This is a genomic window from Actinosynnema sp. ALI-1.44 (assembly GCF_001984155.1).
Classification (GTDB): domain Bacteria; phylum Actinomycetota; class Actinomycetes; order Mycobacteriales; family Pseudonocardiaceae; genus Kibdelosporangium.
Genome location: NZ_MTQO01000046.1, coordinates 337,300 through 394,842, shown reverse-complemented (window position 1 = coordinate 394,842; position 57,543 = coordinate 337,300). Strand labels below are relative to the sequence as shown.

Here is a 57,543-nt window from a genome sequence, read left to right as displayed (position 1 = left end):
CGGCTCCGAGTACCCGGCGACCCAGCTGGCCGAACGCGGCGACGTCGTCGTGGTGACGATCAACTACCGGTTGGGCGCGTTGGGATTCCTGAGCCTGCCCGGCCTGTCCGGTGGCGGCACGTTCGGTCTGCAGGACCAACAAGCGGCGCTGCGCTGGGTGCGGGCCAACGCCCGCGCCTTCGGCGGCGACCCGGGCAACGTGACCGTGTTCGGCGAATCCGCAGGAGCGCTGAGCGTGTGCGCCCAGCTCACATCACCCGCCGCGCGCGGCCTGTTCGACCGGGCCATCGCGCAGAGCGGGCCATGTGAGCTGAGCTGGCAGGACAGCGAGTTCCTGCCGGACGTGCCCGCCGGATCCAACTGGACGTCCCGCGCCGACGCGGACAACACAGGCACAGCGCTGGGCGCCACGCTCGGTTGCACCGGCGACACCCTGGCCTGCCTGCGCGGCACGCCGGTGACGAAGCTGCTGGACAGCGCCATCAGCCAGCCCGCGTTCGACACCCCGCTGTTGCCCTCGCACCCGGTGAAAGCCGTCGAGTCCGGCCGGATCGCCCGGGTGCCCGTGATGATCGGCAACACCAGGGACGAGCACCGGACGTTCGCCGCGTTCCTGCCTGAACCGCTCAGCGCCGAGAAGTACGAGTCAGTGCTGCGTACCGCCTACGGGGAGAAAGCGGACTTGGTGCTGGCCAAGTATCCGGCGGCGGCGTACTCGAGGCCGACCATCGCGTGGGCCACGGTGACCACGGACTCCGTCTGGGCTCGGACCCGTCACAAGGTCACCGGACTGCTGGCTCGCCAGGTGCCGACGTTCGCCTACGAGTTCCGCGACCGCACTGTGCCGCCGGTGATCCCGGGATTCTCGGACATGGGCGCCTATCACGGGTCCGAGTTGCCGTTCCTGTTCCCCGGATCGCTGCCGGTGGAGCTGAACGCGGCCCAGCGGGCGCTCGGTGAGCGGATGCAGCGCTACTGGGCGAACTTCGCCCGTACCGGACAGCCGAACGGCCAGGGACTGCCGTTGTGGCTGCCCACCAAGCCAGCCGAGAGAACCGTGCAGGGCCTGGACATCGCTCCAGCGGGGATCGGCCCTGTCGACGCGGCTGCCGACCACAACGACGCCTTCTGGGCGGGCATCAAACCGTGATGACGACCTTGCCTCGCGCCCGGCCAGCCTGGGCGTAGGCGATGGCCTCGGGGACTTCGCTCAACGGGTGAACGCGGTCGATGGCGGGAGTGATCCTGCCCGCCTCGGCCAGTTCGCTGAGCACGGCGAGATCCTCCTTGTTGCTCAAGGAGATCAGGCCGCGCAACGTGTGCTTGACGAACAGGTTCATGGCGACCGCCTTGACCAGGCCGGACACGCCGCCGATCACCTTGCCGCGCTCGCCGCCGACGATGACCAGGGTTCCGCTGGGCGCCAGAGCTTTGCGGACGTGGTTGATCGGCCGGTTGCCCGCGATGTCGACGATCAGGTCGAACTCGTCGCGGGTGAAGTCGTCCTTGCGGTAGTCGAGCACCTCGTCCGCGCCCAGGCCCCGCACGAACTCCACTTTGGACGCACTGCACAGCCCGGTCACGTCGGCGCCGAACACCTTGGCCAGCTGCACGGCGTACGAACCCACCCCGCCGCCCGCGCCGATCACCAGAACCCGTTGACCCGCCTTGATCTCGCCCTTGTCGCGCAGGGCGGCCAACGCGGTGAACCCGGAGATCGGGATGGCGGCGGCCTGCTCGAACGTCAGGTTCTTGGGCTTGCGAACCAGCTTGGTGTGGTGCGTGCGCGCGTATTCGGCGAACGCGCCGTCGCACGTGCCGAAGACCTCGTCGCCGGGTTCGAAGGTGGTGACGTTCGCGCCGACTGCCTCCACCGTCCCCGCGACGTCCATGCCCCTGATGGGCTTTCGCGGTCTTGTCAGGCCGAAGCCGAGACGTAAGAGGTAAGGCAGGCCGGTCATCAGATGCCACACGCCCGCGTCCACCGCCGACGCCCTGACCTGGACCACCACCTCGTCCGGCTTGACCTGAGGGGCAGGGACCTCGGCGAACTCGAGCACGTCCGTGCCACCGTAGGTGTGTTGCACTATCGCTTTCATTACTCGTCTCCTGGGTACTGGAACACGTCGTCGAGTGGTGCGTTGAACACGCGCGCGATCTGGAACGCCATCTCCAGCGATGGCGAGTAGCGGCCTTGCTCGATCGCGATGACCGTCTGCCGGGTGACCCCGATCCGCGTGGCCAGTTCGGCCTGCGTCATCTCGCCGTTGGCGAACCGCAACGCCTTGATCCGGTTGGTGACCTTCGTGGGTTTCACTGCTGGAATCCCTGCCGGTACGCGGCGATCTTGGCCATCGAGTTGAGCACGGCGGACAGCGCGAACGCGAGGTAGATGGTGTTGGCGATCCAGAACTGGTCCGCGTCGGCCATGGCGAGGACCATCGCCCCGACACCGCCGATCACGGTGAAGGACTGGGCGATCCGGTCGCCGAAGTGGTCGATCTCGGTGTCCCGCTGGTCTTTGCGCTGCTCTGCCTTGGGCGTTGCCGCCGCGACGACGACATCGAGCACCACCGACGCCACGATCGCGCTGACCACCGTCCAGATCAAGGTCGCCACGTACGGCGTTTCCGCCAGCGGGGCGGAGCCGCTACGACTCAGCACCACGATCACGTAGACGGCGTAGGTCACGACCGTGACCAGGCCCATGATCCACGCGCGCTTCTCCTGGAATGCCACGCCCACTCCCGATGTAAAGCATCTTTGACACGACCAATGTAAAACATGGCCGACACCGTGTCAAAGATGCTTTACATGCCACCTGGCTAGTCACGGCAACGCTCAGGTGCTACTCACCCAAGCGGGGCGACACCCATGCGCCACGCGAGCCCGCGCAGCGCATCCTCGACGTCCACGGTCACCACCTCGTCGCCGGGCCGCTATGGCTACTCGGGTGGCGTCAGGCGCATCACCGGGTCCACCGGCGCCGTACCGTCGAACTGCTTGGCCAGACACGTGTTCGCGAGGTCGACGAAGTGTTGGTAGGCGCAGTTGATGTCGGCCGCGGCCGGGTCGGCGGTCGGCGGCAACGTCGGCCCGGTGAACCAGTCCCGCATCGCGGCCGGGACGGGGTAGTGAGCCGTGCGGTCCCGGTACAGCACGGACCGCGCGTCGGCCTGCAGCGCGACCTCGCGCCATTCCCGCAACGCCAGCCGCAGCCTGATCCAGCGGTAGCGGTCGGTGCGGGTGTAGCCGTCGGCCTCGTCGTCGAACTGTGCTGTGAACCGTTGCCGTAGCGCGATTCCGGCGTCACGGCCGCGCAGCGCCAGCCGTGAGATCACCGCGGGGGACATGAACAGGTTCGTGCCGCCTTCGCCGGGACCTTGGGGGATGGTGGCGATGCGGCCGCGGAAACCGGGCAGCGCGGACTGCATCGTGTCACGCCAGTCCATGAAGGTGTCCAGGATCCGCCCCGCGAACGACAGGGCGGTACCGCCCACGTCGCTGTAGGGCTCACGGGGTGTGGACGAGTCCTGGTCGGGCAGGTGGATCTCGCCGTCCTTGACCGCCCGGTCGGCCGAGGACAGGTTGAGGCCGAACGTCGGCCAGCGCGGCAGCAGCGAGTCGAAGAAGTGGATCGGGAAGTTGCTGGTGATCCCGCCGTCGGAGAACCAGTGCGGCCTGCCGTCGCGGTAGAGCGGGATCGGGCAGATCAGCCCCGGCAGCGGCAGGCTCATCCGGGCGGCCAGCACCACGGGCATCTCGCACGGCTGCGGCAGCCACTGCAGCGTGACCGACGTGTGCTCCGGGCAGGACACCCCGTCGACGTCATCGCCCGACATCTGGGCGATGACCCGGCCGGGCACGAGGTCACGCAGGCACTCCGGGCAGAACTGCCAGCGTTCCGTGGCGGGGAACGGCAACTGGTGCGGCCGCCCGGCGGACAGGTCCGTGGTCATCAGCGCCAGGTTGATCACCCTGTCGCCGGTGGACGGACAGTACTCCGGATCGGACACCCGGGGCTTGTCCGGGCCACGCCACAGGTCGCCGAACGTCAGCGCGCGCGTGTGGTCGATCCCCGCGAGGTCGTCGATCCGGTCGGCCAGCCACGTCGCCAGCGGCGGCGCCGGTGTGGACGGCATCCCGCAGATCCGGTCGAGACGGCCGGGGGAGTACTCGGCCGAGCCGGGCACCAGGCCGAACCGGTGCGACCGATACCGCATCACCACGGGCCACGACGTGACGCAGTAGATCACCGCGATCGCTGCCGCCACAGCGAACGTCAGCACCAGCCAGCACACGACGAGCACGGCACTCGCCACGAGCCACCCGTTCGCGTCCATGTCGTACAGCGGCACTCCGGACAACCCGATCGCCAACGGGAGCAGCAGGAACAACGTTATCTTCCCGAGTCTTGCCGCTGCCACCCGGTACGCCCACACCGCCGCGGCGACGGCGACGACCCCCAACGGCACCGCGACGATCCACAGTGAACCGTTCCACGTGGACGGCGGAACAACCCAACGCAGGGAATACGGCCCCACCAGCCACAACGCGAACAGCAGCAGCAACACGACCGTCACCAGTGGCTTGACCGCGAACAGGACCGCGGTGGCCACCGACGTGAACCGCCTGCGCCCGGTCACCGCCGGGCTCTGCATCAACGCGGTCACCAACCGGAAAGCCTTGTGCAGCGCCGGTTTCGGCTGGAACAGCCGGGGCAGGCGCCACCGGGCGTCGCCCGTGCCGGAGATCAGCCAGCGGATCATGCCCGCCAGCCCGGCGAACCCGGGCCGGACGGCGTCACCGGTGACCGGACCGGCGGGCTGCGCATAACGGCCGTACTCCGCAGCGGCCGTGGCGGCGGCACCGATCGCGCCCGCCGACGCGCCACCGACGTTGCGGAACACGTAGTGCTCGGCGAGCGCGCACACCGCCAGCGGGTAGATCACGCCGCTGGTCGTGCCGCCGCGCATCGTCAGGTCGCACGACCGTCTCACGTAGTCCAGGTACGCTGTCCGGTGCTGCTTGGCCATCCTGTCGGCGGCCACCGGTGACATCCGCATCAAGTCCTGGTCCGCGGCGATGTGGTAACGATCCGGCCGCTCGTACTCCGCCACCTCGTCGATCGCGCTCATCTGACCTCCCGCGCTGTTCTCCACCATGTATATCGGCCGGATCGGACAGCGGGTTATGGCTCCATGAGGTCACAGTATTGCTGTCGCCGGGACCCGAGCGGGTCCCGGCGACAACGGGGTGGTGATCAGAAGGTGAACGCCTGGAACTCGGCGATCCGCACGGTCTGGGCGACGACCGGGTTGCCGGTGGTGCAGTCACTTGTGGACCTCGGGTCGTTGTGCTGCGACCCGGCGTACTCCTTCGCGCCCGTGCACTGGTTGGACAGCACACGAACCATCAGGTGGGTGGCCACCGTCGGGTGGATCCGGAACGACCGCGCGGTCAGATCCGGCGCGGTCGGCCGTGGCGCGTCCGCGGGGAACGCGTCGCCCCGGCTGGTGTACACCTTGCGGTAGTTCGCTGGGTCCGCGCAGTCCTTCCCGTGTTTCGAGTTGCACGCCAGCACCTCGAACTGGCGCAGCGCGGTGAACCGGTTCTGCGGGCCGGGGTCGGGATCCTGGGTGTTCTGCGGCCGCAACTGGGCGCTGACCTGGACACGGCTGATGAACCGCGGCCGGTCGCCCGCCAGGTCGATCCGGACGGTCTTGCCCGCGACCGGCGACCCCGCGGACGCCCAGTTCGACGACTCGGTGTCGTCGATCAGCTTGTCCGCGTTCACGCCATCCCCGGTCGCCGTCGCGCCCTGGCTGCGTGAGGCGATGTTGGGCAGCAGCAATGGGTACAACGTGCCCTTCTCGCCCGCGCGGACCGTCCGGCGGACCTTGGTGCTGCCGTAGCCCTCGGCCGCGACGGTGAAGTTGTACGTCCCCGGCGTGATCTCGACGCTGTCCGGCAGCGCGGTGGCCGGGTCGGTGTCGGCCACGGGGACCGACCGTGCCTCGTAGTCACCGACGTACAGGCGGGCGGGCTTGTCGGTCGAGAGCCGCAGCGTGCCGTTGCGACCGTGCGGGGAGGCGAAGCTGGGTGTCGGGTCGGCGTCGTTGCCGCCGTTGCTCGCCGCGTCACGGCCCAAACCGTGCTGTGCGAAGGCGTTCCACAGGATCGGCAGGTCCGCCCCACCGAACCGGATCTGGTTGGCCGCGAGCGTCGCGTCCCGCATGTCGACGTAGCTCACCGCGCCGGAAGCGTTGAGCAGCAACGCGTCGAACGCCTGCTGCACCCACCGCCGGTTGCCGGGGCACTTCTCGACCGGCACCTTGCCGTCGGCGCAGTCCCGCTGTAGCGACGGCGTGCCACGGCCGTACTTGTCGATCATGGCCTGCCGGACGTCGAAGCTCGTCGAGCTCCAGATCTCGCCGTCCGCGTGCACCTGCTGGCCGACGAGGTCGTAGGCGATGTTGCTGTAGTTGAGCTCGCTCTTGCTCATGTCGTAGTTGCGGATACCTGTCCGCTTGTCGCCGGTGGCGTAACCGCCGGTGACGTACGGGGTGTCGCCGCGCGGCGCGAATCCGTACTCGTACAGGTACTCCATGGCGAACAGGTCGGAGTGCGACTCGTTCATCGCGCCGCCCTGTGCGCCGGACCAGCCGCTGTTCGGGCCCGCGATCAGACGGCCGCTGATGGCGTGGCTGTACTCGTGCCCGATGACGGACATGTCGTAGTCACCGTCGACACAGGGCGCGTAGAACCCGCCGGGCGTCGGCTGCCACAAGTACATGTTCGTCGTCGGTGGCACGCCGTCGGGTGGCGTCGCCTGGTTGGCGTTGTTGCGGGACGCGAAGTCCGGCGGTGCCCCGCCCGCGCGACCACCGGCCTGCGCGTTGCCGCGTTCGGCGTCACCGCCAAGTCCGCCACGGTCCCCGTTGGTCGCCTGCATGTTCCAGGTCTCCTCGGTGAAGCCGAGGTGATAGGACCAGTCGTGCATCCGGTTGTGCATGGCGAACAGGTTGGCCAGTGCGGCGTCGATGTCGTTCTGCTGGGGGCTGGCGAACACCGACGGGTTGCACTTCTCCTTGAACCACTGGTTGGTCCACGGGTAGGTGTAGTCCCGGGTCGCGCTCGGCGCCGAGGTGCGCGTGCCGACCGTGCCGCCGGCCAGGTCGTCCCACTTCTCCGTGCCACGCGCGGAGTTGCCCGCACTGGTCTGGGTGGGCGCACCCGTGGCGGGGTCGGCGTCCCATGCGACACCACGGTCCGCCGTCTGGACCGTGCGCTCACAACCAGGCGCGCGGACCAGGCACCACTTCACGCGGTTGTCGTGTGAGGAGTAGTCGGCGGGCGGGTTGGCGGGGAAGACGTCCCACTCGGGGTTGTCCGAGTCGTGGTCGATGATGTCCTCACGGACCAGCACCTGCCCGGTCCGCGCGTCGACATAGGTGGTGAACCCGGTCGGGTGGTTCTGCTCCTTGGTCATCAGGACGACCTGGTACGCCGCCCGCGGCGCCTCCTGCGGCATGGGCACGGCGCCGAGTTGCACCCGGGTGGTGCCGAGCTCGTCGCCGGTGACGTTGGCGTCCGCGGTCGCGGAGGCCAACGCCTGCTCCGGTGACAGCGTCGCGGGCTGCGGCGCGGCCCGGTCCGGGCTGAGGGTGGAGCTGAGGTGGACGACGGCGCCGTCCCGGATGCCGAACACGGCCAGCCCGTCGAGCACCGACGGCATCGAGCCGTACCGCTGCCGCAGCATGACGTACGAGCCCTGGCCCATCGGCCTGCTGACCAGGACGTCCATCGCGTCGATGCTCGGCGTGCCCAGGCCGAACGTGGCCCGGTTGTCGGTGAGGTACGCCCGCGCGATCGCCACCGGGTCGGCCGACGGGACCGACCGGCGCTGCGCTTCCGGCTTCGGGGCGAGCGTGGCCGGTGTGCCGTACTTGTTCCAGCGGACCGTGGTGCTGGACTGCCCGGCCAGCGTCCGCTGCTGCTCGGTCGGCTGGGTCGCTCCAGGCCGGTGGTCGACGTCCCCGTGGTCGACAGTGTCTCCCTGTACAGCGCTGGCAGGGGAGACCGGGTCCTGCGGGGCCGCGACCGCCGTGTCCGTCCATAACAGACTTGCGGATAACGCCCCGGCCGCGGCGAGCGCACCGGCTCGCCGGAGAGGTTGTCTTCGCATCCCCACAGCTTTGTGCGCGCCCGTGCCGGGGCGATACGTCCGTTAGTCGCTGAATTGGCCAACCCCTGGTGGGGTCACTGCTTCACGTGACCACACCTTCGACGTAGTCCAGCTTGTGCCTGAGGGTGAACAGAGTGGACCCGTCGACGAAGTCGAGCCGGATCAGCTCGGCGAACGGGAAGCCTCGCCCGGCGAGCAACCGGGACCACCCCCTGACCCGCTGGGCGTCCGCTTCCCACAGCGACACCACCTTGTCCCGGAGACTCCACTTGTTCGAGGTGAAGGCCCAGTCGTTCGCGGCCGACAGTGCCTGCCCGACGAGGTTGCGCTCCTTCCGCGCGCTTGTGCGTGCCTCGCGGAAGGACACGAGCAGGTGCTCGGGGAAGATGACCGCGACACGCTGGTCGGTGAGCGCGAACCCGGATTCGGCCTTGCACCCGGCCATCGCGTCGGCGACCAGCACGGCGTCCTGACGCGGGTCCTGGGCCTCGGCCCACCAGCCGATCGAGTCGTCGTCGATCCACTCCATGCCGTTGAACCGGCCTTCGGTGGCGAAGGCGCTGGTCAGCGGCGGCTCGAATTCGAGGTCGACGACCTGCGGCGCGTCCGGCGGGATCGGGTGCGGCACCTGGACACGACCCGCGATCCGGGAGCCGACGACCCGCCCACGCGGCCCCAACGCGATCCGGACCCTCTCCCCGCTGCGCGCCCACTCCCGCTCGAGATCCCTTCTGATGATCTGCATGTCTACTCCGGTGCGCCGAAGGTGAGGGCGAGCATTCTCTCGTACTGTTCGCGTTCCCTGACCGCGCCGCAGAAGAACTCGAAGCCCGAGCGGTCGGTGAGTTCCATCCGCAGGTAGTACACCTTGCGCGCGACGCCGTCGCTCTCGACCTCGAAGTTGGCGATCTGCGCACGCGGAATGTCGATGAGCGGTCGCAGGTGGTGCAACGACACGGTCTTGCGCTTCGGCTTGGTCTCCGGCGTCGTCACGGCGGCGGCGATCTCCTTGCCGGTGGCGACCATGTCGTCCACGAACGCGGCGAACTTGCTCTTCCTGGTGCTGGTCGGCGTAGGCTGAGGCGCTGGTTCCGGCTGGAGGTCGTCGGGATGTGGGTCGAGCATGGCAACGTGCATCCTGGCCGACGTCAGCATGAACAGGCTGTGCGGGATGGGTTGCAACCGGCCGCCGTACTGGAGCGCGTAGTCCGTCTCCTTCTGCCAGAAGATGATGACATCCGGTGGCGGCGGGGTGTTGTTGAACGAATCCTCTCGGTCCTCGAACAAGGAGGCGAAGCCGTCCAGGGTCTTGCGCCCCGCGGAGGCGAGTTTCCCGGGTACCGCCCCCATACCCCGCTTCTCGGTGGTGATGCCCTTGGCGAAGGTCGCCCAGAGCAGAGTTTCTCCCGGTTTGAGCAAGGTGCGTGCGTGCGCGGCAGGTCCGGCGGTCGCGGACGGGAAGATGGTGCGGATCACTGTGTCCTCGGCGGAGTCGGGTCGTCGGTGGAGAAACCACGCTGTTGAGCGGCCTTGCGCTCCTCATCGGTCGACGGGTCCTCAGCGTGGACGTAGGCCTGCTTCGCGCCCCATTCCACCGCCGCGCCGGGCACGTTCTCGAGCACGCCGCGGTAGATCGCCTTGCCTCCTTCGGTGGTGCCGGTAGGCCCCAGGTATCCGAGGGACGCCTTGATGACGTTCTGCGCCAGCGCTTCCTCGCCGGTGGCCGTCGAGCGGTACCGGCTGTTGGAGGAGGTGGAGGTCTTGGAATCCGCGTTGCGGACCTTCTCGCGGGCCTCCTCGACGCCCTTGTACGCCTGCTTGATGTCGTCCGTGTCCCCGGACTTCCGGGCGACGTCCAGCGTGTCCCTGGCCTTGTCCATCGCTTTGTGCGCGTCGCGGGTGTTCTGGTACCCGGACGAGAGGTTGGTCAGCGGGTTGCTCTTGATCTGCTTGCCGATGCCGATCCTGTTGCGGTTCTCGGCGAGCTTCTCCAGGCCCTTGCCGAGTTTGCTCCTGCGCAGGGCGACGAGGATCTTCTCGAGCGCGGCGATGAGTGGCTTGAGCTTGCCGAACAGGTCGGCGATCTTGCCGCCGAGCCGGGTGCCGGTGATCGCGACCTGCGTGGCGGTGAGCCCGCCTGCGACGGCGGCCGACGAGCCGAACGTGATCCACGACGCGGCGAGCGCGGCGAGCCATTCGATGATCAGGCCGAGCACCAGCTCCTGGATGATGTCGACGCAGATCATCACGAACGTGTCGAAGATGTCGGCGGCGGTCTCCAGGATGCCCTTGATGTCGTTGACATCCCCGGCCATCGCGCGGGCGCCGTCGCCGAACTCCATCATCTCGGCCCGGAACTTGTCGCCCGCCTCGCCCTCCCAGATCGCGGAGGTCGCTTCGGACCGCTTGTCCTCGGCGTCGGCAATGCCGTTGAGCCACTTGGCGACGTTCTCCCAGCCCTTGGCGGTGCTGCGCATCTGCTCGGGGTCGCCGATGGCGGGTTCGAGGATGAGGTCGACCAACGGGCTGATCACGATCGAGATCAGCCAGCCGAGGCCGTTGTCGATGAACGACTGGCCGGGGCTGGCGAGGGTCTTGAGCTGTTCCATCCTGGCGTTGAACGCGGCGAAGGCCATCTCGGGCGGGCTGCCGGGGTCCTTCAGTTGCGCGGTGACGTCCTGACGGGCCTGTGACCAGGAACTGCCGTATGCCGAGGCCTGGTCGTAGTCGCTCTTACGGGTCTTGTCGCCCGCGTGGTCGAGCGTCCCCTTGTCACCGACGCCCTGGCCGACGTTGGCCAGTCCGGTCGTGTTGTTCGCCTCGGTCGCGCCGTAGGACTCGGCGGTCTGCTTGACCTTGTCGGAGATCTCGGTGAGGTAGGTGGCGGCCTGGTCGGCCATCGTCCGGCACTCCATCAAGGACTCGTAGTACTTGTCCTTGAAGTAGAAGAACAACGGGCCGAAGCAGTCGTCGCTCACCCGCGCCTGCTCGAGCAGCTTGCTCAGACCGGCGAAGTTCTCCGACTGCTTGGTCGAACCTTCCCCGTACGCGAGCAGTTGGGGCCCGTCGATGACGAATCCGGTCACCGTTTCACCCCGGAGAAGCCCTCGTCGAGGTAGTCGTCGTCATCTCCGTCGAACCTCGGGCGGGGTTCGCGCGCCGGTGGCGCCCCGGCGATGGGCAGGCTGGCCGCGGCGGGTGGCTCGGCCGGGCCGATGGGGTCCACCGCTGGGACGTGCGCCCGGAAAGCCTCCTGGAAGCGCTCGAACTGCTCGTCGCCGACAACCGGCCGGACGACCTCCTCCGTCATGGCAGCGGCCTGCTGCGTCGCCTGCCGGATCGTGCTCAGGATCTCCTGCGTGAGCTGGGTGTGCGTGCGGTTCATCGCCCCGGGCGACAGCTGCAGGCCAAGCACGGCACCGGACGGCGCCACGGTCACCGTGACCGAACCGTCCGAACTGCGGGCGCTGCCCTTCAACTCGGCCAGCCGCTCCTTGAGCCGGCTCGCCCTCGCCGCCTGTTCCTCGAACTCCCGCATCCGCCGCTGGAAAACGGCATCGTCGATCGCCACGAATCCCCCTCCTGGTTCGTCCGGACGATCGTAGCCACAGTGACGGCCCGTTCGTGGCGGAACACGAACAAGCCGTCACTTTGAGTGCCGATCAGGCTGGGTCGATCAGGACGGCCGGTAGCGGGTCTCCAACATGACGCAACCGTCCTCGGTCCGATAAGGACCGTGGGGCATGCCGGGCGGACGGCAGGCGAAGTCGCCCGCCCGGAACGTGCGGTCGAGCGTGAGGTCGTGCAGGGAACCGTCGAGGATGTACACCTCTTCGACGTAGTCGTGCGTGATCACACCGGCGGGCGTGGTGTCCAGGCCGGGCACCCAGCGCGCCAGCCTCGTGAGGACCTTGGGGTCCTGCCCGTCGCGGGACAGCACCCGTTCCGCGACACCGTCCTGCACGCTCTGCTGCCACGGGATGTCGTCGGCATGGAAGAACTCGCGTTCGCCTTTCACCACGCCATACTGTCAGTTCCGTGCTTGGTCGTGCTGCTCGAGAACACGCCCTTTCTACCAAAACGTAGTGTGATCGAAAAAATGATCCGTCACTCGATCGGGGGGTATTGGTGTTCGGCAATCCCTGGGTGTTCGCCTGGCGCGTTGACACGCCTTTGCGGCACTCCCTATCTTGGCGATCCCCTTAAGAGGGTGTCTCACGTGGTTGATCATGGTCTGCCATGATCGTCTCTTGTGGTTGATGATCTGTCGCGGCGGTTGGTACCGGACGAGCTGTGGGCGTTAGCGCAGCCGTTGATCCCAGGGTTTGATCCGCGGCCGCAGGGTGGCGGGACGGCACCGGTGGATAACCGTGCGGTGTTCACCGCGATCGTGTTCGTGTTGACCAGCGGGTGCGCGTGGCGGTACCTGCCGCCGTCGTTCGGGGTCACGGTGCCCACCGCGCATCGCCGGTTCACCGAGTGGACCAAAGCCGGTCTGTGGCGCCGGCTGCACCGCGCGGTGCTGGACGAGTTAGGCAGCCATGGCCTGATCGACTGGTCACGGGCGGTCCTGGACGGAGCCTCCGTCCGAGCCAAAAGGGGGGACCTATGACCGGGCCAAACCCGGTCGACCGCGGCAAGACCGGCTCGAAGATCCACGTGCTGACCGACCGCGCCGGGATACCGTTATCGGTAGCGGTGTCCGCCGCCAACACCAACGACTCCTCCGCCCTCAAGCCTCTGGTGATGGCCATCCCCGCGATCAAGTCCCGGCGTGGACCCCGCCGCCGCAAGCCAGCCAAGCTGCACGGCGACAAGGCCTACGACCAGATCGAGCTCCGGCGCTGGGTGCGCGAGCAAGGCATCGCCGTGCGCATCGCCCGCAAAGGAATCGAATCGAGCACCAAGCTGGGCAAACACCGTTGGGTGATCGAACGATCCATCGCCTGGCTGTTCGGCTACCACCGACTCAACATCCGCTACGACCGCTACGCCAACCACTTCTGCGCCTTCCTCACCCTCGCCGCCACGCTCACCTGCTACAAGAAACTCCGAAAAGCAGCCACATGAGACAAGCTCTAAGGGGTATGCCTCACAGCAGGGAACATCGATGGCAGTGCTGGAACAGTCGCGGACCGCCGACCTGTGGTCCAAGGTGCCCGCGGACGCGTTCAAGCAGTTCCAGGCACACACCGGCCCGTTGACGCGGGCCATGCTCCACGAAATCGCGCGGTCGGAGCCGGAATACGCCCACGTACTGGAAGGCGACTTCGGAGAGGCATTCGTCAACGGGGTGCGCGTCTCCGTCGAGCAGTACGCCGCCGCCGTTGGCAACGCGGATTCCCCACCGGCCGACATGGAGGTGTTCCGCGAACTCGGCGCCCAGGCGTGCGCCGCCGGGCACAGCCTCGACACCCTGCTCGGCGCGTACCGCGCCGCGGCTCGGGCGTCATGGTCGTACGTGTCGGCCTTCTGCCGCGCACTCGGCCTGCCCGCCGACGTGCTGTGCGCGGTCAGTGAAGCGGTCCACCTGCACATGGACGAGGTCTCGGCCCTGTCCGCGGACGGGTACGCGATCGGAAGCCCGCGCATCCGCACACAGAAGCGCGACCGTCTGCTGCACCTGATCCTCACCGACCCGACCGCCTCGGCGGACACCGTGACCCGTCTGGCCAAGGCCGCGGCCTGGACGGTCCCGAACACGCTCCACGCCATCGCGTGGGACCACCCAGGTGATGCCCCGCCCAGCGAGCCCGTGCTGAACGACGAGATGCTGTCCCGTTTCGACGGCCGGAACTCCTGCGTGCTCACGGCGTACCCAGACCGACTCGGCGGCGTCGACCTCGGCGGGTGGCGCGTCGCGGTCGGACCACGGGTCGCGTTGGCCGAGGCGGCGACTTCCCTGCGCCACGCCCGCCGGACCCTGGAACTCGTCCGGTCCGGCGCGATCGAGGACGCCCCGGTCCTGTGGGTGTCGGACCACCTGACCACGCTGATGCTGACGAACGAGAGCGTCCTGCTCGACGCCTGCGCCGAGCAGACCCTCGGCCCGATGCGGGGACTGACCGACCGCCAACGCAGCAGGCTCTCGGAGACGCTGTCGGCCTGGTTCATCACCGGTGGCAAGACGCTCAAGATCGCGGAGTACCTCCAGATCCACCCGCAGACGGTGCGGTACCGGATGAGCAGGCTGGAAGAGCTCTTCGGTGAGCGCATGACCGACCCGGCCCAACGCATGACGCTGATGCTGGCACTGCGCGCGACCGGCCCGAATTCTCACCAGGATGCTGGAGCATGATTCGGCCAGGAGTACGGCGTGGCGGCGATGCGACTGATGGTGTACTTCACGATCAGATCGCGCTTGGGTTCAGCCACCCATCCTCCGGAGCCATCGACGGTGATCGTGTGTTCTCCTGGTGTGGCTTTCAGTTCCACTGAGTCGTGGGTACGCGTCTTGTAGCCGTACTGACCGTCCGGTCCCAGGACAAGAACGTCGAGTATGACTGGTGCGCCCGTTTGGTCCCACCGGTCGAGGTAGTTGGCGCGTTGGGCGACGGGTTCGGCGAACAGGTCGTCGAAGGTGCGGGGCTTGGGGTGCTGCCAGATCGGAACGTCGTCGACCTTGATGCCGCCGACCGAGGTCAGTCCGTTCCCGGTCTCGGTGTACTTGGCGCTGGTGAGCGTGACCCGGGTCAGAGTGCAAGCTTTCGCGGCCTCGTCCGGACACCGGTGCCAGTTGGATACGGCGTAGTGGTCGGACAGGTTGCGTTCGAGGTGATAGTAGAATACGGAATCGGTGTGTTTGCTGGGATAACGCCGTTCATATTTCGGAGACCAGATGTGATGCACCGCGTTGACGTACTGGCTCGGATGTGGGTGCCCCTTGCGGTAGAGCACGTGATCGAGCAGCTCGGTGGTTTCCGTGCCGCTGTAATAGCGCGAACGGGTGATCATGTTGCGCTCGGTGTCGAAACTGTAGGCCTTCCTGCTGTTCTCGCCGACGTTCTTGGGGAAGTACTTCGTCGGCTCGACGGTGGTGAGGGTCTGGTTCATTGACAGATATTCGGTGCTGTCGTACATGTCCACATTGAGATCACCCGCGATCACGACTCGCTCCCCGGCTTTCGGCGTGGATATCTCCACCTTGGCGTCCTTGTCGGCGTTCTTGATCCACTGGCTGGGGGACGTGATGAACATGTTGATATCGGTGAACTGCTGCTTTCGTTGGGGCACCCCGTGATGTAGGTTTGATCCCTTGTTCCGACAGTCGGCGTCATCTGACTGGGTGTGTGTGCCGACGACGTGAAGTGGTGCCCGGTGGGGTGGTTCGATGCGGACGTAGGCGAATCCCTTGTCCGAGTACCAGTCTCCGCCGCACAAGGTGTCCGGTGTGTACTCGACGCCCACCTGCTTGGCGATCTTCCATTTGCTGAGAACCACGACACCGCCGTTGTAGTTGGCCAGACCTTTGTGGCGGTCGTGGTACCAAGTCCATTTCGTGTGAGTGTTCGCGCCGACGATGGGTGTTCGGTAGGGATACGCTGATGCGAGCTGGTCGAGGAACTCGTCGGCCCGATCCTTCTCGTATGGGTTGAGTGTTTCCTTGACGTAGAAGAACTCTGTGAGCACCAGCACGTCGTTCGCCAGTAGATCCGCGCTGTTCCGCAGGTTCTTCGCGCGCCCGATGTTGTCGTGACCCTTGATGAGTCCGCCCATCTGCATCGCGTTGAACGTCATGATCTTCGGCTCCGGCCCCGCGGGTGGGACTGCCGAAGGCCTCACTGGCTCGGCCGTGACGCTCAGCCCGTGCCAGAGCAACAAGGCCACAACCATCCCGATCAGGCGGACCCGTTCACAACGAGAACCTTTCGGTTCAACCTTCCCGCACACAGTCACACTCGCAATCACTTGGGGAATCTGCGGTTCGTACGGCGGATTCCGCCGCACGAACCGCTCGCTCAAACAACTCAGTCGTCGTAGAGCACCTTGAACTCGGCGTGCTGCTCATCACCCTTTTGTGGGCACTTCTGCGTGGTGATGCTCAGGTCGCGGTGAACATCCTGTGGCTCGCACTTGTTCGTCTTGAAAATACTCGCCGGAGTGTCGAAATAGATTTTGAAAGAGACGTGGGGATGCTTTTCGAGGTAGTAGGTGACCCATCCTTCGGTGCCGGAAGGTGAACCCTGTCGACCTTGTGACGCGAAAGCCTTTTGTTCTGTCTTCTCGGGGATGGCCGTGGGCTCCTGCATCCATTTACCCCATATGAGATCTGTCTTACTCTTGTCGGTGGTGACAGGTATCAGCTTGTCCCTGGTCCTGTTGTTGATGGTGGCGTGGAACTGGTGCGCTTCGCCCCGGGGTTCGACCTGGTTCTGGGAAGTCGCCTTGCTGGACGGTTGTGCTGCGGAGGCAAATGAGCTCGCGGGGATCAGCAGCGTCGTTGCGACCGCCATGGCGATCGACGCTTTCGTCAGGTTAGGGAAGGTAATGCTCATGCTGGTATGTCTCCTAGTCTGTCGAATGACGCGGCAAATCCCGCGACGGGATGCCGCCCGGTGATCATCGAGTGTCTGACCCGGTATGTGCGGGCCGACATACTTCCCGATGGGTCCGCATGTCGAACATACACAGAGGCATAGCCGATCGGGAGCACCGTGATCCGGTGTTAGCCGTTTGTGCCGCCTGCGTCCCCTGTCTGGCAGATGCGGGTCACGAATCGTCGCGTTGCTCCCCGCCGACGAGCAGGCCGCAACCTGCAAGGCGAACACGGTGGAGGGACGGGTCCACGATGAGTCACGTGATTCCGGGAATCTGGTTGTCAGTATTTCCGGGAACGGGTATGACGAAAAGCAACAACCCCGGTGTTTCGTTCAGAATCGGTCTCACCGCGCCAGAGGTCGAGCCGACAGTGTTTGGGTTGCTGCTGTTCGTATGAGGTTGTTGCCCTTGGATGCCCGCGCCGTGCCGCGGCACACGTGACAACTTTCCGTCATCTGCCGCCGCTCCGGTGTGGGGGACCGGTCGTCGCTTGACCTGGAGTGCGCTCCAGCACCTAGCGTCGATGGCACAAGGTCGTCAGCAAGGGGAGTTTCCACAATGAACACCATTCCGAGCCGGTACCTGGGTCAACTCGCGGTTTCCGCGCAAGGCCTGGGGTGCATGGGGATGAGCCACGGTTACGGCGCGAGCGACGACGACCAGTCGATCGCGACGCTGCACCGCGCCATCGACGAAGGTGTGACCCTTTTGGACACCGCCGACTTCTACGGCTTCGGGCACAACGAGGAACTGATCGGACGGGCCGTCGCCGACCGGCGCGACGAAGTGGTGCTGGCCACGAAGTTCGGTTTTGCCAACCGCCTCGGCGAGCCCACGCTCATCCGTGGCGACGCGGACTACGTGCGACAGGCGTGCGACGCGTCGCTGCGCAGGCTCGGCGTCGACCACATCGACCTGTACTACCAGCACAGGGTGGACCCGCAGGTGCCGATCGAGGAGACGGTCGGGGCCATGGTGGAACTGGTGCGGGCAGGCAAGGTCCGTTGTCTCGGGCTGTCCGAGGCCGGCGCGGCCACCATCCGCCGGGCACACGCCGTGCACCCGATCACCGCGCTGCAGAGCGAATGGTCACTGTGGACTCGGGACCTGGAGGCAGAGATCGTGCCGGTCTGCCGTGAGCTGGGCATCGGCCTGGTGCCGTTCTCCCCACTGGGCCGGGGTTTCCTCACCGGGCAGTACGCGTCCGTCGAAGGGCTTGCCGACAACGACGTGCGCCGCGGCCAGCCGCGCTTCGCCGACGGCAACCTCGAACGCAACCTCGCGATCGTCGCCAGGCTTCAGGAACTCGCCGCGGCCAAGGGCGTCACCGCCGGTCAGCTCGCGCTGGCGTGGGTGCAGCACCGGGGCGCGGACGTGGTGCCGATCCCGGGCACGCGGCGGCAGAAGTACCTGGTGGAGAACCTCGCGGCGCTGACCGTGGAACTGTCCACCGAGGACCTCGCGGCCATCGAGGCCGCGGCCCCGCCCGAGCAGGTCGCAGGCACCCGGTACGACCAGACCAGCCTCACCTTCGTCAACGGGTGAGCCCGCGCCCGTGCGGTGGCGCGCTCGGTACCGGAGTCCTATCTTCACAGAGAGTGGTCGGGTCACGGGAACTTCTGCCCGCTGTCGGACGACCAACTGGACGTCATGGTGTCTCACTGAGTAAGGACGGCTTCGCCGATGTCACGCGCCACCCGCGGGAAGAATCCACTGACCAGCCGCAGCGGGCCCTCGGTCAACCTCGTCATCACCATCGGGCTGGTCGTGGTGGCCGCGCTGGTGATCGGCGGGATCCTCCTGTTCAACCGGTCGGATGACAAGGCCACGGCGGTGCCCGCGGACACACTGGTGCCCGCCGGGTCGCACATGCTGTCCACAGCGGACTCCCAGCGGGTCACCCTGGTGGAGTTCCTCGACTTCCAGTGCCCGGCCTGCGCGTCCTACTACTCGAACATCACCAAGAAGGTGGAAGAGGACTACCAGGGCCGGATCACGTTCGTGCCCCGCAACTTCCCGCTCGACATGCACCCGCTGGCCGTGCCCGCGGCCCGCGCCGCGGAGGCCGCGGGGCTGCAGGGCAAGTACGCCGAGATGTACCACGCGATCTACAACGGCTACCAGGAATGGGCGGTCTCGGGTGAGAACGTCAACTCCGACGTGGCCGCGGCGACGGCGAAGTTCGAGCAGTACGCCACCACGATCGGCCTCGACCTGGCCAAGTTCCGCACCGACGTGGCGTCCCCGCAGGTGCAGGCGGTGATCGACAAGGGCATCGCGGACGGGCGGGACGCGGGCGTCAACAGCACCCCGACGTTCTTCCTCAACGGCGTGAAGTTCGAGCCGTCCGGCCGGACACTGGCCGACGTCGACCGGCAGTTGCGCGCGAAGATCGACGAGGCGCTGGCCGGATGACCGCGAACAGGCGCCTGGCCTGGCTGTACGTCGTCGGTGGCGGGTTCGGCCTCGTCGCCGCGGCGGCGCTGACCCTGGAGAAGATCGCCAAGCTGCGTGACCCGGCCTACGTGCCGACCTGTTCGCTCAACCCGGTGGTGTCCTGCGGCTCGGTGATGGACAGCGCGCAGGCGGAGGCGTTCGGGTTCCCCAACCCGTTGCTCGGGATAGCCCTGTTCGCCGTCGTGATCACCACCGGTGTGGCGACGCTGGCCGGGTTCGAGCCGCCTCGCTGGTACCGGATGGCGATGCAGGTGGGGACCGCGTTGGGCGTCGTGTTCGTGCACTGGCTGATCGCGGCCAGCCTGTACGACATCCACGCGCTGTGCCCGTACTGCATGGTCGTGTGGGTCGTCACCATTCCGATCTTCTGGTACACGACGCTGGACACCTGGCCTGCTCTGGCGCCGCTGCGCCGGGTGCACAGCGTGGTCCTGGTCCTGTGGTACCTGGTGATCGTGGTGCTGATCCTCGTGGAGTTCTGGTACTACTGGCGAACCCTGCTGTGACCGGGCCTCAGCGGCTCGCAGTCAGTTCGCGTTCCTCGGCCCGCTGAGGCGTGACCAGCAGGACGAGCCCGATGACCAGCAGCGGCACGACCCCGAAGCCGAGCGCGATCGCACCCCCGAGCCGCTGGGACCCGAGGAGGTCCGCGATCCACGGCAGCCGCAGCGACCGGTGGAACGGCTCGCCGATCGCGGAGTCCCGCAGCAGACACGCCACCCCGAACACCGCCTGGGCGGCCAGCGCGGTGAACACCATGAGCCGCCTGGCGGCCAAGGAGATCTCGGGCGCGAACGCCGAACAGAAGAACGCCCACCCGGTGAGCAGGAACCACACGTGGATGCCGGTGCGCACGATCGGCTGATCCAGCGACCACTCGAACACACCGGTGAAGTACACGAGGTGGAAGGAACTGGTGAACAGCACGGTCGCCAAGACCGGGTGCGGCAACACCCGCCGGTCACGCGGCATGCCGAGCGCGAGCAGGACGGGGGAGAGGACCGCAAGGACCAGCGTGCCGAGTACGTGCAGGCTGAACACGGCGGGGGCGTAGCGGCCGATGCCGGACGACGTGGCCAGCAGGATCCCCGCACAGCCCGCGAGCCACAGCGGTAGCCGGAAACCGCTGTGCCGGAAGGCCAACGCGGCCAGCACGACCGCGCCTGTGCCCAGCAGCAGGTCGAACCGCCAGTCGGTGACCAGCTTGCCGAGATCAGGTGGTCCATTGAGGACATACCCGAGTTTCAGCTCGACAGTCGGCACCAGCTCGTTGTGGTCGGGTGGCGGTGTACGCGCCAGTGCGGCGGCGAGCCCGATCGTCACCAGCATCACCAGGACTTCGACCGCGCCAAGCCTGAGCAGGGCACGACCGGTCCTCGTCCGGACGACCTCGGCGACGCCGTGGCGTCGCTGGAAGAACCCGAACACGCCGAGCAGGACGAGCGCCGCCGCTTTGGCGACGATGAGAAGTCCGTACGAGGTGGTGACCAGGTTAGGCGGCTTGACCCGGACCAACGCGTTGATGACGCCGGACGCGGCCAACGCGATCCAGCACCACAACGCCAACGCCGAGAACCGCGTGACCGCGGTCGTGAGGTGCTCGCCCTTGCGGTAGGCCAGGATCGCGACCAGTCCACCGACCCACAGCGCGGCGGCGACCAGGTGCGTCAGCAGGCTCGACGTGGCCCAGTCGTGGTCACCGCCGCTGGACGAATGCCCACTCGACGCGACGGGAACCAGGCCGAACAACGCCAGGCCCAGAAGCACCCTCGCGGCAGGCTGTGATGTCGCCCGGGTGGTCGCTGCCATGATCACGGCCGCGGTGAGAGCCGTCAGCAGCCAGGCCCGCGTCGGCTCCACGGCGAAGGCGAGTTCGACAAGACGGTCCCACTCGAGGACGTACCCGAGCGGACGCGCGTAGACGTCAGCCAACGTGAACGGCACCGACAACAACGCCGCCACAGCCCACACGCCAGCCGCCCACCCCGCGATCCTGATCGGAACCCGCTCAGGCGACGGAAGCAGAAACGCGGCGAGCAACAACCCGCCGACGCACACGACAGCGGCCACTTCGGCGAGAACCCGGACTACCGGCAGCCCGTAACTGGCGTACAGGTCCGTTCCACGCAGTCCCGCGACGACGAAGTCGTTGCCGGTGACCGACAGCAGCCCGACCGCGACCAGGCAGGCCACCAACGTTCCGAGCCCCAGTAAGGCACCCGTCCTCGGAGATACGCGCACGCGCGGAGCCTAGAGGTCAGGACCGGTTTCACCACGCCGATATGCGCCGCTCAGCTATTCACCGCGTCTAGTACTACGGACACGGTAGATTTATTAGTGACGAAAATAGCGACTCAAAACGGCACGGAAGACGGACGCTGTATCAGGGGCGTTCCGCGCCTGGCCACTCCAGCCGGTCGCGGACGAGCTCGGTGAGGGGGTGATCCGCGGTCCGACGAACTCCATCAGGTCGCTCAGAAGTCCTTCCAGCGCTGAGAAAGCCCCGGCGGCATCACCCGACTCCAGTTGCCAGCGCGCGAGGGCGGTACGGGTGGCCAAGGGGTCGATGTGGCAGGGCCCGAGCACGCGGAGCCGATCGGCCAGCAGCTCCTGGAACACGGCCTGCGCTCTCGCCGGATTCCCTGTTTCGCCTTGCAGCCGCGCGAGTTCGTGGCGGGTGATCATGGTGTCCACGTTGTCGCGGCCGAACAACCGTTCCCAGTCGGGCAGGAGCTTGGCCGACGTCCAGATGATCAGGTCGACAGCCGGATCGTGCCACCGGTCCCACGCGTGCGCGGCAGCGATCTGTGTCTTGCCGACCCCGCCCAGCCCGGTCAGAACGTGGACCGGCGTGTCGTCGAGGGCCGCACGGGGGACGTACGCGGCGACCCGAGGGGGCGGTGACCCCACCCGTTGACCACCTGGTGCGCGCGTCCGATTCCACTGTCACACCCGATTGGACAGCTCCGGCCCGAACGTGGACACCGAACCCACGACGGACTGGAGACTTCGATGATCGCCTTGGCCCACAGCATCTACGACGCTCTGCCTGTTATCACCACCTGCCTGCCTGCGGCCACCGCGGCTCTCGCGTTCAGCGTCGGTGTTCACCGTGCTGTGCGTTACTGGCGGCGGCGATGACGATGCCGTCAGGGCGAATGATCGCAGCTTGGTAACCCCGTCCGTAGCCCCCGTAACGCGCGCGGCGAGTCACCGATGCATGTGGTGCGCATCACGTGACTTGAGGGGGTCGGTTGGTGCCCAAGGAAAACAGGCAGGGCGGTCTGCGCAAGGCGATCGGGTACAGCCGCCGAGCACCGGGGCAGCTCACCGCACTGTTGGTAGTCCTGGTACTCGTGTGTCTCGCGGCGGGGCTCGGTGCCGCGCTCGACGTGCAGCGACGGCAGCAAGTGCTGGGTGGGGTGATCGACCGCGGCGGGCCACTGACCGGTGCCGCGGTGGAGATCTACCAGTCGTTGTCGGACGCCAACGCCACGGCCGTGAGCGCGTTCCTGGTCAGCAGTGTGGAACCGGCGGACATGCGTGCGCGGTACGAGTCCAACATCAACGAGGCGTCAGCGGCGTTGTCGACCGCGGCGTCGGGGTCGCCGACGGGGGAGAGTGCGGCGACTGTCACCCGGTTGGCCGTGTACCTGCCGCGATACGCGGGTTTGGTCGAACGGGCGAAGGCGTACAACCGGCAGGGGCAGCCGCAGGGCGCGGCGTACCTCCGGGAGGCCTCCCATCTTGTTCAGTCCACGATGTTGCCTGCGGCTCAACGGCTGTTCCACGCCGAGACCACCCGATTGGCACAGGCGCAGTCCGACGCCGGTGTGATCGGCTGGGTGTTTCTCGGTGTGGGGATGCTGGCGTTGGGGGGATTGGTGGTGGTGCAGGTCTACCTCGCGCGTGCGACTCGCCGGGTGCTGAACGCGGGGATGCTCGCGGCCACTGTGGCGGCGGTGGCCGCGTTCTCGTGGTACGGCATCGCCACGACGAGCGCGGCCGAGCGCAGCGTCGCCAGTCGCCAGTCCGGTTCGGCCGCGGTCGAGGCGTTCGCCGAGGCGCGGATCAAGGCTCTTGAGGCGCGTAGCGATGAGGCGTTGACGTTGGTGGCCAGGGGGAACGGCCGCTCCTATGAAGATCATTTCATCAGTGTCCGCGACGAGTTGAACAACGGGATCCTCGAGCGTGCCCGTGCTGCGGCGGGTGATGAGACGTCCGGGCACATCAGGAACGCCATCGACGCCTGGTACAGCTGGGTGGAACGCCATCGGGACCTGCGCAGTCAGGACGACACGGGCAGCTATGACGATGCCGTGCGGCGGGCGACCAGCGGGGACTCAGGGTTGTTGTCCAGCAGGGTCGACACGGAACTCGGTGCCGCCATCGCCCGTGCCGCCGACACGTTCCGGCGTGAGGCGGTTCAGGCGCGGGACGCGCTGGCTGGTGCGGGGATCGGGATCGGTGTGTTGATGGTGCTCGCCGCGTTGGGTGTGTGGTTCGGGTTGACACCGAGGATTCGGGAGTACCGATGAGGATCCTGGTGGTGGTGGCCGCCGCTGTGTTGGTGGGCGCGTGTGGTGCGCAGACGCAGGACTCCGTGCCGGTCGGTGTGCCGTCGGTGGTCGTGCTGCCGTCGGGTGTGCAGGATCCCGCGGTGGTGCCGGATGTGAGCACGAAACCGTGCAACCCCAAGGAAAGCCTGCGGCCGGGGCCGTCCGTGTCCGGTGGTGCGGTGGCGGAGATCAAGGCGCGTGGCAGGCTTGTGCTCGGCGTCGGGTCCAGCGCGTACCTGCTCAGCCACCGTGATCCGATCAGCGGGCGGATGCTGGGCTTCGAGGCGGAGATCGCGCGGGAGATCTCCGCGGCGATCTTCGACGGTGACCGGGACAAGATCCAGTTCAGGTCGTTGAACGCGGCCGAGCGCATCTCGGCGGTCCGGGGTGTGGACGACTCCGGCAAACCGGTCGAGCGGGTCGACATGGTGATGGCGGGCATGACCATGACCTGTGACCGGCGGGAGAAGGTGGCGTTCTCCGCCGAGTACTACTCGGCCGGCCAGCGGATACTGGTGAACAAGGGGTCGGGCATCCGGAGCAAGGACGACCTCGGCGGCAGGAAGGTCTGCGCGTCGGCGACGAGCACCAACATCAGGACGCTGGCCGAGTTGCCCGCGAAGCCGATCCCGGTGGCGGCCGCCAACACGAGCGACTGCCTGCTGTTGCTCCAGCAGGGCCAGATCGACGCGGTGTCGACCGGCGACGTGATCCTGGCCGGGCTGGCCGCGCAGGACAAGGCGACGGAGATCGTCGGGCCCTCGTTCACCGAGGAGCCGACCGGGATCGCGATCAAGCGTGAGTCGTCCGACCTGGTGCGGTTCGTCAACGGTGTCCTGGAGTCCATGCGGGCCAGCGGCAAGTGGCAGACGTTGCAGGGCGACTGGCTCAGCGAGTACATCGGAGGCGCGACGCCGCCCGTTCCTGTGTACGCGGTGGAGTGACCGTGGAGGTGAGATACCCGGCGCGGTTGATGGCGACGGCGGCGACGTTGTGGCGGAGTTCTCCGATCCTGTACTCGAAATGGCTGAACGGACTGGACGGGGTGGGTGTCGTGCCGAGACCGCCGGTGGCGAAGTACGTGGAGGGATCGTGACGGCCCGGCTGCCCGATCCGGCCAAGTCCCGTGTCGTGCTGATCGGCACGGCGCGGTACCAGGACCCGGACCTGACCCCACTGCCTGGTGTCGCCAACAACCTGACCGATCTCGCGGCCGCGCTGACCGATCCGCGGGGAGCGGGGGTGCGGCCGGAGCACTGTTTGGTGCTGGCGGATCCACCCGCGTTGGCGGATGTGGGCGATCACATCGTGACCGCCGCGCGTGAGGCCGAGGACGTGTTGCTGGTCTACTACTCCGGGCACGGCCTGATGACGTGGGGCCGCACGAGCGAACTGTGCCTGGCGTTGCGGGACACGCGGTCCAAGTCGCTGTTGACCTCCGCGCTCCGGTGCGCGGATCTGCGTCAGTACATCATGGACAGTCCGGCGCGGACGAGGGTGCTGATCCTGGACTGTTGTTTCGCGGGCCGGAGCATCGAGCCGACCATGGGATCACCGGCGGGCGCGATGCTCGGCGAGGTCGACATCGCCGGTGCGGTCGTGCTGGCCGCCGCGCAGGGCAAGGCGTTGGCGCCGTTGGGGGAGCACAACACGTTGTTCACCGGTGAACTGCTGCGGCTGCTGCGCGAAGGCATCCCGTCGGAGCCGGGCATGCTGTTGACCTTGCATGTGCTGTTCCGTGAGGTGCGGACGGTGATGCGCCGCAACGGCTGGCCCGAGCCGCGTGGCAATTCCAGTGACATGGCCGCGCATCTGGCGTTGGGACACAACCCGGCGCACGTGGTGCGCAAGGCGATTGACGCGCTGCGTGCCGACATCGCGCGGTTGGGGGTTGAGGAGTCGCAGACCCGTCAGCTGTACGACACGGTGCGCGACAAGATCGTGGATCCGAACCTGCCGTCGGTGACGGAGACCTCGGCCGGGCTTGTCGAGCGCCTCGACCAGGTGGAGCAGGTCGCGGCCATGGGGCGGTCGGTCAGCAGCGAACTGGCCGAGTTGAAAGGACAGCTGACCGACGGCCGCACCGTGACCCGTCGCCTGCGGGCGCGGGGTGACGGCCTGCTGGACCGGCGTGGCGAGCTGCGGGAACGCCTCAAGGGTTATCAGGCGCAGGCGGTGCGTCTGCGGATCGCGGAGGAATGGGACATCGCGGAGTTGTACGTGAAGGCCAGGGCGCTGTTGTGGACGCAGCCGTGTGATCTCGGGCTGGCGCTGCGGGCTGTCAACGCCTACCAGCAGGCCGTCACCGAACTCAGGAAGAAGAGGCAATGAGCGCCTGCGCCGAACCCGGCTGTACCGGAACGTACGGCTCGCACGGCTACTGCGACGACTGCGGCCACAAGGCGCCCGCGGTCGCGCCACCGCCGGAACCCGTCGAGCCCGAACCGGCGGCCCCGGAGCCGGACAGCACCAAGCAGAACAGCAGCCAGCGTGCGGTGTCCCGGCCGATCTCCCGTCCGGTCAGCACATCCCGGTTCGGTGCGGGCTGGGTGAGCATGCCGAGGGTGACCCGCCCGGAAACGTCGACGGCCGCGCCGGTGCCGCAGATCGACGAGTCGCAGCGGTTCTGCCGGACGTGCCAGTCGCCGGTCGGCCGCGGCCGCAACGGCCAGCCCGGCCGGCCGCGTGGGTTCTGCACCAGGGACGGCACCCCGTTCTGTTTCGAGCCGACGCTGGCCGAGAGCGACGCGGTCGACCGCTACGAGATCGACCGGTGCATCGCGCGCGGCGGCCAGGGCTGGATCTACCTCGGCCACGACACGCATTTCGACGACACCGGCGCGCAGCGGCCGGTCGTCCTCAAAGGAGTGATCGACAGCACCGACCCCGAGGCGATCGAGCAGGCGCGCCAGGAGCGGCGGTTCCTGATCGAGGTGGATCACCCGAACATCGTGAAGGTCAACGACTTCGTCCGGCACCCGGACCCGTTGACCGGGACGATGGCCGGGTACCTGGTGATGGAGTACATCGACGGCCGCACCCTGCTCGACCTGCATCGCGACTACCGCGACGACGGGGGCAACCGGGCGCCGTTGCCGTTGACGCACGTGCTGGCGTACGGCATCGAGGTGCTCCAGGCGATGGCCTACCTGCACGAGAAGGGCCTCCTGTACTGCGATTTCAAGCCGGACAACGCGATGCACACGGGCGATCAGCTCAAGCTGATCGACCTCGGCGCTGTGGTGCGCGCGGAGAACGTGCCGGATTCGTTCCTCGGCACGGTCGGTTTTCAGGCGCCGGAGGTGGAGGACACCGGCCCGACGGTCGCGTCGGATCTGTACACCGTGGGCCGGAGCCTCGCGGTGCTCAGTTTTCCGTTCGAGGGGTTCACCCGGCAGTTCCGCGACCAGTTGCCCGCCCGAGGTGACGTGCCGCTGTTGGCCGCGAACGAGTCGTTCGACTTGGTGTTGCGCCGCGCCACGCACGCCGACCCGGCTCGGCGGTTCACCTCCGCGGAGCAGATGAGCCATCAGCTCGAAGGTGTGCTGCTGGAGGTGCTGGCCGAGTCGGACGCGCGGGCGCGGCAGGCGCTGTCGCGGGTGTTCACCGTGGAGCAGCGAACGTTCGGCACCGACACGGTCGCGGGCCAGGACCGGGCCGGGTCGCGGGTGGACTGGTCGGCGCTGGTTCCGGCGTTGCCGACACCGCTGGTGGACCCGGCCGATCCGGGCGCGGGGCACCTGGCGGCGATCGCGGCGGCGGACCCGGACTCGGTGATCGACGCGGTGCTGGCGATCCCGGTGGACAGTCCGGAGATCGTGCTGCAGCTGGTCGGTGCGCGGATCGCGGCCGGGCAGCTGGACGCGGCCCACCACGACCTGGATGCGTACGCGGCGAAGGCGCCGCACGACTGGCGGGTGGCCTGGTATCAGGGGCTGGCCGCGTTGGCCGCGAGCCGTCCGCACGAGGCCCGGCCGTTCTTCGAGCAGGTGTACGCGGCGCTGCCCGGTGAGCTTCCGCCGAAGCTCGCGCTGGCGGCGGCGTCGGAGTGGGACGGTGACGACGACCGCGCGGGCTCGTTGTACGAACGGGTCTGGCGGACCGATACGCGGTATGTCAGCGCTGCGTTCGGGTACGCGAGGGTGCTGGAGCGGCGCGGGGAGCTGACGGCGGCGGTGGAGGCGTTGGACGGTGTGCCGGAGGACAACGCTCAGCACACGTATGCGCAGGTGGCGGCGATCCGGACGTGTCTGGCGCCGAACTTGGCCAAGGCGGAACTGCTGGAGGCCGGTGCCCGGCTCAAGCGGCTGCGGATCGGTATCGAGCGCCAGGCCGAGCTGTCGGTGGAGGTGTTCCAGGCCGCGCTGAAGTGGGTGGGGCACAACGAAGGCGTGGACGGCGACGGTGAGGTGCTCGGCCGTCGGCTGGAGGACCGGCAGCTGCGGTTCGGGCTGGAGAAGGCGTACCGCGATCTCGCGGGCGTGACCGAGGACGTCGACCGGCGGATCGAGCTGGTCCGCACGGCCAACCGGGTGCGGCCCCGGACGCTGTTCTAGCGGAAAGGGGGAGGGGTGGCGGATTTCGAGCTCCACGTCGACCACAACAGGTACCTGCCGGACGGTGGGCGGACCATCGACGCGGTGGTGTCGGTGAGCGCGGCGGGCGGTAAACGCGGCTCGGCGCCGACCGCGGCCGAGGTGATCATGATCGACACCTCGAGCTCGATGGAGGGTGAGAAGATCATCGAGGCCAAGCGCGCCACCGCGCAGGCGATCGATCTGTTGCGCGACGAGGTCGCGTTCGCGGTGGTCGCGGGCACGACCGACGCGCGGATGGTGTACCCGCGTAACGAGGCGTTGATGGCGGCGTGCCCGGCGACGCGCGCCGAGGCACGCGAGGCGGTGCGGCGGTTGCGGGCCGACGGCGGAACCGCGATCGGGACGTGGTTGGAGCTGGCGAACAAGCTGTTCCGGGCGGACGACGCGGAGATCAAACACGCGATCCTGCTGACTGACGGCCACAACGTGCACCAGAAGCACGAGGAGTTGCTGGCCACGCTGGAGCGGTGCCGCGGCGAGTTCGTGTGCGAGAGCCGTGGCGTGGGTGACGGGTGGTCGTCGGAGCCGTTGAACGCGGTCGGCGACGTGCTGATGGGCAGCACGGACGGCCTGCCGGACGTCAAGGAGCTGGCGCCGGAGTTCCGCAGGATGATCGAGGCCGTGATGGGCAAGACCACCGCGAACGTGGCGTTGCGGCTGTGGCTGCCTCGCGGCGCGCGGATCCGGTTCGTCAAACAGGTCTACCCGGACATCCTGCCGCTGACCGGGAACGGCACCGCGGTGTCCGACCGGATCACCGACTACCCGACCGGGTCGTGGGGTGCGGAGACCCGTGACTTCCACCTGTCGATCGAGCTGCCCGCGGGCAGGCAGTTGGGTGACGAGATGCTGGCCGCGCAGGTGAAAGTGGTCGTCGGGGACCGGGACGCGGCCGAGGGGTTGATCCCGGCGCACTGGACGGCCGATGCGGCGCTGTCGACGGCGATGAACCAGCGGGTCGCGCACTACACCGGTCAGCAGGAGCTCAACACCGTCACCCAGGAAGGCCTCGCCGCGCTCGCCGCGGGCCGGGACGAGGAAGCCACGGCCAAGCTCGGCCGTGCCGCGCAGCTGGCCAGGGCGTCCGGCCATGAGGAGACGCTGCGCGTGCTCAAACGCGTGGTGACGGTGATCGACGCGCCGACCGCTCAGGTGAGGTTGCGCCGGGACATGGCAGCGGTGGACGCCGAGATGATGTCGGTGCGGTCCCGCAAGACCGTGCGGTGGCGCAAGCACGGCGGCAACAGCACCGCGGGCGCCGAGTACGAGGAGGACGATACCGACGGCGATGGCGAGAACGACGATTCGGTATCGTGACGGGGTGATCACGATCGACCCGAGCTCGTCGGTGGCGCCGTTCGAGCAGGTCCGATCCCAGTTCGCCCAGCAGATCACCGACCGGGCGCTGCCCGTCGGTGCCAAGCTGCCCACGGTGCGCGCGCTGGCGGTGGAGCTGGGGCTGGCGGCGAACACCGTGGCCAAGGCCTACCGCGAACTGGAGGAAGCGGGCCTGATCGAGACCCGCGGCCGCGCTGGCACGTTCGTCAGCGCCGCCGGGCAGCAGAGCCGGATCGTGATCCAGCGCGCGGCCCGTGACTACGCCCAGCAGGCCCGTGCGCTCGGCCTGAGCGCGGACGAGGCGTTGAGCATCGTCGAAGCCGCGCTGTCAGCGAATTAGGTCGTGTTCCATATGTCCGGTCGATGAGAGTCTGCCCCGGCCGGAGGCCGGAGTCGGGATTCAGTGGGGCGGTTCCTGGCGTCGCCGCCGGAAGGCCGGAATACTGGTTGTCTTTTGGCTTTTCGGCGGTGGCGTCAGGGACCGCAGCCGGCCCGGCTATCGCGATCGGACATATGAAACGCGGCCTAGCCGGGTGACGTCGTCGACGGTGAACGTGACCATCATGTCCCCCTGATCAGGTCGGCGAGCACGCCGGTGCGCAGGTGCTCGATGCCGCCACCGGCGATCAGCTCCGCGGTGCTGATGTCCGCGGCGTCCGCCGGGGGAGGGGGCGGTGGTGTCGTGCTCGGCGATCAGCCGGTCGATGACGTCGTCGATCAGGGGTTCCGCGGGCATCAGGTGCCAACCCGCCACGGGACGCGGCACGCACGAACTGGTCGGTGATCGGGCGCAACGAGCGGCACCACGTCTCGAGGCCCCGCTGCTCGACGTAGTCCACCTCGCGCAGCGGCTTCGTCGGCAGCGGCTCGGTGACCGGTGCGACCTCATCGACGGCGAACGTGACCATGCGGCGAACCCTATTGCGGGACGGCCCTCATTCCACTGTGAATTCGCCCAGGGCCGACCAGTCGTCCTGCGGGACGGTGAAGTTGACGATCTTCGGTGTGGCGACCAGGTACTGCGGGAAGGTCCGCCGCGCCTGGGTGAAGTGGTCGGACTGCACGTGCGCCGCGCCGGCCTCGTCGTCGCGGAACGCCTCCACGATGACGTACTCGTGCGGGTTGTCCACACTGCGCGACCAGTCGAACCACATGCAGCCCGGCTCGGCGCGGGTCGCCTCGGTGAACTCCCTGGACAGCTCCGGCCACTGGTCGGCGAACTCCGGCTTGATCAGGAACTTCGCGGTGATGAAGATCATTACCGCATCGTATCGGAGTCCGGGCGCGCCGCACGTCGCACAACGAGACACCCCGCTGGAACGTCCACTGCGGACAGTTCGGCGGCCCGAGAGTCGTCGTGCCGAGACGGGATGACGAGTTGTGCCGGGTGTGGTCCAGTCCACACTTCTCGCGCGCCGAACGGCTATCCTTGGGCGTGCCGATGGGAGGGGTACCTTGGCCGCGGTCTTCATCAGTTATCGCAGCACGGATCACGCCGAAGCGGAACGACTCGCGGTCGACCTGCGCGGCCACGGACATCAGGTCTGGCTGGACACGTGGGAACTGGGGCCCGGCGATTCCGTCGTGCAGAAGATGGACGACGGACTGGCCGCCGCGCGATATCTCGTACTGTGTTATTCCACGAATTCGACCCGCAGCCCATGGCAGTCGAGGGAATGGATGTCGGCGCTGCACCGGCAGGTCAGCGGCAAGGGGGTGACGCTGCTGCCGGTGATGCTGGGCGGCGGCGAGGCGCCCGCGATCCTCGCCGACATCAAGCACGTCGACCTCGGCGCGGACTGGGCCGGTGGCGTGCGGGCCCTCGACGCGGCCATGAAGTGACAGCAGAAGCGACGCGGCCATGACCCGGCAACCGGTGTATGTCGTGTGCGCCGACGGCGAGGAGGACCTGGCCGAGAAACTGGCGGGCCCGTTGCGCGACGGCGGTTACGACGTCGCGCACGACGGCACGGTTCTGGTGGGCGAATCCCGGATCGGCGCGGCGTTGAAAGCCCTGGATTCGGGTGTGCCGATCGTCTTGTGCGCGACCACGAGATCGGTCGGCAGCGCATGGGCGCACAAGATCGTGAACGCCGGGTACGCGGGCGCCAACTGCGTATTCGTGGTGCAGATGGATGAGCAGGCGTACGTCCAGCAGTTGGCGGTGAAGACAGAAGTCGCGAAGTACTACGCCGATCCGGTGGCAGGCGTGCGGGATCTGCTGGAAACCCTCGCCGCCCATTTCCCGCCCGCGCGCCGCCCGAGCGCGAAGAAGACCGAACCGGGCCACGAGCCCGCCTATCTGGACCAGCCGACCGACCTGGCGGTGTTCGACGTGGACGCCCTGCAGGACTTCCGCGCCCAGTTGCGGACCGAGGTCTCGGCCCGGTTGCCGGGCGAGCTCACCCCGTGGCAGTTCCTCGAACAGATCGAGGTCTGGACCGACGGCAGGCTGACCCGCACCGGCGCGTTGCTGTTCGGCCGCGGCCCGAGCGCGGCGAGCCCGGCGGCGATGGTCAAATGCGTCCGGTACTACGGGCTCGACCGCTCCGACCACCGCGACGGCGAGACCTACGAAGGCCCGGTGACGACGCAGATCGTCAACGCGCGCGAGTTCGTGGCCAAGCACGTGCGCCGCGGCGAACGCCCCAGCGAGGACCACGCCCAGGCCGTGCCGGTCTACGCGTTCCCGATGATCGCCGTGCGCGAGATCATCGCGAACGCGTTGGTGCACCGCGACTACTCGCACCTCAACTCGTGTGTGCACGTGCGGGTGTTCGACGACCGGGTGGAGGTCAGCAGCCCGGGCGACTGGATCGGCCACGACATCCCGGCGGGCGAGCGGCACGAGCTGACCGAGTTCCACGGGCAGTCGGTGAAACGCAACTACCGGCTCGCGCACCTGCTGTCGTGGGTGCGGCTGGTGGAGGGCGAGGGCAGCGGGATCCCGTCGGCGTTGCGCGACTGCCGCACCACCGGCAGTCCGATCCCGACAGTGTTGCGCGAGAAGGACTTCATCACGGTCACCGTCTGGCCACGGCCACCGGAGCAGGCGCCGCAGCCAATCCAGGACGTCACCATCACGGACACCGGTCAGCGGCTGCCGCGGCCTCGCACGCTGCCGCGGGGGGTGAAGACGTTCGTCGGCCGGGAAGCCGAGCTGGGGTGGCTGGCCAGTTCGCTGGACGCGGGTGTCTTCCTGATCACCGGCGCGCCGGGGACCGGCAAGACCACCCTCGCGGTGAACTTCGCCCACCTGGTCGCCGACCGGTATCCCGACGGGCAGCTGTACGTGGACCTGCGCGGGTTCAGCCCGTCGGGGCGCCCGGTGCAGGCGGCCGAGGCGTTGCTGCTGTTCCTGGACGCGTTGGGGGTCTCACGGCAGGCGATGCCGGTCGAACTGGACGCGCGGGTCGCGCTGTACCGCAGCATCGTCGCCGGACGGCGGATGCTGGTGTTGCTGGACAACGCGCGCTCCAGCGAACAGGTCCTGCCGCTGTTGCCCGGCTCGTCCGACAGCCGCGTGCTGGTCACCAGCCGCGCCCGGCTGGCCGACCTGGTCGCCAAGAACGACGCCGTGCAGGTGGCGTTGAACGTCTTCGACCGCAACGCCGGCATCACCCTGCTGTCGCGCTGCCTGGGCGACGACCGGGTGGACGCCGAGCCCGAGGCCGCGGCGAAACTGGTCGAGTACTGCGGTGGGCTGCCGCTGGCGTTGCGGATCGTCGCCGCGCACGCCGCCGCCCACCCGGAGTTCCCGCTGCAGGTACTGGCCGGTGAGCTCAACGACGCCAACAACCGGTTGGCCGTGCTGGCCGGAGACGACGAGTCGGCGAGTATCCGCGCCGCGTTCTCGTGGACCTACCAGGCGCTGAGTCCCGAGGCGGCGAGGGTGTTCCGGTTGCTGGGCCTGCACCCGGAGCCCGACATCGGGCTACCCGCGGTCGCGGCGCTGACCGGCTTGTCCGAACCCCAAGCACAGCAGGTCCTGCGTGAGGTGTGCGTCGCGCACCTGATGCACCACTACACGCCGGGCCGTTACCGGTTCCACGACCTGCTGCGCCTCTACGCGCACGAGCAGGCCATGACACACGACTCGGACTGGGAACGCGACGAGGCGATCCGCCGGGTTCTCGACCACTACATCGACCGCGGCGCCGCCGCCGACCGCTACTGGTTCGCCTCGGAGCGGCCGGTGCTGCTGGCCGCGATCGACTTCGCCGCACAGCAGGGACTCGACGAACGGGCGTGGCGGCTCGCCTCGGTGATCACGCCTTTCCTTGACCAGCAAGGACTGTGGCACGACCTCGCGGCTGTTCTGCAGACCGCGCTCGGCGCGGCCGACCAGGCCCGCGACCGCCAGGCCCAGGCCGACATCCACCGCAGCCTCGGCGCCGTGCACGGCCAGTTCGGGCGGATCGCCGAAGCGGCCAAGCACTACGAACTGTCCCTGGGGCTGTGCCGGGAGCTGGGCAACGAGGTGGGGGAGGCCCGTTCGGAACTCGCGCTGAGCGAGGTCCACGCCCGCCGCAACCAGCCCGACGAAGCCGTCTTCCACGCCCGGGTGGCGCTGGATCTGTTCCGCCGCAACGCCGACCGGCACGGCGAGGCGGATGCGCTGGTGACGCTGGCCGACTGCGCGGCGCAGACCGGCGCGCACCGCCAGGCGTTGCACGAGTTCCACGCCGCCCGCGAGCTGTACCGGGATCTGGACAACCGCCGTGGTGAAAGCGTCGCCCTGGAAGGCCTCGGGCAGGTGCATCACCGCCTGTACCAGTTCTCCGACGCGGTCGAGCACTACGCGGCGGCGCTGCGGCTGTCGCGGGACGGCGGCAACCGGTACGCCGAAGCGGTCACCCTCAACCGGCTCGGTGACACCTACCGGGCACTCGGTGACCGGATCGAAGCCCGCGCGACCTGGCAGCACGCGCTGAAGCTGCTCACCGAGTTCGACGATCCGGACGCCGAGACAGTGCTGGCCAAACTGGCCGAACTGGAACAGCGCGCCATCACCGGCACGCAGGAGCCGGTGATCCTGGTCGTAGACGCGCCCCAGGACGGTCGATCCCAGGACATGTTGAAGAAAGCGTTCCGCCACACCGACATCGACTGGGACTCGTGCCGTGCCCAGGACCGCGGTGACGGCGTGATGATCGTCGTCCCGGCCGAAGTGGCCAAGGCGGTGTTCGTGGACGCCTTGCCGCAGGCCCTGGTGGCGGTGGTTCGTGAGCACAATCAACGCGTGCCGGACAACCGCAGGCTGCGGTTGCGGGTCGCGCTGCACTCGGGCGAAGTGCCGGTCGACGAGGCCGGCCAGGTCGGCGCGTCGGTGAACTTCGCCTTCCGGTTGGTCGACGCGGACCCGCTGCGCAAAGCACAGGACGAGACCGGCGGCCCGGTGGCGTTCATCGCGTCGTCGACGTTCTACGACAACGTGATCCGGCCGCACCCGAACGCCGACCTGAGCGCGTACCGGCGGGTCAGCGTGGCGATCAAGGAAACCGACGCGATCGCGTGGATCCATGTGCCCTCAGCGGAGTCGTAGCGCCTGCTTGTGCACGTACTCCAGCGCGGCGAGCACGACTGTGCGCTGATACCAGTCCAATCACAGCCCTTACCGGGCACCTCATCCGATACTACGGACACTGTTGATTTCATAGTGACGAAATACAAATACACAAGCCTCGAACACCAACACACGAGAAGCCGGGGGCGATGGCGGTCAGCCCAGGGCTTGGTCGGTCGGCTATGTTTCCGCTCGTGCCAGAGTGCTTACGAAGTGGGCCGGACTCCCTTGCCGGTGGTGGGCGGGTCACGCCGTGACGGGTGGGGAGACACCCGAGGCCGTAGGTCCGGTCAGTCGTCCGGCGCGCTATTTCGAGCAGCCGTTCTGGACTGTGCTCGGGCTCGTGGTCGTGTGCATCGGTCCCGTGATCCTGCTGGCCGTTGTCGGCGGGTACGTCCCCGACGACGACAGAACGGCCGTCCTGGTGACCGGCCTCGTCTTGACGCCGCTCACCGTGGTCGTCCTGGTCCTGGCGATCGTCGGCACCGCACGGGAACGGCGTGTGTGGCGCGACCTGGACACGGCCGGAGTGCGCGTCATGGGCACGGTCACGTCCGCGGAACGCGTGTGGTGCGGCGAGGACGACCGCTGCACCAGAGTCCGGATGCTGGTCACCGTGCCCGGACGGCCGCCGTTCACCACGACCCACCTCGTCCCCGGCGAGAAGATCGTCGAAGTCGGGACGAGCATCCCGGTCGACGTGCACCCGACGCGCGACCTCTTCCGCCTGGCCGACAACCCGTCCCGGTAGTTTCGGGTGAATGCGCCGGGGATGGATCGGACTGGCCGCGCTCGCGGCTGTCGTGCTCGTGGTGGTGCTGTTGCGTGAACCGCCCGCGAAACCTCTCGAACCGCCGCCGCCAGCGGCGGCCACGCCCTTGGTGATGGACGCGCAGCGGGTGGCGGTGCCCGGCGGCAAGCTCAACTGGCGCGAGGTGCCACTACCGGCCGGGGTCGGCCAGGCGGACCGGTCGGTCGTGGACGTCGAACGCGCGGTGTTCCCGGTGGTGGCTCAGGACGGATCCCACCGCCTGGTGACCAAGGACGGCTCGGAGGTCGCGCGCGGCGGGGAGACGTTGTCGGCGACGCTGGACGGCACCCGGCTGGTGGTGCACGAGGTCGAGGCGGGTCGATTGTCCACTGTGGATCTCGCGACGGGGGCGCGGGCCGAGCGGTCCACCGGGGTGGGCCCCGGGCCGGTGGCCGTCGCGGCGGGCGTGGTCGTCGTCCAGCGATCCGACCAGTGCCTGGTGGTCCTCGACGCCGCGACCCTGGAGCCGAAGATGGACCGGTGCGCACAGGACGGGACGACGGTCTCGTTGCTGACCGCCGAACTGGACGCGGTGCAGTGGCGTGAGGTGCGCTCCGGCGAGCACTGCGTCCGGTGGTTCCGGATGGGCGCGTCGCTCACGCCGGAGGCTGTGTCCACCGGGGAGCGGGCGTGCCGTGCGGCGGTTCTGCTGCACACCGCCGACTGGGAGTTGACCGCGGATTTCCCGCCGTACGAGGTGGGTGTGGCCAACCCGGGGCCGCTGGTGGCACGACGGGCGAACATGGAGGTCGTGCTCGACGCGAACGCGGCGGGTGTGCATTCCTGCGGTGGCCGGGTCTACTGGTTGAGCCAGGCCGTCGGCACGGAGCGGCGAGGACAGTTGGCTCGCTGGACACCTGGGCAGACTCGGGTGGATGTGGTCGAGATCAGCGAGGGCAGTGCGTCGCCGTCGCGGTGCGTGAACGGTGTGTTGAACGTGGTCACGCATGCTGGGGATCGGCCACGGTTGTGGACCCTGGCCGATCCCTGAGCACGCTCGGGGGTCAGCCGCGCTGGATCTCTTCCCATGTGCGCCTGGTGACCTGTGGGCCGTCGTCGGCGGCGCCGTTGGCCAGACCGTTCTTGCCGAGGTAGTAGTCGCCGGACTGGTGCCAGGCGGCGGGGGACTGGTGCGGGTCGGACACGGCCATCGCGTGGATGTGGTGCTCCCATGGGCCTTGGGAGGGCTTGCGCCACCAGGCGGCGAATCCGGCCTCGCGCAGTTTGCGGACGACGTCGGTCTTGGTGGCGTCCGGCATTCCGCTGACGGAGAGGTCCAGTGCGCCGCCGCCGTCGTGGGTGCCGCCGGACGCGCCGACCCCGCCCGGGTTGTAGGAGCCCTGTGTGATGGTGAGGGTCCGGCCCAGTCGCGCCTCGGCCGCTTTGAGCATGTCCCGGGTGCGGGTGTTGATGGTCTTGCCCTGGTAGGTGATCTTGGTGCCGGCGGTCACCACGCGGGTGACGGTGAAGCGTCCGTCGCCGAGTTTCTGCAGCGAGGTCTGGCCGGGGATGCCGTTGGTGTCCAGTCCGGTCCAGCCGAGTGACTTCTGGTAGTTGGTGTACGCGGTGGTGGTGGATGTGCCGAAGTGCCCGTCGACGTACTGCGCGGCGAGGAAGCCTTTGGCCTGCAGGGCTTGTTCGACGGCGAGGACGTGGTCCTTGGCGCCGGGGGTGATCGCCGAGTCCGCCCTGCGGGGGTCGATCTGCGCCGCGAGGAGCACTTTTTCCATGTCGACGCTGGCGAGCGCCTGTGCCGGTGCGGCGCTGATGATGGCGGCGGCGCTCGCGACGGCAACTGTCGCGGCGGCCCATTTGATCCGCATGTGTGTCCTCCTCGTTGTCACGGCAGTACGGCGCAGCGTGACGAGAAGGGATACAAGGCGGGTACAAATTCACGACATGACGCGGATGGGGGTCCCGGCGATGAACGCCTGGATGTTCTCGACGGCCTCGCGGAAGTAGATGTGGTAGTTGCTGTCGGTGACGTAGCCGAGGTGCGGGGTGGCCAGGACGGTGGGCAGGGTTCGCAGTGGGTGGTCGGGCGGCAGTGGTTCCTGGTCGAAGACGTCGAGTCCGGCGCCGCCGATGCGGCGTGCGCGTAGGGCTTCGATCAGGGCGTGCTGGTCGACGATGGCCGCGCGGGAGGTGTTGATCAGCAGTGCGCCGGGGCGCATCCGGGCCAGTTCGTCGGCGCCGATGAGGCCGCGGGTGCGGTCGCTGAGCACGGTGTGCACGGAGACGATGTCGCTGCCGGTGAGCAGTTCGTCCTTGCTGACCAGGCGGACGCCTTCGGGGTCGGTGCGGGCGGCGGTGAGGTTGGCGCTCCACGCGGTGACGTCCATGCCGAACGCGCGGGCGACGCGGGCGACCTGGATGCCGATCTTGCCGAAGCCGACGAGGCCGAGGGTCTTGCCCGAGAGTCCGGTGCCGACGGTGCTTTGCCATGGCCCGCCTGCGCGGAAGGCGTTGTTCTCGGTGACCAGGTGCCGGGCCAGGCCGAGGATGAGTGCCCAGGTCAGTTCGGCGGGTGGGGTGGAGGTGCTGGCGGTGCCGCAGACGGTGACGCCGTGTTCGGCGGCGGCGGTGAGGTCGATGGAGGCGTTGCGCATGCCGCTGGTGATGAGCAGTTGGAGGTGGGGCAGGCGCCGCAGCAGGTCGGCGCGGAACGGGGTGCGTTCGCGCATGATGACGATGATTTGCTGGTCGATGAGCAGGTCGACGAGGCGGTCCTGGTCGCCGATGTGTTCGCGGTGGACGGTGACGTCGATGTGGCCGTCGAGGGCGGACCAGTCGGCCATGTCCAGTGAGACGCCCTGGTAGTCGTCGAGTACCGCGCACCGCAAGGTCATGATCGACACGCTACTGCACGAAGAGGGAGCGACCCGATTTCGCCAGTGGGGCGCCGATTGGCTCGCCGTGGTTAACGATGCGACGGCGTTCGTCGACCTAGGAGTCATGTAGGCGATCGCTGGGGGTAGCGATGGATGACCAACCGGAACCGGAAATCGGCCATCGCGTCGCCGATGACGGGGCTGGGCGCGGCGTGCTGGACGGTGCTTTTCTCCTGCTGGAGGCACTTGCCCGGTTCGGAGAGGCCGGTCCGACCCAGCTCGCCGCTGCCACCGGTCTGCCCAAGGCGACCACCCATCGGCTGCTGGATCAGCTCACGGGTCTCGGCGCGGTGCGCCGCGAGGCGGGACGGTATCGGATCGGGTCACGCATGTTCGCGCGCCGTCCGGAAGGCTGGTCGGCGCTGTGGGTGCGGCGATGTTCGACCGTGGACGGTTGGTCTCCGTCGCGGCGGTCGTGCGGCGCGCCGCCGACATGGTCAGCGCGAATCTGACACGGGTCAGCCGTTTTCCCGACTGAGGCACGGTGGATTTGTTCGACCTGTGCAGGATCGGTTGGTTGGGGCCGGTCGGGTCTCGTGGTGTGTCACCGCGTGGCTGTGATGTCCGGGCGGACGCCCAACTGGTCGAGCAGTTCCAGGTCTTCGCGCACGTAGTGGTGGGTGGCGAGGCGTCCGTCGCGGCCTTCGTAGATGTGCACCTGCTCCACGCTGACCGGGCAGCGGGTCGGCGCCACTCCGAGGTAGTCACCTACGTGCACCCCGGAGAACCTGAGCCGGACGACTGTGGTCGAGCCTTCGGCGACCAGGCCGAGGACATCCCAGCGGGCGTCCTCGAACGACAGCCGCAGCGTGCGGATGGAGCTTTTGAACCCGTCTGGCCCGGCCGAGTCCTGGAAATCGGCGAAGTCGGGTGTCAGGCAGTCGTCGATCCTGGACAGGTTCCCGTCGTTGAAGGTCCGGCACAGCTGGAGCACCAGGCGTTTGTAGTGAGCGGTCTTGGTCATCGCTTCCTCGTCCCGGAGGTCCGTCCTCCCGTTGATCGGCCTGGGCGCGGGTGCGCACGGCGTCGACCATGGCAAGAGAGGCGATGATCAGGGAACGATTGTCCCGCTGAATGGACCGGCGTCAATCGGTGCTGCCGACCCCTGGCCGGGCCCAGCCACGTCGTTCGCCTTCGGCGATGAGGTGTTTGCTGGCGTCCCACAAGTGCGCCGAGGCCTCGCCGATGACAGCCTTGCGGGCGCGTACGTCGTCGGCGGTGATGCCGGGGGACAGCCAGGTGCCGCCGCGGGCCATCCAGTTGAGCAGTTGGGGTTGCAGCCGGTCCATGGCTTTGGCGAAGCGTGCTTCGGGGGTTTGGCGTGCTTCGAACTCGTCCCACAGTGCGCGGATCTCGGTGGCTTGGTCGGGTGGGAGGAGGGCGAAGAGTTTGTCCGCGGCGGCGGTTTCGCGTTCGACCTGGTCGGCGCCCATGGTGGGGTGGTAGATGGGGGTGTCGCCCGCGTAGATCTCGATGAGGTCGTGGACGAGGACGAGTTTGAGGGTGTGGGCGGTGTCGATGGGTTCGTCGGCGTGTTCGGCGAGGATGACGACCATCATGGCGAGGTGCCATGAGTGTTCGGCGTCGTTCTCGCGGCGGTCGGTGGCGGCCAGTGGTGACTGTCGCAGGATCGTTTTGAGCCGGTCGATTTCGATGAGGAAGCCGAGTTGGCTGCGCAGGCGCGCGTCGAGGGCGTCCGGGAGTGGGTTGTCGTCGGTCAGGGGCCGCGGGTCGGTCATGATCCCACCCTGGCAGATCCCGGCAGTCAGTCGCGCCCCGGCTGGGCTCCGGGGTGCTGGGTCGGCTCGTGTGTGGCTAGATCATCAGGCCGGGGACGCCTGCTCTTGGGCGTTTGCGGCGTAGCAGGACTTTGCGGGTGCCGTCGGCGTAGAGCCGTACGCGTGACAGCTCCCACCCGGCGAATTCCGCCTGGATCGACAGTTGGACCGCGGCGCTGACCCGGGACACCCCGGGTGGCAGCTTGAGCGGCCGGTACTCCCAATCCCCTTCAACCACCCCATCGTTCATGGCTGCATCACCTGAACTCCTCCACCGGTGGCGGATGCGACGTAGACGCGTCCGCTGTCCGGGTCGACGGTCACCGAATTCGGTTGTGCGACAGTGGCGAACCGGTGTGTTTCGCGGGGTTCGCCGCCGGCGACGTGGTAGCCGACCACCTCGTTTCGTTCGGTCAGGGTGACCCATGCGAGGTCACGTTTCGGGTCGTATGCGATGCCGTAGGGCGCTCCTGGGACGGGGTAGCGCTGGCGGAGCATGACCGGGTTGGTGGTGAAGGCCAGCAGGGCGCCGCCGCGGGTGTCGGTGACGAGTACTCGTCCGTAGCGGTCGGTGGTGGCGTTGGTGGCGCCCGCGCCTGCTCGTTGGCCTGCGCCGACGGTGCCGTCGGTGAGGTCGATGTCGAACAGGGCGGTGCGTAGCCGGTCGAGGACGACGGCGTGCTGGCCGGTGGTGAGGACCTGGTCGGCGCTGAACACGCTGCCGGTGATGCGTTTTTCGACGGTGCCGCCGCGCAGCACGTCGATGGCTTTGGTGTCGGTGAGGGGGACCAGGGTGCGGTCGCCGGTGACGGCGACGGTGCCGGGGGAGCCCTGTACTGGTCGTGCGGACAGCGCGGTGGGTGCGGGCAGTGGCACGGTGACGACCTGTTTGCCGGTGCCGATGGACGCCAGCAGGCTGTCGGCGGTGGCGGTGAGCGCGGTCGCCGGGCCGGGCAGGGTGACGGTGCGGGCCGGTGCGGTGGGGTCGTCGAGGTTGAGCAGCAGCAGCGCCGGGTCCGTGGTGGCCAGTGCGAGGGTGCGTGTCCGGGGGACGGCCACCGTGCTGGTGATCTTGTGGGGGAGGGGGACGACGGTGCCCACCGGGGTGGAGGTGGCCGGTGACGTGGCCGGGAGGGCCGCGGTCACGGTGTCGGTGGCCTGGAGTTCGTCGCGTGGTTCGGCTGCCTGTGAACATCCGGTCAGCGAACTCCCGGCCAGCAGTGTCATGCCCGACACCGCGGCGATCAGCCGACGCAACAGCAACCTCCGTTTGTCATGTCCAGTTCACCCAGCATCCCCGATTCCGTACGCCAGGTCACGTGCGGATGGCAAGCTTCACCCGAGTCGTTGCTCCGGGTAGCCCAGTTCTATCCCACTGACGTCGTCGAGCGCGGCGCGGATGGCCGAGGGGAGGGTGAGGTCCTCGGTGGCGAGCGATCCGGTGAGTTGCCCGGTGTCGCGTGCGCCGACGACGGGTGCCACGACGCCGGGGCGGTCTCGTACCCAGGCCAACGCGACGGCGAGGGGGGAGGTTCCCAGGCCGTCGGCGGCGGTGGCGACGGCCTGCACGATGCGGGCGGCGCGTTCGGTGCGGTGGTGTTCGACGTAGGGGGCGTAGTGGGGGGAGGCGCCGCGGGAGTCGGCGGGTGTGCCGGTGCGGTATTTGCCGGTGAGCACGCCGCGGCCGAGGGGTGCCCATGGCAGGATGCCGATGCCGTGGTGGTCGGCCGCGGGGATGACTTCGCGTTCGACGCCGCGTTCGGCCAGTGAGTATTCGACCTGGGTGGAGATGATGGGGGCGGCGCCGCCGGACATGAGTTGCATGGTGGCGGCGGTGGACAGTTGCCAGCCGGAGTAGTTGGACACGCCGGTGTAGCGGACTTTGCCGCTGCGGACGGCGGTGTCGAGGGCGGCGAGGGTCTCGTCGAGTGGTACGGCCGCGTCCCATGCGTGGAGTTGCCACAGGTCGATGTGGTCGATGCCGAGGCGGCGCAGTGAGCCGTCGAGTGCGGTGAGCAGTGCGCCTCGGGAGGCGCCGCCGCCGAAGGGGCCTTCGGTGCGGCGGGCGACGGCTTTGGTGGCGATGATGACCTGGTCGCGGGGGACGGCGGTGCCGATGAGGGTGCCGAGGATCCGTTCGCTCTCGCCTTCGGCGTAGACGTCCGCGGTGTCGACGAGGGTGCCGCCTGCCTCGGTGAAGGTGGTGAGTTGGTTGGCGGCTTCGTCGGCGTCGGTGTCCCGGCCCCAGGTCAACGTGCCGAGGGCGAGCCGGGACACCCGCAGGCCGCTGCGGCCGAGGTGTCGATACTCCACAGAGCGTGAGCCTAAGGGCTGGCGATCACCGGGGCCGGGCAAGGGCCATGGTCGGCCGCGTTCGGGCGTAGGCCAAGATTCCCCGCAGGGATGTCGCGGGGGATGTCGCGGCGATGTCGCAGTGGCGCGGACGGGTTTGGAGTAGCGGGTTTGGACTGGTTGCAGGCGATCGTTCTCGGGCTGGTCCAGGGGCTGACCGAGTTCCTGCCGATTTCGTCGTCGGCGCACCTGCGGGTGGTGTCGACGTTGGGGTGGGGGACCGACGCGGGTGCGTCGTTCACCGCGGTGACCCAGTTGGGGACCGAGTTGGCGGTGCTGATCTTCTACGCGAAGAAGATCGGGCAGCTGGTCGGCGCGTGGTTGCGGGGGTTCACCAGCGCTGAGGCGCGGCGCACGGACGAGTACCGGATGGCGTGGTATGTGATCATCGGGTCGTTGCCGGTGGCGGTGCTGGGTGTGGTGCTCAAGGACGAGATCCGGTCGTCGTTCCGGAACTTGTGGATCACCGCGACGGTGATGATCGTGTTCGCGGTGGTGCTGGCGGTGGCCGATGAGGTCGGCAAGCAGGTGCGCAGCGCGTTGACGATGCGCGACAGCTGGACGATGGGGTTCGCGCAGGCGTTGGCGTTGGTGCCGGGTGTGTCGCGGTCGGGTGGGACGCTGACGGCGGGGTTGTTCCTGGGGTTGGAGCGCAAGGCGGCGACGGACTACTCGTTCTTGTTGGCGTTGCCCGCGGTGTTCGGTGCGGGGATTTTCAGCATTCCGGACGTGATGGACAAGACGGGTCCGGGGCCGCACGCGTCGACGGCGCAGATGATCGTGGCGACGGTGATCGCGTTCGTGGTCGGGTACGCGACGATCGCGTGGTTGTTGCGGTACGTCGCGAAGCACACGTACTCGGTGTTCGTGTGGTATCGGATCGTGTTGGGTGTGGTGTTGATGGTGTTGCTGGCCACGAACGCTATTCCGGCAACGTAAGGTCGGGATCATGGCCACGGTGATCCTGTTACGGCACGCCCGCTCGACGGCGAACGGTTCCGGTGTGCTCGCCGGGCGGACCCCGAAGGTCGCGTTGGACGACACGGGCGTGCAGCAGGCCGCGAAGCTGGTGGAGCGGTTGGCGGATGTGCCGGTGGCGGCGATCGTGGCGTCGCCGCTGCTGCGGTGCAAGCAGACGGTCGCGCCGTTGGCTTCGGCGCGCGGTCTGCGGGTGGTGACGGACGCGCGGTTGTCCGAGGTGGATTACGGGGAGTGGACGGGCCGCAAGTTGTCGGTGCTGGGCAAGGAGCCGTTGTGGCGTGTGGTGCAGCAGCACCCGTCGGCAGCGGTGTTTCCCGGTGGTGAGGGTTTGGCGAACGTGCAGGCCAGGGCGGTGGCGGCGATCCGGGCGCAGGACGCGCGGGTGACGCAGGAGCACGGTGCGCACGCGGTGTGGATCGCGGTGAGCCACGGTGACGTGATCAAGTCGGTGCTGGCGGACGCGTTGGGGCAGCATCTGGACGCGTTCCAGCGGATCGTGGTGGATCCGGCGTCGGTGTCGGTGGTGCGGTACACCGACACGCGGCCGTTCGTGCTGCGGACCAACGACAACGGTGGTGACCTGGCGAGTGTGGTGCCGCCGAAGCCGAAGAAGAACGCGAGGAAGTCCGGGTCGGACGCGGTGGTCGGCGGGTCGACCGGGAAGTAGCCGGATGTGCCCGATGTGATGGCGGGGCGCTGGCGTTTCGGCCAGAGTGGTGCGGATGGCCGAGAATCGTGAGCGGGTCAAGCGGGAGTTGTCCGACCGGTTACGCCGGTTGCTCGCCGGTGATCGCGGCGCGGTCACCGACACCGCTGCAGGGATCTGGCCAGGCAATGGGACCACCTGCTGGCGTGTGTCCGCGCCATACCCGGGTTCGCCGGGTTCCTGCGACCCGCGCCGTTCGGTGAACTGTGCCACGCCGCCGCGGCTGGTCCCGTCGTGATCGTCAACGCCAACCGGTTCCGCTCCGACGCCCTGGTGGTGACCACCGATGCCGTCGAGGTCGTGCCCCTGCCCGCGTTGGACGCCGACACGGCCGACGACTGGGCCTACCGGTGCCTCGGCGCGGCCGCGGAGTTGTCCCGAGGACCCAGCGGCGCGGCAGACGATCCTCGCCTGCCTGGAGTGGCTGTGGGACGCCGTCGGCAGGACGGTCATGCGCGCCGTGGGGTACACCGGTGTACCCGACGGCGAGTGGCCCAGGATCTGGTGGTCGGCGACGGGCCCGCCGCCACCAGGTCCGCAGTGCTTGACGCCCTGTCGGCGCATTCTCACGTCCACTTCGCTTGCCACGGCGAACAGAACCTGTCGACGCCCAGCGACAGCGCGTTGCACCTCCACGACGGGCCGCTGGCGCTGTCCGACCTGGTCGCCCTGCACCTGCGGGACGCCGGGGTCGCCGTGTTGTCGGCGTGCCGCACCGCGCAAGGCGGTGCGCAGTTGTTCGACGAGGCCATCCACCTCGGTGCGGCGTTCCAGCTCATCGGCTACCGCGACGTGGTCGCCACCGTCTGGCCCGTGCGGGACCGGACTTCCCCGCAGATCGCGGCCGCGGTGTGGCGCGACCCTGAGCACGTGGCCGATGCGGTGCACCGTGTCGTACGAAGCCTGCGTGACCGGCACTGGCGTGACCCCACCGCATGGGCTTGCTTCATACACCTGGGCCGTTAGCCCACGCGGTCGCGGTAGGCCCGTTGCTGACAGGCACGGGAGCAGTAGGCCTTCGGCCTGCCTTTGCCAGTGGGTTCGATCGGTGACCCGCACACCGTGCACGCACGCCCCACCCGAGAATCATCACGACTTTCATCACGGATGAGGGTGTCGATGCCGTCGAGGACCCGGCGCAGGCCGAACTCGAACGGGTCGACGGGCTCGTCGTACCCGCCTTGTTCGTAGATCCGGCGCAGGGTCGGGTACCGGTCCAAGTGCTCGAACAGCGACCCCCGCGAGGTCCAGAACTCCTCGTGGGTCACACCGGTGTCCCGCTCGGCGGTGACTACGTCCACCATCTGACGGGCCGCGCTCTCCACGAACCCGCCGACGAGGGTCACCACCGCCACGATCTGGGACGGCGCCAGGCCGGTGGTCGCCACCAGCGCCAGCGCCCGTTCGAACCCGGCGACCGCGTTGGGTCCCGGCACCGTCCGCGGCCCGCCGGACTCCAGCAGCCAAGGGTGTTGGCGGTACATCGCCAGGCCCGCGCGCGCCCACGCCTCGATGCCGCCGCGCCAGCCCGCCGGATCCCCGGACCGGGTCACGGAAGGCCCGGTGTCAGTTCGCCCGGTGTCAGCCTGGTCATGGCCGGTCGGTTCAGGGGCGGTCCATTCGGGGATGGCCATGACCGCGTCGCGCATCAGGTCGAGCAGTTCGGCCTTGCCCGGCACGTGCCGGTAGAGCGACATGGACGTGAAGCCCAGCTGCTCGGCCACCCGGCGCATGGACACCGCGCCGAGGCCTTCGGCGTCCGCGATGCCGATCGCGGCCCGCACGATCGTGTCCAGGTCGAGGCCGCGCCGGGAACCCGTGCCCCACAGCAGTTCGGTCGTGCGTTCCGGATCCGGCACTTGACTCCCCACCTTGTTTATGGTGTATACCTAGAGTATACGCCATAAACATCGAAGGGGACAGTCATGCCGTTCTTCGTCGACCCGTCCGGCGACGACACCGCCGCGGGCACGATCGACCAGCCCGTGGCCACATTACGACGCGCAAGAGAGCTGGCCGGGCCCGGCGGGGTGATCACGCTGCGGGCCGGGACCTACCGCCTCGACGAGCCGGTCACGCTGACCGCAAACGACTCCGGCGTGACGTTTCAGGCCCACGACGGTGAACGGGTCGTGCTCAGCGGCGGCCACGTCATCGGCGACTGGAGCAGGAGAGCCGACGGTGTCTGGACAGCCCCCGCGCGCGGGTTGTCACCCCGCCAGCTGACGGTGTCCGGGCGCCGGGTCCCCCGCGCGTCCCGGACGCTCGAGCAACCCCTGACCCGCACCGACACCGGCTACGTGATGGCCGAGGCGCAGCAGTGGCGTGGCGAGATGGAGATGGTCTACCAGGGTGTGTACCCGTGGTCGCACGCGCGCTGCCCAGTCGAGCGCGTGGAAGGGGCCACGATCACCATGGCCCAGCCCGCGTTCGGCTGGGCGGGCGAGCTCTACCGGTCGGTCATCAGCTGGGACGGCCCGGGCGCGGGGGAGACCCATGGCGTCGACAACCCCACCTCGATCGAGAACAGCCCGGCGTTCCTGACCGAGGGCACGTTCGCGGTCGCCGACGACGTCCTGCACTACCTGCCGCGCGACGGTGACCCCGTCGAGGACGTCACGGTGCCGGTCCTGGACACGTTGGTACGGGCGGACAACGCGCGTGATGTCGTGTTCCGCGGCATCACGTTCGCGGACGCCGCCTGGTCACGGCCGAGTACGTCCGAGGGGTTCCTGCACTACCACGGCAACGGCTACTACGACGGCGGCGAGATCATGACCGTCACCTTCGCCGAGGGCGCGGGCAGCGTCCAGGTCCCGGCCGACGCGGCGAGCATCCCCGGCGCGCTGCGCTTCCACGGCTGCTCGGGCATCACGTTCGACCGCTGTCACCTGACCCGCCTCGGCGGGGTCGCGCTGGAGTTTCAGGGCGGCGCGGGCAATGTCGTGCGCGACAGCGTGGTCGACGTGATCGCCGGGGGCGGGGTGGTGATCGGCGGCGGCGCGCGTGACTGCCGGATCACCGACACCCACATCCACGACATCGGCCTGGACTACCATGGATCACCGGCGATCCTGCTCGCGGGCACGACCGGCACGGTCATCGCGCACAACGAGATCGGCAACGTGCCCCATGCCGGGATCGTGGTCTACGACGGCACGGCAACCCACGTGCTCAACAACTTGGTGCACGACACCATGCAGGTCCTCGCCGACGGCGGCGGCATCTACATCGCGGGCACACAGGGAACCTCGCACGCGAACGGCGCGCTGATCCGTGGCAACGTCGTACGCGACACCATCACGCCGTACAACTTCGCGCTCTACACCGACTACGGCGCCTCATGGGTGACCGTGCAGGGCAACGTCATCCACCGTAACGACAAACCGGTCGTCCTGGAGGTGTCGCCGCCGCTGGAGCAGGTCGTGTTCGTCGGCAACTTCTGGGACAGCGACCCCGGCACGGCTCCTGACGCGGTCACGCTCGCGGACAACACCGTGCTGGCCGAGGCCGAGTTCGCCACCCACGACACGGTCGCCGCCATCGTCGCCGCGGCCGGGCGGCGCGATTAATCAACACCGTTAGGCCTCGTACACCCGGGTCATCAACGCCATCAGCTGCTCGCGTTCCTCCGCGTTGAGCGGTGCGAGCAGCCGCTCGTTGGCCTGCTCGGCCAACTCCGCGCACCGCCGGAGAACGCGTGTGCCCGTGGACGTGACCGTCACGGCGTTCTTGCGCTTGCGGTGCGCGCACTGGGCCCCGCCGGGCGTCTGGTCGCGTTCAGTTCGGGCGGCGGCGTGATCGACGCCTACGAACTGCTGGTGCGAGGAGCCTCGGCGATCAGTTTCCAGATGGCGGCCATCGCCCGCGGCGAACCGGAGACGTACGCGCGATGGCGCGACGAGCTGTGGGATCTCTACCGGGACGGCACGCTCCGCACTCGCGTCCACGCCGAGATCCCGCTCGCCGAGGCGGCCCGCGCCCATGAACTGACCGAATCGCGCAGCGCCATCGGCAAGATCATCCTGCGTCCATGACCATTACCACGGGCCTAGTTCGATCGTCCTGTGACACAGCGGCGCTCACGCCCGGACGAATGACCGCCGGTTCCAGCGAATTCACGTCCGACCCGTATTGAGAGGGGGACCTTTTCCCAGTTTTTCCCACATTCTCCGGTAGGCCGTTTGGCGGCTGACCGAATGTCATCCGGTCGGTACCGTCGGTGATCTGCCCGGGCCTTTCCTCCTGTTCGGGCACTCCCTGCTGCGATCCGGAGGTTGTTTCATGCTGCGGTCACGACGCGGCGTGCTTGTGGGTTCCGTATTCGCCGCCGCACTGATGGCCACGGGTGTCATCAACGCGGTCGGCACCGACACACCGCAGGACGCCCAGTTCATCTACCTGGCCAATCGGACCTTCGATCCGACCAGAACCAGCGCGCGGGCCGCCGCTGCCGAGTCCGGCAACGGCGCGTATCTCGTTCAGTTCCGCGGTGTTTTGACCGACGCCCAGCGTGCGCAATTGCGTTCGCTCGGCGCTCGAATCGGCACATACATTCCAGATTTCGCCTATGTCGTGCGGATGGGCCCGTCGACAAAGAAATCAGTGTCCGAGTTGAATTTCGTGCGCTGGCTCGGCGACTACCAGCCCGCCGACAAGGTCGAGAGCGCGACGGTACCGGCGTCGAGGGCCGCCGGGGCCGGGCAGTACCTCGTCACCCTGGTCGAACCGGACACCACCGACCAGAACGCGGTCGCCGAGCGCGTCCGCCGCGCGGGCGGACAGGTACAGATGATCTCCGAAAGCCGCCAGCACCTGTCGGTCACGGTGGGCGCGGACCAGCTCACCGCGATCAGCGAACTGCCGGAGGTGCTCGCGATCGGCGCGCTGTCCGCGCCCGAGACCGACATCAACACCGCCAGGGAAGCCTCGGGCGCCAACGCGATCGAGACGGCGGGCGGCTACCGCGGGCAGGGCGTCCGCGGCGAGGTGATGGACGGTGGTCTGCGGGCCACCCACCAGGAGTTCCGGGCCCGGCCGCCGGTCATGCACGGCTCGAACTCCACCGACACCAGCCACGGCACCTCGACCTACGGCGAGATCTTCGCCCAGGGCGCGAGCGCGACCCGGCGTGGCTTCCTGCCCGAGGGCCAGGGTGTGTTCGCCACGTACAACAAACCGGACCGGTACGCGCACACGCGTGAACTGGTGGCGCCGACCGGCAACTACCGCGCGGTGTTCCAGAGCAACAGCTGGGGCAGCTCGCTGACCACGGCGTACACGACGGTGTCGGCGGCGATGGACAAGATCGTGTTCGACCACGACATCCTGATCTGCCAGTCGCAGTCCAACGCGGGCACCCGCAGCTCGCGGCCGGAGGCGTGGGCGAAGAACGTCCTGTCGGTGGGCGGGCAGTACCACCGCAACACGTTGACGCGCACCGACGACGCGTGGAACCGCGGCGCGAGCATCGGCCCGGCGGCGGACGGCAGGCTGAAGCCGGAGCTGTCGAACTACTACGACGCGATCGACACGACCTCGTCGTCGAGTGACACCTCGTACACGACGTCGTTCGGCGGTACGAGCGGCGCGACGCCGATCACGTGCGGCAACGCGGGTCTGCTGTTCCAGATGTGGGCCGACGGTGTGTTCGACGGCGCGCCCGGCAAGGCGCGTGACGTGTTCACGTCCCGGCCGCACGCCTCGACGGCGAAGGCCCTGCTGGTGAACACCGCCAACCAGTACCCGTTCAGCGGCACCGGGCACGACATGACCCGCACCCACCAGGGCTGGGGCAGCGCGAGCGTGGGCAACGCCTACACCGTGGCCAAGGCCAACGGCTGGAAGTTCCCGGTCCTGGTCAACGAGACGGACCTGCTGACGCAGGGCCAGACCAAGAGCTACACGGTGAACGTGACAGCGGCGAAGCCGTTGAAGGCGACGCTGGTGTACACCGATCCGGCCGGTAGCCCGACCGCGTCGGTGGCGCGCGTGAACGACCTGACCCTGCGCGTGACCGCACCGAACGGCACGGTGTACTACGGCAACAACGGCCTGTCGGCGGGCACCCAGTCCACAGCGGGTGGTTCACCGAACACAGTGGACACCGTGGAGAACGTGCTGCTGGACTCCGCGGCGCCCGGAGCGTGGAAGGTCGACGTGCTCGCCACGCAGATCAACGCGGACGGTCACGTGGAAACGACGGCGACGGACGCGGACTACGCGCTGGTCGTGCAGTAGGACCGCAGGTCTGCCCCGCGCGAACCGTGTGTTCGTGCGGGGCAGACACGCACGGTGACAGGTAGGCTCTCTGTCGGGTTCGCACGCCATGCCAGGCTCGGTGGGCAACGTGAGGAGCAGCCGTGACCGCGATGGAACAGCTGCCGACTGATCTGGACACACATCTGTGCACAGTCGGTGAGTACGCAGCGCTCGGCGAGACCGACTACTGGAGCGAACTGCAGGAAGGCAAGATCGTCGTGTCGCCGAGCCCGACCTCGGAGCATTCGATGGCGTGTTCTGAGCTGGGAGTCCAGTTGCGTCCTCAGCTCCGCCGAACCTGGTGTCCCTGCTCGACATAGATGTCGATCTCGAGCTCGTGCCCGGGGACCAACCGGGGACCGTTCGCAGGCCCGATCTGATCATCGTCGATCGTGCGGATCGCAAATGGGCCCGTGCCGAGCGGCGGGTACTTCGGGCCTCTGAGGTGCTGCTCGTCGTGGAGACCGTGTCGCCCGGTTCTCGCCGGATGGACTACAGGATCAAGCGGGACGAGTACGCGGACGCCGGGATCCGTCATTACTGGATTCTCGACCTCGACGAGCCGGTTTCCTCGCTGGCGTTTCGGCTCACCGACGAGTTCGGATACGTCGCCAACGGTGAAGCCGCCGGCAAGTTCTCGACCTCGGAGCCGGTTGCGCTGGACGTCGATCTGACCGCGTTGCTGGACTGATCAGCTGTCGAGCTGGGGGATGACCTTCTCGCCGAACAGCCTGATCGCGGCGAGCACCTCGTCCGGTGGCAGCCCGCCGATGTCGATGAGCACCAGGTGCGCGTCCAACCCGAGCAGCTTCTGCTGGGCGTTGAGCCGGTCGGCCACTTCCTCCGGCGTCCCGCAGATCGCGGCGCCCTCCATCAGCCGGTCCACGTCGACGGACGCCCCATCGCCACGCCACGGGCTGGCGAACTCCGCATACGCCCGCAGATACGGCTTCCAGCGTTCCCGCGCGCCGGAGTCGGCGACGTAGACGTGGCTGGGCATGGCGACCCGGCCGGAGGTGAAGCTGCGGTAGCGGGCCACGACGTCGGTGTACACGCTGGGGTCGCGCAGGGTGCTGGGCAGCATGAGGGGCATGCCGAGTTCGGCGGCGAAGTCCGCGGAGTTCGCCGATCCGCTGCCGACCCACAGCGTCGGGTGTGGTTGCTGGATCGGGCGGGGTGTGGTGGTGACGTTGCGCAGGGGGCTGCGGAAGTCGCCGTGCCAGGTGACGTCGCGTTCCTGCAGCAGTTGCAGCAGCAGCCGCAGGTATTCGTGGAACCGGGGCCGCAGGTCCGATGGGGAGATGCCGAAGGCGACATCGGTTTCGGTCGACACGCCCCTGGCGACGATGAGTTCGGCTCGCCCGCCGGACAGGACGTCGAGGGTGGCGAGTTCTTCGGCGACGCGGACCGGGTCCCGGTGGGCCAGCAGGGTGACGCCGGTGGACAGCCGCAGGGTGCTGGTGCGGGCCGCGATGGTGGCGAGCAGGAGTTCCGGTGCGGAGACGATGTAGTGGGTGAAGTGGTGTTCGCCGATGGCGACGCCGGTGAACCCGGCTTGTTCGGCGACGACCGCCTGGTCGACCATGGCGCGGATGCGGTCCGGTTCGGACAGTGTCCGTCCGGTGCGTGGGTCCGGCAGGTGATCCCCGAGGATCAGCAGGTAGACGTCCACGGGAAAAGATCCTACCTGTGGGTGGGGCGTGGCCAGGCCCACCCACAGTGGCGTGGCTAGATGTGAGCGCACTGGCCCACGCGGGGGCCGGTGATCGTGTTGGCCAGTCCGTTGTTGGCCGGTGGTGGGGTGTTGCCGGTGCAGGCGATGGGGCCGGTGACGCGGGACGAGCCGATGACCGGGCCGGTGTTGTCCACCAGGGACACGGGCCCGGCGACGGTGGTGGCGCCGATGGTGAGTTCACCGCGGGTTCCGGCCAGGCTCACCGGGCCGGTGACCCGGGTGCCGATCAAGGCGACGGCGGCGGCCTGGTCGCCGGTGACCGGTCCGGTGATCGTGCTGCCGAACGCGTACAGCGAGCCGCCGGCGTCGATCTGGACGGGGCCGATGACGACGGCGTCGGTGAGGCAGAGCACGCCGGTGACGCGCAGGGGCCCGTGGTGGGTGCCGGTGATCGTCTGGGTACAGCCCGGGGTGGGTTTGGCGAGAAACTCCAGTTCCGCGACGCCGGACGGGCGGCTGAACTCGAGCCGGTAGTGGGTGTAGCGGCTGGGTTTGGCGAGTTTGAACGGCTTGGTCTGCTGGCGCCACGCGAAGCCCTGGGCCGTGCGGGTGTCGACCACGGCCCAGTGTTCGCCGTCGAAGGAGCCTGTGAGCACCCAGTCACGGGGATCGGCGGCGGCGGTTTTCCCGGAGGTCACGGTGTAGAAGTCGACGACGTCGTGTGGACGGGGCGGGGCGAAGTCGACGGTGGTGGCAGTCGCTTCGGTCTGGGAATTGTTGTCGAACAGCGGCCCGGTCAGGTTCGAGGTGTCACGCAACGGTTTGGCGACCTGGTCGCCGGTGGTCAGCGAGGGTGGGGCGGCGTCGGCGCCGCCGCCCCACGTGGAGGGCGCGGGGCCCATGTCGAAGTCGAGTGTGGCGCCGCCGGTGAGCAGGTCGTGGGTGAGGTAGGTCTTGTCGTGGGGCGCGCCGTTGACCTTCAGGCTTTGGACGTAGATGTTCCGCCGGGAGTTCTTCGGTGCGTTGATGACGATCCTGCGGCCGTTTTCCAGGTTCACCGTGGCTTTGGTGAACAGGGGTGAACCGATCGCGTACGTGGGTGCGCCCATCTGCAGCGGGTAGAACCCGAGTGCGGAAAACAGCCACCACGCGGACATCTCCCCGTTGTCCTCGTCGCCGGGGTAGCCCTGGCCGATTTCGCTGCCGAGGTAGAGGCGGCTGGTGACGTCGCGGACCTTCTGCTGGGTCTTGGCCGGCTGGCCGGCGTAGTCGTACATGTACGGGATGTGGTGCGACGGCTGGTTGCTGTGCCCGTACTGGCCCATGCGCACGTCGCGTGCTTCGAGCATTTCGTGGATGGTGCCGCCGTAGGAGCCGGGGAACCGGGCGGTTTCGGGTTCGGTGAAGAACGCGTCGAGCTTGGTGGCGAGTTCGACGCGGCCGCCGTAGAGGTTGGCCAAGCCTTGGCCGTCGTGGGGGACGGTGAAGGCCATGTTCCAGCCGTTGGTCTCGGTGTAGTCGTGGCCCCATTCGCGCGGGTCGTACGTGTCGGGCGTGGCGCGCCACGCGCCGTTCTCGGTTTTGCCTTGGAAGAAACCGACGGCGGGGTCGAACAGGGTGACGTAGTTCTGGGCGCGGTTGCGGAAGTACTCGGCGTTCTCGAGGTATTCCTGTCTGCGTGGGTCGCCCGGCGTGGTTATGTCGGCGAGTGCCTTGGCCATCTGCGCGATGCCGAAGTCGTTGATGTAGCCCTCCAACGCCCACGACATGCCTTCGCCGGTGGAGGTGGGGGTGTAGCCGAGGAAGATGGACCTGTCGATGCCTTTGCGGCCGACGCTTTGGTGGGGTGGTGTGACGGTGGCGTTGCGGATCGCGGCGTCGTAGGCGCCGCGGATGTCGAAGTTGGTGACGCCTTTGAGGTAGGCGTCGGCGAAGGCGACGTCGGAGCTGGTGCCGGTCATCAGGTTGGCGTAGCCGGGCGAGGACCAGCGCGAGATCCAGCCGCCGTCGCGGTACTGCTGGACGAACCCGTCGATCATCGCACCGGCCTGGGTGGGGGTGAACAGGGTGTAGGCGGGCCAGGTGGTGCGGTAGGTGTCCCAGAAGCCGTTGTTGACGTAGACCTCGCCGTCGACGATCTTGGCGCCGGTCCGGGTCGGGGTGTGCGGGCCGGTGTTGGGCACGAACGGGCTGGCGTAGCGGTGGACCGGGTCGGCGGGGGTGCCGGTGTTCTCGAAGCCGGAGTTGGGGTAGAGGAACAGCCGGTAGAGGTTGGAGTAGAGGGTGGTGAGCTGGTCCGGGGTGGCGCCTTCGACCTCGATGATCCGCAGTTTCGCGTTCCACGCGGCTTGCGCGCGGGCGCTGACGGTGTCGACGGTGTCGGTGGCGCTGATTTCCTGGTCGAGGTTGCGGCGTGCCTGCTCGACGCTCAGCAGTGACGTGGCGATCCGCAGGGTCACGGTCGTGTCGGCCGTGGTGTCGAGTTTGACGTAGCCGGTGACGTTCGGGCCGCCGCCGCCGGGTAGCGCGCCGCTGGCGGTGACGGGTTTGTCGACGGTGGCGTACACGAAGAGCCTGCTCGCGCCCGCGGACAGGTCGCTGCGGACGTCGGAGTAGCCGGTGATGGTGCGGGTGTCGGGGTCGAGGGTGAGGCCGCCGTCGTCGGTGACGTTGTCGAAGATCAGGTTGGCCGCGTCGGTGGTGCCCCGGGGGAAGCCGAACCGCAGCAGCGCGGCGTGGTCGGTGGGGGCGATCTCGGTGGTGACGCCGTTGTCGAACTGGACGCGGTAGTAGTGGGCGGTGGCGGTTTCGTTGCCGTGTTCGAACGGCAACGCGCGGGCGGTGCGGGCGGCGTTGGGGGTGCCGCCGGTCAGCGACGGCATGACCTGGAAGGTTTGCCGGTCGCCCATCCAGGGGCTGGGTTCGTGGCTGGCGGAGAAGGCTTGCAGGGTGGGCCGGTTGTCGGCGTTGTTGCCGCGCGCGTAGTCGTAGAGCCAACTGGTGGAGCCTGCGTTGGTGACGGGGGTCCAGAAGGTGAAGCCGTGCGGGACGGCGGTGGCGGGGAAGTTGTTGCCGCGGGAGAAGGCGTGGGTGGCGTTGGTGCCGCGGGTGGTCAGGACGTGGTCGGCGGGGGTCGCCCTGACCGGGTCGGCGGGCGTGCCGACGATCTTGACGTCGTCCACCCAGCCTTTGAACCCGGTGGGGCCCTTCGGGTTGTCGTAGGCGAGCAGGATCCGGTCGACGGTCTTGCCCGCGGCGACGGTGCCGATGTCGGCCGCGACGTGGTTCCACTGCTGGGTGTAGAGGGTGCGGGACGCGGCCTGGCCCTGCGGGGTCAGCGGGTTGCCGTGCTGGTCGAGGGCGCCCAGGTCGCTGAGGTAGGTGCCGTCGGTGAACGCGAGGTCGATGGCGGCGTGGGTGCTGGGGTAGGTCAGGTCGTCGAGCAGGAACTCGGGGAACAGCAGGTAGGACAGCCGCGTGGTCGAGGTGACGACAACGTTGATGTCGAACACCTTGTTGTACGAGTAGGCGCGGCCGGTGGCGGTGTGGGTGCCGACATAGCGCAGGGCCTTGCGTCCAGTGAACCCGGCTTTGGGTTTGGCGGTGAACGCGCTGGTGGGGCCGTCGCCGACGGCGGTGCTCATGTTCGGTGCGACGGCGATGCGGGTTTCGGCCTGCGGGGTGGTCCCGGAGAACTGGACCTCGGCGAGTTGCAGGATGTCCGCGCCGTTGTTGGCGGTGAACTCCAGCCGGTAGTGCCGGTGTTTCGCGCCGCCGGTGAACGTGTACTCGTTGGTCTGGAAACGCCGGGCGAACGTCTGGCCGGTGCGGGTGTCGAGCGTGGTCCAGCTGTGGCCGTCGTCGGAGGCCTTGAGGATCCAGTCGCGGGGGTCGCGGCCGGCGGCGTCGTTGGCGGAGGTAAGGGCGTAGCGGACGACGTCGACGGGTTCAGTGAACGTGAACTGGACCCACCCGGTGCGTTCGAACACGAGCCATTTCGTGCCGGGGTCGTGGTCGACGAGGTTTTCCTTGACCTCGCCGGAGCCGGAGTTCTCGCCGTTGGCGGTGACCGCGGCGACCTTGTCGGTGATGTCGCCGGGGATGCGGGTGGGGTCGTCGCCGGTGACGCCGGAGGCCTTCTCGGCGGTGTCGGTCCAGTCCGGCCGCGGGTCACCGGGTTCGAACGACGAGGCGAAGTCGGTCGGGCCGCTCGGCTGGGCGGCGGCCGGGGTGGCCAGCATGGTGGTCACCAGTGTCACGCCGACGGCAGCGGCCGCCACGCGTGTGATCGCAGGTCTCGGCCAGCCGGTCCGGCGTTGCTCCATGAGCGTGCCTCCGCGGTGAGGTGCGTACGGCCCTGCGGGGCCAGGCCACAGGACAACTCACGGCTGACATCGATGTCAATACGTCGTTGTGGACCTGCCGCCATTTCGACCGTCGAGTGGGCCACCTGGCCTACACCGTTGAGGCTCAGGCGACGCGGCGAGTACCAGGTTCGGGACGGCGGTCACCCTCTCCGGGGCACCTGCGACGATGAACCGGTGACCGCCGCTTTCGTCCGCGCCCACACCCGCCTGGGCAGCGCACCGCACGTCCCCGAGATCCGGCTGTACCTCGCCGAGGACGCGTTCGACCTGTGGGAGCGCGTGGAGGAACAGGTCGGTGAGAAGGGCCTGGCCCCGCCGTTCTGGGCGTTCGCGTGGGCCGGTGGTCAGGCACTGGCGCGGTATGTGCTGGACAACCCGTCGCTGGTCGCGGGCCGTAGCGTGCTCGACCTCGCCGCCGGGTGCGGTGTCGTGGCGCTCGCGGCGGCCAAGGCCGGGGCGCGGCGGGTGGTGGCCAAC

General features: G+C 68.3%; 55 protein-coding genes (2 of these 55 cut by a window edge). 28 read left to right on the top strand and 27 right to left on the bottom strand.

All coding sequences use genetic code 11. From position 1 onward, the window contains the following. Positions 1–1,150: the 3' portion of a carboxylesterase/lipase family protein gene (locus ALI144C_RS24705; protein WP_237774291.1), read on the top strand. It extends 407 nt beyond the left edge of the window; 1,150 of the gene's 1,557 nt are visible here — the last part of the coding sequence; the start codon falls outside the window, past its left edge; it ends in the stop codon at positions 1,148–1,150. Here the strand turns inward: ALI144C_RS24705 and ALI144C_RS24700 are convergent. The 10 genes from ALI144C_RS24700 to ALI144C_RS24655 all read right to left on the bottom strand — a co-directional run bounded on the left by ALI144C_RS24700 (position 1,140) and on the right by ALI144C_RS24655 (position 12,206). After that, positions 1,140–2,099, bottom strand: a complete 960-nt coding sequence (locus ALI144C_RS24700; RefSeq protein WP_076989502.1) for an NAD(P)-dependent alcohol dehydrogenase — start codon at positions 2,097–2,099, stop codon at positions 1,140–1,142. The genes ALI144C_RS24705 and ALI144C_RS24700 overlap by 11 nt on opposite strands. Next, entirely contained in the window at positions 2,099–2,317 is a 219-nt protein-coding gene (locus ALI144C_RS57690) for a helix-turn-helix transcriptional regulator (protein WP_441297572.1), read from the bottom strand. The genes ALI144C_RS24700 and ALI144C_RS57690 overlap by 1 nt, the downstream gene beginning before the upstream one ends. After that, the gene (locus ALI144C_RS24690; protein WP_193441224.1) at positions 2,314–2,739 is read right to left on the bottom strand and encodes a hypothetical protein; all 426 of its coding nucleotides are present in this window, start codon (positions 2,737–2,739) and stop codon (positions 2,314–2,316) included. The genes ALI144C_RS57690 and ALI144C_RS24690 overlap by 4 nt, the downstream gene beginning before the upstream one ends. Positions 2,740–2,945: 206 nt before the next feature. Beyond that, positions 2,946–5,138 (bottom strand): patatin-like phospholipase family protein, encoded by a 2,193-nt coding sequence (locus tag ALI144C_RS24685; protein WP_237774290.1) that lies wholly within the window; start codon positions 5,136–5,138, stop codon positions 2,946–2,948. Positions 5,139–5,263: 125 nt separating this feature from the next. Then, positions 5,264–8,188 (bottom strand): M36 family metallopeptidase, encoded by a 2,925-nt coding sequence (locus tag ALI144C_RS24680; protein ID WP_076989501.1) that lies wholly within the window; start codon positions 8,186–8,188, stop codon positions 5,264–5,266. 82 nt (positions 8,189–8,270) lie between these two features. Next, a complete protein-coding gene (locus tag ALI144C_RS24675; protein ID WP_076989500.1) occupies positions 8,271–8,933 on the bottom strand; it encodes a hypothetical protein in 663 nt (220 codons plus the stop codon). Positions 8,934–8,935: 2 nt separating this feature from the next. Then, the gene (locus ALI144C_RS24670; RefSeq protein ID WP_076989499.1) at positions 8,936–9,664 is read right to left on the bottom strand and encodes a hypothetical protein; all 729 of its coding nucleotides are present in this window, start codon (positions 9,662–9,664) and stop codon (positions 8,936–8,938) included. Beyond that, positions 9,661–11,274, bottom strand: coding sequence for a WXG100 family type VII secretion target (locus ALI144C_RS24665; protein ID WP_076989498.1), 1,614 nt, complete (start codon positions 11,272–11,274; stop codon positions 9,661–9,663). The genes ALI144C_RS24670 and ALI144C_RS24665 overlap by 4 nt, the downstream gene beginning before the upstream one ends. Continuing rightward, positions 11,271–11,759: a YbaB/EbfC family nucleoid-associated protein gene (locus tag ALI144C_RS24660; RefSeq protein ID WP_330359605.1), complete on the bottom strand. Its 489-nt coding sequence runs from the start codon at positions 11,757–11,759 to the stop codon at positions 11,271–11,273. The genes ALI144C_RS24665 and ALI144C_RS24660 overlap by 4 nt, the downstream gene beginning before the upstream one ends. A 105-nt stretch (positions 11,760–11,864) precedes the next feature. Next, a complete protein-coding gene (locus ALI144C_RS24655; protein ID WP_143230834.1) occupies positions 11,865–12,206 on the bottom strand; it encodes a cupin domain-containing protein in 342 nt (113 codons plus the stop codon). Positions 12,207–12,440: 234 nt separating this feature from the next. Between ALI144C_RS24655 and ALI144C_RS53470 the strand changes: the two genes are divergently transcribed. After that, positions 12,441–13,258, top strand: a protein-coding gene (locus ALI144C_RS53470; RefSeq protein ID WP_143230833.1) for an IS5 family transposase whose coding sequence is annotated in 2 segments (ribosomal slippage) — positions 12,441–12,783 and positions 12,783–13,258 — 819 coding nt in all. Because the reading frame shifts where the segments join, the coding sequence is not laid out codon by codon here. A gap of 40 nt (positions 13,259–13,298) precedes the next feature. Further along, complete coding sequence (locus tag ALI144C_RS24640) at positions 13,299–14,486, top strand: PucR family transcriptional regulator (protein WP_076989494.1); 1,188 nt, start codon at positions 13,299–13,301, stop codon at positions 14,484–14,486. On the opposite strand, the gene ALI144C_RS24635 is transcribed toward ALI144C_RS24640, so the two are convergent. Together ALI144C_RS24635 and ALI144C_RS24630 are read right to left on the bottom strand one after the other, a co-directional pair. Beyond that, entirely contained in the window at positions 14,465–15,925 is a 1,461-nt protein-coding gene (locus ALI144C_RS24635; protein WP_168211337.1) for a sphingomyelin phosphodiesterase, read from the bottom strand. The genes ALI144C_RS24640 and ALI144C_RS24635 overlap by 22 nt on opposite strands. Before the next feature lie 230 nt (positions 15,926–16,155). Beyond that, positions 16,156–16,683 (bottom strand): aegerolysin family protein, encoded by a 528-nt coding sequence (locus tag ALI144C_RS24630; RefSeq protein ID WP_076989492.1) that lies wholly within the window; start codon positions 16,681–16,683, stop codon positions 16,156–16,158. Between the two features lie 601 nt (positions 16,684–17,284). Here ALI144C_RS24630 and ALI144C_RS24625 point away from each other — a divergent pair. From ALI144C_RS24625 to ALI144C_RS24615, 3 genes are all read left to right on the top strand, one after another. Next, positions 17,285–18,271, top strand: a complete 987-nt coding sequence (locus ALI144C_RS24625; protein ID WP_076989491.1) for an aldo/keto reductase — start codon at positions 17,285–17,287, stop codon at positions 18,269–18,271. 138 nt (positions 18,272–18,409) lie between these two features. After that, complete coding sequence (locus ALI144C_RS24620) at positions 18,410–19,141, top strand: DsbA family protein (protein ID WP_076989490.1); 732 nt, start codon at positions 18,410–18,412, stop codon at positions 19,139–19,141. Next, on the top strand, positions 19,138–19,689 hold the full coding sequence (locus tag ALI144C_RS24615) for a vitamin K epoxide reductase family protein (RefSeq protein ID WP_076989489.1): 552 nt from the start codon (positions 19,138–19,140) through the stop codon (positions 19,687–19,689). Before ALI144C_RS24620 ends, ALI144C_RS24615 begins: the two co-directional genes overlap by 4 nt. Before the next feature lie 7 nt (positions 19,690–19,696). Here ALI144C_RS24615 and ALI144C_RS24610 read toward each other — a convergent pair whose 3' ends face one another. Together ALI144C_RS24610 and ALI144C_RS24605 are read right to left on the bottom strand one after the other, a co-directional pair. Beyond that, positions 19,697–21,424, bottom strand: a complete 1,728-nt coding sequence (locus tag ALI144C_RS24610; protein ID WP_143230831.1) for a cytochrome c oxidase assembly protein — start codon at positions 21,422–21,424, stop codon at positions 19,697–19,699. Positions 21,425–21,517: 93 nt separating this feature from the next. After that, positions 21,518–22,093: a hypothetical protein gene (locus ALI144C_RS24605; RefSeq protein ID WP_076989487.1), complete on the bottom strand. Its 576-nt coding sequence runs from the start codon at positions 22,091–22,093 to the stop codon at positions 21,518–21,520. A gap of 347 nt (positions 22,094–22,440) precedes the next feature. On the opposite strand from ALI144C_RS24605, the gene ALI144C_RS24600 reads away from it, so the two are divergent. The 7 genes from ALI144C_RS24600 to ALI144C_RS24575 are packed head-to-tail and all read left to right on the top strand — an operon-like array spanning position 22,441 to position 30,018. Further along, positions 22,441–23,721, top strand: a complete 1,281-nt coding sequence (locus tag ALI144C_RS24600) for a hypothetical protein (protein WP_083753343.1) — start codon at positions 22,441–22,443, stop codon at positions 23,719–23,721. Continuing rightward, entirely contained in the window at positions 23,718–24,686 is a 969-nt protein-coding gene (locus ALI144C_RS24595; protein ID WP_076989485.1) for a glutamate ABC transporter substrate-binding protein, read from the top strand. Before ALI144C_RS24600 ends, ALI144C_RS24595 begins: the two co-directional genes overlap by 4 nt. Positions 24,687–24,688: 2 nt before the next feature. Continuing rightward, the gene (locus ALI144C_RS55710; protein ID WP_168211336.1) at positions 24,689–24,838 is read left to right on the top strand and encodes a hypothetical protein; all 150 of its coding nucleotides are present in this window, start codon (positions 24,689–24,691) and stop codon (positions 24,836–24,838) included. Further along, positions 24,835–26,073, top strand: coding sequence for a caspase family protein (locus tag ALI144C_RS24590; protein WP_076989484.1), 1,239 nt, complete (start codon positions 24,835–24,837; stop codon positions 26,071–26,073). The genes ALI144C_RS55710 and ALI144C_RS24590 overlap by 4 nt, the downstream gene beginning before the upstream one ends. Beyond that, positions 26,070–28,298 carry a serine/threonine-protein kinase gene (locus ALI144C_RS24585; protein ID WP_076989483.1) on the top strand — a complete coding sequence of 743 codons (2,229 nt, stop codon included), beginning with the start codon at positions 26,070–26,072 and terminating at the stop codon, positions 28,296–28,298. Before ALI144C_RS24590 ends, ALI144C_RS24585 begins: the two co-directional genes overlap by 4 nt. A 15-nt stretch (positions 28,299–28,313) precedes the next feature. Next, a complete protein-coding gene (locus ALI144C_RS24580) occupies positions 28,314–29,657 on the top strand; it encodes a VWA domain-containing protein (protein WP_076989482.1) in 1,344 nt (447 codons plus the stop codon). A gap of 4 nt (positions 29,658–29,661) precedes the next feature. Beyond that, entirely contained in the window at positions 29,662–30,018 is a 357-nt protein-coding gene (locus tag ALI144C_RS24575; RefSeq protein ID WP_076989481.1) for a GntR family transcriptional regulator, read from the top strand. 286 nt (positions 30,019–30,304) lie between these two features. Here the strand turns inward: ALI144C_RS24575 and ALI144C_RS54600 are convergent, their stop codons facing one another. Together ALI144C_RS54600 and ALI144C_RS24570 are read right to left on the bottom strand one after the other, a co-directional pair. Then, on the bottom strand, positions 30,305–30,586 hold the full coding sequence (locus ALI144C_RS54600) for a hypothetical protein (protein ID WP_143230828.1): 282 nt from the start codon (positions 30,584–30,586) through the stop codon (positions 30,305–30,307). Between the two features lie 27 nt (positions 30,587–30,613). Next, positions 30,614–30,937 (bottom strand): putative quinol monooxygenase, encoded by a 324-nt coding sequence (locus ALI144C_RS24570; RefSeq protein WP_076989480.1) that lies wholly within the window; start codon positions 30,935–30,937, stop codon positions 30,614–30,616. Between the two features lie 196 nt (positions 30,938–31,133). Between ALI144C_RS24570 and ALI144C_RS24565 the strand changes: the two genes are divergently transcribed. From ALI144C_RS24565 to ALI144C_RS24550, 4 genes are all read left to right on the top strand, one after another. Continuing rightward, positions 31,134–31,520 (top strand): toll/interleukin-1 receptor domain-containing protein, encoded by a 387-nt coding sequence (locus ALI144C_RS24565; RefSeq protein ID WP_076989479.1) that lies wholly within the window; start codon positions 31,134–31,136, stop codon positions 31,518–31,520. A 19-nt stretch (positions 31,521–31,539) separates the two neighbouring features. Further along, the gene (locus ALI144C_RS24560; RefSeq protein ID WP_076989478.1) at positions 31,540–35,223 is read left to right on the top strand and encodes a tetratricopeptide repeat protein; all 3,684 of its coding nucleotides are present in this window, start codon (positions 31,540–31,542) and stop codon (positions 35,221–35,223) included. A 274-nt stretch (positions 35,224–35,497) separates the two neighbouring features. Beyond that, positions 35,498–35,995 (top strand): hypothetical protein, encoded by a 498-nt coding sequence (locus tag ALI144C_RS24555; protein WP_076989477.1) that lies wholly within the window; start codon positions 35,498–35,500, stop codon positions 35,993–35,995. A gap of 10 nt (positions 35,996–36,005) precedes the next feature. Then, positions 36,006–37,046, top strand: a complete 1,041-nt coding sequence (locus tag ALI144C_RS24550; protein ID WP_076989476.1) for a hypothetical protein — start codon at positions 36,006–36,008, stop codon at positions 37,044–37,046. 13 nt (positions 37,047–37,059) lie between these two features. Here ALI144C_RS24550 and ALI144C_RS24545 read toward each other — a convergent pair whose 3' ends face one another. Then, positions 37,060–37,878, bottom strand: coding sequence for a peptidoglycan-binding protein (locus ALI144C_RS24545; protein ID WP_076989475.1), 819 nt, complete (start codon positions 37,876–37,878; stop codon positions 37,060–37,062). Positions 37,879–37,947: 69 nt separating this feature from the next. Then, positions 37,948–38,898, bottom strand: coding sequence for a D-2-hydroxyacid dehydrogenase family protein (locus ALI144C_RS24540; protein ID WP_202819058.1), 951 nt, complete (start codon positions 38,896–38,898; stop codon positions 37,948–37,950). 137 nt (positions 38,899–39,035) lie between these two features. Here ALI144C_RS24540 and ALI144C_RS24535 point away from each other — a divergent pair, with 137 nt between their 5' ends. Continuing rightward, positions 39,036–39,398, top strand: a complete 363-nt coding sequence (locus ALI144C_RS24535) for a helix-turn-helix domain-containing protein (RefSeq protein ID WP_076989473.1) — start codon at positions 39,036–39,038, stop codon at positions 39,396–39,398. A gap of 92 nt (positions 39,399–39,490) precedes the next feature. Here ALI144C_RS24535 and ALI144C_RS24530 read toward each other — a convergent pair whose 3' ends face one another. The 5 genes from ALI144C_RS24530 to ALI144C_RS24510 form a co-directional block, all read right to left on the bottom strand. Then, a complete protein-coding gene (locus ALI144C_RS24530) occupies positions 39,491–39,910 on the bottom strand; it encodes an ester cyclase (protein ID WP_076989472.1) in 420 nt (139 codons plus the stop codon). Between the two features lie 121 nt (positions 39,911–40,031). Continuing rightward, positions 40,032–40,685, bottom strand: a complete 654-nt coding sequence (locus ALI144C_RS24525; RefSeq protein WP_076989471.1) for an HD domain-containing protein — start codon at positions 40,683–40,685, stop codon at positions 40,032–40,034. Positions 40,686–40,761: 76 nt separating this feature from the next. Then, a complete protein-coding gene (locus tag ALI144C_RS24520) occupies positions 40,762–40,974 on the bottom strand; it encodes a DUF5703 family protein (protein WP_054291956.1) in 213 nt (70 codons plus the stop codon). Beyond that, on the bottom strand, positions 40,971–41,981 hold the full coding sequence (locus tag ALI144C_RS24515) for a YncE family protein (protein ID WP_076989616.1): 1,011 nt from the start codon (positions 41,979–41,981) through the stop codon (positions 40,971–40,973). The genes ALI144C_RS24520 and ALI144C_RS24515 overlap by 4 nt, the downstream gene beginning before the upstream one ends. A gap of 78 nt (positions 41,982–42,059) precedes the next feature. After that, on the bottom strand, positions 42,060–43,037 hold the full coding sequence (locus tag ALI144C_RS24510; RefSeq protein WP_076989470.1) for an aldo/keto reductase: 978 nt from the start codon (positions 43,035–43,037) through the stop codon (positions 42,060–42,062). A 150-nt stretch (positions 43,038–43,187) separates the two neighbouring features. On the opposite strand from ALI144C_RS24510, the gene ALI144C_RS24505 reads away from it, so the two are divergent. Genes ALI144C_RS24505 through ALI144C_RS24490 form a run of 4 tightly spaced genes read left to right on the top strand, consistent with a single transcriptional unit; the run spans position 43,188 to position 45,729 of the window. Next, complete coding sequence (locus ALI144C_RS24505; RefSeq protein WP_193441223.1) at positions 43,188–44,015, top strand: undecaprenyl-diphosphate phosphatase; 828 nt, start codon at positions 43,188–43,190, stop codon at positions 44,013–44,015. A gap of 10 nt (positions 44,016–44,025) precedes the next feature. Then, complete coding sequence (locus ALI144C_RS24500) at positions 44,026–44,724, top strand: histidine phosphatase family protein (protein ID WP_076989468.1); 699 nt, start codon at positions 44,026–44,028, stop codon at positions 44,722–44,724. A gap of 55 nt (positions 44,725–44,779) precedes the next feature. Continuing rightward, positions 44,780–45,001, top strand: a complete 222-nt coding sequence (locus ALI144C_RS55705) for a hypothetical protein (RefSeq protein ID WP_076989467.1) — start codon at positions 44,780–44,782, stop codon at positions 44,999–45,001. Then, positions 44,998–45,729 carry a CHAT domain-containing protein gene (locus tag ALI144C_RS24490; protein WP_076989466.1) on the top strand — a complete coding sequence of 244 codons (732 nt, stop codon included), beginning with the start codon at positions 44,998–45,000 and terminating at the stop codon, positions 45,727–45,729. The genes ALI144C_RS55705 and ALI144C_RS24490 overlap by 4 nt, the downstream gene beginning before the upstream one ends. Here the strand turns inward: ALI144C_RS24490 and ALI144C_RS24485 are convergent. Then, the gene (locus tag ALI144C_RS24485; protein WP_076989465.1) at positions 45,726–46,634 is read right to left on the bottom strand and encodes a TetR/AcrR family transcriptional regulator; all 909 of its coding nucleotides are present in this window, start codon (positions 46,632–46,634) and stop codon (positions 45,726–45,728) included. The genes ALI144C_RS24490 and ALI144C_RS24485 overlap by 4 nt on opposite strands. Before the next feature lie 54 nt (positions 46,635–46,688). Here ALI144C_RS24485 and ALI144C_RS24480 point away from each other — a divergent pair, with 54 nt between their 5' ends. Continuing rightward, positions 46,689–48,335, top strand: a complete 1,647-nt coding sequence (locus ALI144C_RS24480; protein WP_076989464.1) for a right-handed parallel beta-helix repeat-containing protein — start codon at positions 46,689–46,691, stop codon at positions 48,333–48,335. 9 nt (positions 48,336–48,344) lie between these two features. On the opposite strand, the gene ALI144C_RS56825 is transcribed toward ALI144C_RS24480, so the two are convergent. Next, positions 48,345–48,488 (bottom strand): hypothetical protein, encoded by a 144-nt coding sequence (locus ALI144C_RS56825; RefSeq protein ID WP_202819050.1) that lies wholly within the window; start codon positions 48,486–48,488, stop codon positions 48,345–48,347. 18 nt (positions 48,489–48,506) lie between these two features. Here ALI144C_RS56825 and ALI144C_RS24475 point away from each other — a divergent pair, with 18 nt between their 5' ends. From ALI144C_RS24475 to ALI144C_RS24465, 4 genes are all read left to right on the top strand, one after another. After that, positions 48,507–48,800 (top strand): zinc-binding dehydrogenase, encoded by a 294-nt coding sequence (locus tag ALI144C_RS24475; protein WP_076989463.1) that lies wholly within the window; start codon positions 48,507–48,509, stop codon positions 48,798–48,800. Between the two features lie 247 nt (positions 48,801–49,047). Beyond that, positions 49,048–51,003 carry a S8 family serine peptidase gene (locus ALI144C_RS24470; protein WP_076989462.1) on the top strand — a complete coding sequence of 652 codons (1,956 nt, stop codon included), beginning with the start codon at positions 49,048–49,050 and terminating at the stop codon, positions 51,001–51,003. A gap of 122 nt (positions 51,004–51,125) precedes the next feature. Beyond that, on the top strand, positions 51,126–51,344 hold the full coding sequence (locus ALI144C_RS57685; RefSeq protein ID WP_237774289.1) for a hypothetical protein: 219 nt from the start codon (positions 51,126–51,128) through the stop codon (positions 51,342–51,344). Continuing rightward, entirely contained in the window at positions 51,326–51,715 is a 390-nt protein-coding gene (locus ALI144C_RS24465; protein ID WP_237774288.1) for a Uma2 family endonuclease, read from the top strand. Before ALI144C_RS57685 ends, ALI144C_RS24465 begins: the two co-directional genes overlap by 19 nt. Here ALI144C_RS24465 and ALI144C_RS24460 read toward each other — a convergent pair whose 3' ends face one another. Together ALI144C_RS24460 and ALI144C_RS24455 are read right to left on the bottom strand one after the other, a co-directional pair. Next, entirely contained in the window at positions 51,716–52,696 is a 981-nt protein-coding gene (locus tag ALI144C_RS24460) for an LLM class flavin-dependent oxidoreductase (RefSeq protein ID WP_076989461.1), read from the bottom strand. It lies immediately after the preceding gene. Positions 52,697–52,752: 56 nt separating this feature from the next. Next, the gene (locus ALI144C_RS24455) at positions 52,753–57,024 is read right to left on the bottom strand and encodes a GH92 family glycosyl hydrolase (RefSeq protein ID WP_076989460.1); all 4,272 of its coding nucleotides are present in this window, start codon (positions 57,022–57,024) and stop codon (positions 52,753–52,755) included. A gap of 216 nt (positions 57,025–57,240) precedes the next feature. Between ALI144C_RS24455 and ALI144C_RS24450 the strand changes: the two genes are divergently transcribed. Continuing rightward, positions 57,241–57,543: the 5' end (the start) of a class I SAM-dependent methyltransferase gene (locus ALI144C_RS24450; RefSeq protein ID WP_076989459.1), read on the top strand. It continues 345 nt past the right edge of the window; 303 of the gene's 648 nt are visible here — the first part of the coding sequence; the start codon lies at positions 57,241–57,243; its stop codon lies beyond the right edge, outside the window.

Coding starts and splice junctions, on each gene's coding strand:
- ALI144C_RS24615 (WP_076989489.1), top strand. CDS start 19,138: ATGACCGCGAACAGGCGCCTGGCCTGGCTGTACGTCGTCGGTGGCGGG.
- ALI144C_RS24480 (WP_076989464.1), top strand. CDS start 46,689: ATGCCGTTCTTCGTCGACCCGTCCGGCGACGACACCGCCGCGGGCACG.
- ALI144C_RS24535 (WP_076989473.1), top strand. CDS start 39,036: ATGGATGACCAACCGGAACCGGAAATCGGCCATCGCGTCGCCGATGAC.
- ALI144C_RS24595 (WP_076989485.1), top strand. CDS start 23,718: ATGAGGATCCTGGTGGTGGTGGCCGCCGCTGTGTTGGTGGGCGCGTGT.
- ALI144C_RS24680 (WP_076989501.1), bottom strand. CDS start 8,188: ATGCGAAGACAACCTCTCCGGCGAGCCGGTGCGCTCGCCGCGGCCGGG.
- ALI144C_RS24520 (WP_054291956.1), bottom strand. CDS start 40,974: ATGAACGATGGGGTGGTTGAAGGGGATTGGGAGTACCGGCCGCTCAAG.
- ALI144C_RS55705 (WP_076989467.1), top strand. CDS start 44,780: ATGGCCGAGAATCGTGAGCGGGTCAAGCGGGAGTTGTCCGACCGGTTA.
- ALI144C_RS24530 (WP_076989472.1), bottom strand. CDS start 39,910: ATGACCAAGACCGCTCACTACAAACGCCTGGTGCTCCAGCTGTGCCGG.
- ALI144C_RS24630 (WP_076989492.1), bottom strand. CDS start 16,683: ATGAGCATTACCTTCCCTAACCTGACGAAAGCGTCGATCGCCATGGCG.
- ALI144C_RS24625 (WP_076989491.1), top strand. CDS start 17,285: ATGAACACCATTCCGAGCCGGTACCTGGGTCAACTCGCGGTTTCCGCG.
- ALI144C_RS24620 (WP_076989490.1), top strand. CDS start 18,410: ATGTCACGCGCCACCCGCGGGAAGAATCCACTGACCAGCCGCAGCGGG.
- ALI144C_RS54600 (WP_143230828.1), bottom strand. CDS start 30,586: ATGGTCACGTTCGCCGTCGATGAGGTCGCACCGGTCACCGAGCCGCTG.
- ALI144C_RS24455 (WP_076989460.1), bottom strand. CDS start 57,024: ATGGAGCAACGCCGGACCGGCTGGCCGAGACCTGCGATCACACGCGTG.
- ALI144C_RS24570 (WP_076989480.1), bottom strand. CDS start 30,937: ATGATCTTCATCACCGCGAAGTTCCTGATCAAGCCGGAGTTCGCCGAC.
- ALI144C_RS24635 (WP_168211337.1), bottom strand. CDS start 15,925: ATGACGTTCAACGCGATGCAGATGGGCGGACTCATCAAGGGTCACGAC.
- ALI144C_RS24640 (WP_076989494.1), top strand. CDS start 13,299: ATGGCAGTGCTGGAACAGTCGCGGACCGCCGACCTGTGGTCCAAGGTG.
- ALI144C_RS24560 (WP_076989478.1), top strand. CDS start 31,540: ATGACCCGGCAACCGGTGTATGTCGTGTGCGCCGACGGCGAGGAGGAC.
- ALI144C_RS24585 (WP_076989483.1), top strand. CDS start 26,070: ATGAGCGCCTGCGCCGAACCCGGCTGTACCGGAACGTACGGCTCGCAC.
- ALI144C_RS24545 (WP_076989475.1), bottom strand. CDS start 37,878: ATGCGGATCAAATGGGCCGCCGCGACAGTTGCCGTCGCGAGCGCCGCC.
- ALI144C_RS24685 (WP_237774290.1), bottom strand. CDS start 5,138: ATGAGCGCGATCGACGAGGTGGCGGAGTACGAGCGGCCGGATCGTTAC.
- ALI144C_RS24525 (WP_076989471.1), bottom strand. CDS start 40,685: ATGACCGACCCGCGGCCCCTGACCGACGACAACCCACTCCCGGACGCC.
- ALI144C_RS24700 (WP_076989502.1), bottom strand. CDS start 2,099: ATGAAAGCGATAGTGCAACACACCTACGGTGGCACGGACGTGCTCGAG.
- ALI144C_RS24470 (WP_076989462.1), top strand. CDS start 49,048: ATGCTGCGGTCACGACGCGGCGTGCTTGTGGGTTCCGTATTCGCCGCC.
- ALI144C_RS24550 (WP_076989476.1), top strand. CDS start 36,006: ATGCGCCGGGGATGGATCGGACTGGCCGCGCTCGCGGCTGTCGTGCTC.
- ALI144C_RS24675 (WP_076989500.1), bottom strand. CDS start 8,933: ATGCAGATCATCAGAAGGGATCTCGAGCGGGAGTGGGCGCGCAGCGGG.
- ALI144C_RS24500 (WP_076989468.1), top strand. CDS start 44,026: ATGGCCACGGTGATCCTGTTACGGCACGCCCGCTCGACGGCGAACGGT.